We start from the raw sequence: 56,243 nt of genomic DNA on the forward strand, positions 1-56,243 counted from the left end.
GCTTGCTGCGCTGCAAGGATCGCGGTCTGTTCCTCAGCCTCCCGCGCCTTTGCGAGGCTTTCCTCAAGGTTGCTCGCCGCAGCCTCCGCCTCGGCCAGTTTCGCCACCAGTTCGATGCTGTGACGTTCCTGTTCGGCGGATAGCTGCTCCTCCAACTCGCGCCGCGCACGATCCGCCTTGGCCAGAGCAGCCTCGCTTTCGGCAAGGCGATGCTCGACAAGGGCAATAATCTTTTCGTGTTCGATGCGGGCCGCATCTGCTTGCTGCGCTGCAAGGATCGCGGTCTGTTCCTCAGCCTCCCGCGCCTTTGCGAGGCTTTCCTCAAGGTTGCTCGCCGCAGCCTCCGCCTCGGCTAGCTTCGTCTCGAGCTCGGCGCGCGCGGTTTGGGACTTCTGGAGATCAGCCTCCACCGTCTGCGTCTCAGCGATCTTCGCGGCGAGTTCGGCGCTGTGACGTTCCCGTTCTGCGGATAGCTGCTCATCCAGCTCGCGCCGCGCACGAGCCGCCTCGGCTAGTTTCGCCGCCAGTTCAGACCGTTCATTCTCCAGATCGAAGCTTCGCGCCTGAACCCGCGCCAATTCTTCGTTCGCATTGTCTTCCGCAGCGCGTGCCTTGGCTAATTCCTGCTGGATATGTGACAGTTGATTTTGCGAATCGGTGAGGGAAGAGCTTTTGACCTCAAGCGCAGCTTGCAGCTCTTCAGCAGAGTGACCCGCAACAATCCTGTCACCCAGAGTTTGAAAGACCTGACGCGCTTCACGATAGCCGGCCATGCCCAGTTCAAGATCGGCAAGCCGACTGATCCGGCCATCCTGATCGGGCCCGACCGTCAGCGCAAGCAGACCTTCTCCCTGTTCAAGCTCGATTGCCGGGCAGGTATCGAGCAAGGGAGTGAGCCAAACTTTAGCGCCCTCCTCCGTCATCTTCGCCGTGCTGTCGAGCACCACGATAAGGCCGCGATCCGACATCAATCTGTTCCACTTGTCAGCTAATACGCCAGCAATGTCGGCACCAAGCGGCGTGTTTATGACCAACAGGTCGATGCCCCCTTTGCGGTAATGCCGATTGGCGGTCGCCAGCTCTTCGGTCGAAAGGACTGAGAAATCTTCATACATTTTAGCATTATGAGCGGCAGCTTCGGGGTTGGCCTCCTGCCCGCCGAACAATGAAATGCCGCGACAGGCAGCATTGAGGCCAAGCTTATCGACCGCCTGACACAGTGCCAGATAGGCAACGCCATCGCCGACACCAAGCTGCACCACGCGCTGCGGCGCGTGGTTTTCCATCAGCCAGAACAGGAACGGCAGGTGGACAAGCGCAGGCGAAGCCGCGACAAAGCGCGGTTTCCAGAACGGCGTCCAACTGGCTGCCGGGTTGAGGATTTCTCGCCCGAGAATATCGAGCGCTTGGCTGGTGTAGCCGCCTTTTCCCGCGGGCAATTTCGGCTCTGGAGACTGCGACATGCTTTATCCTTTTACGGCCATCGGGTCAAACGGGCCGACCGTGGCGGCTATCCTTGAATTGCAGAACGATTACAACCGGCCAGCGCGCGGCCCAATAACGGCCGCATTTCCCCTCGTGGTTATGACGCAGACTCGGGAAGCCGATAGGCCGCTTCGCCTTCGCCATGGACCGTCATCTCGAAAAATTGCTCAATCAGAAAGCCCAAATCTGCTTGCGATGTGGCACCCGGCAAAACCGTGAATTCAGCCATCCGGCCGATGGTTTGCGATGGCTTGATGACCTTTTCGACCAGACGATATTTCTCACGCACACCGTAATCATCGAACAGCACTTTCACCGGGCGGCTGGTGCGCAGCATCACTGCAGCAAGGCAAGCCGTCCGAAAGCGCCCGTCGATCAGGACGACATCTGGCTGGCGAAACCAGGTTTGATCCCACACCGTGTTGGGATAGCGATGGTACGCCCGCCACTTATCATCACTCAACGGACGGCCCCACGGCCCCGTCGGCCCGATGTCGACATGGTGCAAGATCACCGGAGACGCCGCACCCGCCAGATCGCGCCGCAAGCCGCGGGTCCAATCGAGATCGGATTCCACACTCATGATGAATTTGCCCGGCATGGCCGCAGCAACGCGCGTCGATCCACCAGAGCCATACTCAAGAATAACGCGCGCATCGGCGTAGACCTGCGTGAGATGGGCAGTCTCGGCTTCGGGCATGAAGGGTTTGTTGGTCACTGGTCGGGTCCCAGTTGGGCTATGGATGATATTAGAGGCGAAGCAAGTTTTTCGTTAGCGGGTCGAAGGGCAAGCCACGCTGCCAACCCGGCAAAACCATTAGAAATTCTTTTTGGCAAGTACCCCCCTGATAGCAATTGATCAGAAGCTGTGCCCGCGATACTGGCTAACGGTATGGAAAAGAATTGCTCTTTGGTTTCGTCTCCCCATCGCCTCTCATCCTCTCAACAGGCAGAATCCCTTATTTTCGCGGCTCGTTGCCTCCATCAGGCTGGGCGAAGTGAGTCGGAATACGCATTAGCGCACGCCGCATTTGAAGCGCATTTGTCGGAAGAGACATCGGGAGCTTATTTCTGGGCAGCTATGCGGCGGAAGAATATCGCCATAGCTGCGGAATGTGAAGCGCTGCTAGAAACCATCGCGGGCACGGATTCAGAGCGTTGGGCGTGGATTGAAAAGGCCCTGAACAATCGCGAAGAATATGATGACTTGCGACAAACGATGGAAAAGCCCCTCAGGGACACCAGGGACACCAGGAACACTCTATCGGAGAGCCGCAGAAGCGGTGATCTAATCAAAAAAAGACTGCAAATAGATCACCATTCAAAAGTCATTGGCTTTTGGGCGGGCTCGGCGTCCCCGCAAGACAGGGAGCATTTAATCGCGGCTTGCACGATGCTACGCGATGCGGGTGTGCCGATTCATCTCCTGATCCTCAGCGCGACTCATGAGCCTGCGTCAACCAGTTCACTAACAGCTGGCCGCGAGTGGATACACGAAACGCTGCTGGACGGTTTCGGCGAAACTGCGGCGCTGGTTGATTGCATGGATGCCGCGGTGTTGATGGCGGGCAATAACAACGGCCCGTTTCCGATCCACCATTTCAGGCAGGAAATGGCACACGCGCTTGGCAAGCCTGTTGTGATTCCGGATCAGTTCAGTGCGCGCGTGGGGCAAGCAAAAAATCGCCTCGTCTTCCCGTTTACACCCGCCTCACCCGAAAGTCTTGCGGCGGCTCTTCGCGATGCCCTGAAATCCGCACAGCCTTCGCAATCAGCAGAACTAACAACGCAAGCGCATATGAAGGCGGTTAGTGATGCGCTTCGGACGTTCAAATCTGCGAGCAACGATCAAGCATCGGTTTTTGGCGGCACTTGGGCGAAGGGTCTTCAGGAGGAGGCCTCGGAACACAATCGCTCGGCCGCTGACATCGAAAAAATGATACCGAAAAAAATATCAGACATCAGGGTTGCGATAATTGCTGACGAATTCACATTCAACAGCTTCCGACATGAATTTCTGGCGTTACCAGTAACACCCGAGAATTGGTTGGAAACCTTTGAAAAGCATCAGCCCGATATTTTTCTTTGCGAGTCTGCCTGGTCTGGAATCGACTCGAAGAGTCGACCGTGGAAGGGCAAAGTATATGCGAGCAAAAATTTTGCGCGCGAAAATCGGAATGAAATTATAGCAATATTAAATCATTGTAAAAATAAAAACATCCCGACGATTTTTTGGAATAAAGAAGATCCAACTCACCATGACGATAAAATTCATAACTTTGTAGAAACAGCCAAGCTTTTTGATAATGTTTTTACAACCGCAGTCGAGTGCATCGAAAGTTATAAATCTAAACATGGCTCAAAAAATGTTTTTTCTCTTCCATTTGCTACAAATCCTCGCCTTTTCAAGCCTACGCCTGACATTGGCCGAAGGGATGAAATTGTTTTTGCGGGAAGCTGGTATAAAAATCATCATGATCGAACTATTGCTATGGAAAATATTTTAGATCAGATTATTTCGAATAATTTTAATTTGAAGATATTTGACAGGTACCATAATTCTAATGATCTACTTCACGAGTGGCCACAAAAATACCGAAAATTTCTAAATCCAGCGCGACCCCATGATGAAATGCCTCTGGTTTATACGTTGAGCAAAATTGGTCTTAACTTTAATACTGTCACTGAATCAGAAACGATGTTCGCTAGGCGCGTATTCGAATTGATATCAAGTAACACGCTTGTGGTGTCAAATTTCTCGACAGGCGTGAATCTTATGTTCGGCGATCTTGTTATTTTCGCTGACAAAAACCCTGAGAGGCTTCAATCTCTAACCCAAGAAAATGTAAACCAGATGCGCTATGATGCACTGCACGAGGTGTTGTCTAATCACACTTATAAGCATCGTTGGCGTACAATCTTAGATTCTATCGGTTTTTCGTACCTCGAAGATCCAGTCATTCCGACTTTTGTATTTGTCGTCGAGGGACGAGAAAATGCTCTATCGGCAATTTCGTGGTATCAGCAATATGGCAGCCAGTTTCCAGGCGCGCGCCTTCTTCTGGTTTGCCATATTGAAATGAAGCCTCTCGATGTGGCGCAGATTTATCGGGAATTTAATCGATTTGGGGTTTCGGTTACGTCTGCGTCGCACTTTGAAAAATATGCAATGCTCGACCGTTTTCAGCCAATAGAAACTTCTCATTTCATTGCTTTGAGCACTGACGGTGCAGTTGATGTGGATCGCATCATTCATGCCATCCTCCACCTACAATATGTTGAAGATGATCTGCTGACGTTAGAAGACCAGCACGATCAGCGCTACTTAGTTGCATCAACCGAAGCAGATTCAGCCATTATAGGCAGTGCCGGTCAATTTTTCGAATGGCTACATTGCCGAGTACATAATCAGTCAATTCGTGCGTACAGAGTCTAATATGATCAATATATCAATTATAATTCCGTGTTTCAACGCAATTGACAAGATTGGTCGGTGCGTAGCTTCATTGTCAAAATTGAATTACGACGCCGAAGCTTTTGAGGTTATATTCATCGACGATTGTTCTGATGACGGAACTTACGGATTTATGCATGAGGCGTGTGCGCGCAGGGAAAATTGGCGCATTTTCCGCCTTGAGGAAAATAGCGGATCACCGTCCCGCCCTCGGAATAAGGGAATTCAGGAGGCGAAGGGCGAGTACATATACTTTTTGGATTGTGACGATGAGATTCTTCCCGATGCGTTATCGCAGCTTTGGGAGATGGCTAGCAAAACCGATGCCTGTGTGGTTCGATCTGAGCTCTTAGCTTATGATGGAAGGCAGCATAAGCTGATGAATAAGATTGATGCATGGTGCAATCAACTATCGAAAAAGCAAAAAGTCTCTTTGATAATCGGGCAACAGAGTACGGTGCCAACGAGTCTGGTGAGAGCGCAGTTACTTCGAAAACATAATATAGAATGGCCTGAGCTGATTCGGATGGGAGAGGATACTATTTTCCTCGCTTATATACTCACACATGCTAAAAATATTGAATATCTTGCAGCCCCAACATATATTTACTTCAAAATTCCCGCACTTACTCCGGCCAGCACCCAAAGGTATGGATCTAAAGAACTCGGCGATCATCTGGAGGTTTGGGAAAGCACGCAAAGTATTCTATCATCGCTCGGATTAAATTACATTCAATTGCGATTGAAGGTTGGGCTAAGGGTCGTAATCGAAAGCCTCATATATCGAAACAGGGGCGATATCGATACGATAATATTTCAGACATTTTCAGATTTCGTCAATCGCTACTGGTCAAATATTAACCAATTTAATTATACGGCACGCATCAAAGATATAGTTGAAGCTATAAGAAGTGCGTCATTCAATGAATTCATCAATCTCATAAAGCCAAGACTCTTGATAGCTGGCTACGACTTAAAATTTATCAAAGAAGCTCGCGATGAACTTTCTAAATATTTCAATATTGAATATGATGAATGGAGAGGTCATGAAACTCATCATGAAGAGGATAGCTACGAGCACTTACAGTGGGCGGATTTTATATGGTGCGAATGGCTTTTGGGTAATGCTGAATGGTATTCTAAACGTAAGATGCCGCATCAACGATTGATAATACGGGTTCATAGAATGGAGCTTGGGCGCGATTATGGTGATAAGATTGCAATAAATAACGTAGATGCATTTATTATAGTATCTGTATTCTTTTTTGAGCGCCTTATTGAGAGATTCCCGTCTATTCCACGAAATAAAGTTCATATAATTGATAATTTTATCCGTACCGATGCTTACGACGCCACTTTTTATGAAGACCGGCTTTGCACACTCGCTATGATAGGGATCTTACCATCCCAGAAAGGCTATAGAGCGGCTTTAGAAATATTGGCAGATCTTAAAAAATTTAATGATAGGTTTAAAATAAAGATTTTTGGGAAACGCCCTGAAGATTTGCATTGGATAGCAAATAATACGGTAGAGATGAAATATTATTCGGAATGTGAAAATTATATTCTTAAAAATAAATTAGGGGATGCTGTAGAATTTGTTGGCCATGTTGACGTGAAGGTTGAATTAGCTCGGCAGAAGGTTGGATATGTTCTATCCTTAAGCGAACCAGATTTGGGTTTCCCTGGTTTTGAAAGTTTCCATTTGGCAATTGCTGATGGCTTTGCAGGCGGGTGCATTTCGTTGGTCAAGCGGTGGCCGGGCGCAGAATACATTTGGGGAGAAGAATGTATTTTCGAGGAGTCGCACGAGATTGTTGAAGCAATAAAGTCTATTTCCCAGAGTAGAAGCGAATTTGACGATAAACGTAAGAAAGGCATCGCGCACGTACGGCGAAATTATGATATAGATATATTTGTCCGTAAGGTCAGAGATTTATTCATGGAAATCCTGTGATATTTTGAATTTAGTATTTTCAGGTTTTGATCGGACATATTTGCGTTTGTTTCGATTAACACATTCATCACTTTGATCGCAGAATGCTCCCAACCCCGCTCATCCCGCACCCACTCACGCGCCGCCGCGCCAAGCTGATGCCTCTGGTTTTCATTTTGTAGCAATGCGCGCAGCGCTTTCGCAAGGGCAGGGGCGCTGTCACTCGGAACGACAAGTCCGGTGTGGCCATCCGCCACGATCTCCTGCATTCCCCCCACGCTGGATGCCACCACCGCCTTGGCCATCGCCATCGCTTCAAGCGGTTTGAGCGGGGAAACCAGTTGCGTCACCGGCAGTGACTTGCGCGGAAATGGCGCGATGTCGATCAGCGAATACCAATCGGCCACTGTGTCATGCGGAACACGGCCCGGCATGATGAGCCAGTCTCCCAGCCCTTGCTCGGTCGCCATGCGGTTGATTTCGTCCGTGACCGGTTGGTTGCCTGCGCTGTCAGGTGGCTCGCTCCCCACCAGCAGCAATCGAAACTGCAGGCTTTCACGCCTCAATATGGAGCAGGCCCGCACCAGAATGTCGAGGCCTTCATAGGCATTGAACGAACCGACATAGCCAATCACCGGCGTTTCCGCCGCCAGTGCCAGCCGCTCTGCCAGCGCGCGGTTGCGCGGCTTGGGCGCGAAGCTTTCGGGATCGCAGCCATTGGGCACCACGGTAATGCGCGCAGGCTCCACACCCCGCGCGATCAGCTCATCGCGCATCGGGCTGGTCAAGGTGATGACCGCCTGCGCCGCTTGCGCAGTGGCGATTTCCAGATAGCGTTCCTGACGGCCTATGGTCGTGCGCAGGTAATCCGGATCGCCCGCCATGCGGCTGATTTCCCAGAACCCGCGCACTTCGTAGACAAAGGGGATGCCCAATTGATGCGCGGCCAGACACGCAGGCAGCGCCGTCGTGCTGTTTGATGCGGCCACTACGCAGGCTGGCCGATGATGCCGGATAGCTTCGACCAGCCGCGCCGCCGACCGGGTCAGATATTCGATTGAGGCGTGTGCCATGCACTCGAAAGGCGGCGGTGGAAAGGCGCTGCGCTTGGGTGAGGCCAGCCGGTGATAGGGCACCCCGCCAACCGTTTCGATTGCGTTGTCTGCCAGCGCGCCGCCGCTGTCCACATCCAGATCGTGGGGAAATCCGGGCCGGGTGAGGCAGACAAGATCAGCCCCCCGGGCCAGCATCGCCCGCGCAAGACCGTGACTGCGCGTTGCATAGCCATCGGTCGCATGGGGAAGTGATTTGTGCAGGATGTAGAGGATGCGCCCCGGGGTGGGCGTAATCGCGAGCGGCTCTCGCGCAGGCAGGCGACGGGCAAGCGCGATCACGGCAAGCGGGCCGACGCGCAGCTCATTTATCAGCGCAGCCAATTCAGCGCTGGAAGCGGCATAGGGCTCGGCCAGCGCGACAGCATCTTCGAGGGCGCCAATATCGTAAAGCGCGGTTGCAACGCGGCAATAGGCGACCAAGGTTTCGGGCTCCGCATTCATGGCGACTGCCTGGCGCGCGAGATTCAGTGCTGAAGTCTTGCCACTGGCAGAAAGATGCAGCGCGGCCAGGGCCAAACCACGCGCGGTTTTCAGGCTTCGTTCGTGCTGACCCCTCATGTCGCTGGTGCTGTTCCTGAACCGGGCTAAAAGGCGGCCCACTTTGATTGCGATGCCGGTCGCTATGCGCAGCCGAAACTTCTATGAAGAATGCCCAACCGCCTCAAGATATCGCGCGATTAGCATGCTTTATGCTAAACGGGGGTTGTAAGTCGAGACAATATCCGCATAGCGCCCTTCCGACCCACCAGCGAAATCATGGGACCAGTCATGAACATACTCGTCGTGTTTGGCACGCGTCCGGAAGCGATCAAGATGGCACCCGTGGTGCGCCGCCTCAAGGCTGCGCCGGGGCTTGACGTTGACGTTTGCGTCACTGCCCAGCACCGCGAGATGCTGGATCAGGTCTTGTCGCTGTTTGATATCGTGCCGGATTTCGATCTGAATGTGATGAAGCCGGGGCAGGATCTCACCGATATTACCGCCAACATCATTCTCGCGCTGCGCAATGTGCTGAAGGAAAAACGCTATGATCGGCTGATCGTCCACGGCGATACCACGACGACGATGGCCGGCGCGCTGGCCGCTTTTTATGCGCAGGTGCCGGTCGCCCATGTCGAGGCTGGCCTTCGCACTGGCAATCTTTATGCGCCTTGGCCTGAAGAGGCGAACCGCATGATCGTGGGCCGCCTTGCCGACCTGCATTTCTCACCGACGGAAACCTCGCGTCAAAACCTTTTGGCGGAGAACGTCGCCTACCGGAACATCATCGTGACCGGGAATACCGTGATCGATGCGCTGCACGATGTGGTGGCAAAGCTGGACGGCGACGAAGCGCTGGAAGCGCAATTGCAGGGGCAATTCCCGTTTCTGGAAGACGGCCGCCGGATGATTCTGGTAACCGGGCACCGGCGGGAAAATTTCGGTTCGGGTTTCGAAAACATCTGCCGCGCTTTGCGCGATATCAGCGAACAGGGTGATGCGCAGATCGTCTATCCTGTGCATCTCAATCCCAATGTGCAGGCGCCAGTTCAGCGGATCCTCGGCAGCACGCCCGGCGTTCACCTGATCCAACCGCAAGAATACCTGCCCTTCGTCTGGCTGATGCGCCGCTCCCATTTCATCATCACCGATTCGGGTGGGGTGCAGGAAGAGGCCCCCTCGCTCGGCAAACCGGTTCTGGTGATGCGCGACACGACCGAGCGACCCGAAGCCGTGGATGCCGGCACAGTGCGGTTGGTGGGAACCGATCCCGACCGCATCCGGGAATCTGCGCTTACCTTGTTGCACGATCCCGAAGCCTACGCGCTGATGGCCCACTCCATTAATCCTTATGGTGATGGCAAGGCGGCAGAGCGGATTGCCGCGGCTCTCGTTGCGCGGGCACGGGCCAAGTAAAGGAACAATCGATGTTTGATCGTATTTCCATGGTTGGGCTGGGCTATATTGGCCTGCCGACGGCGGCCTTGTTTGCGGCCCATGGCGTCAGGGTGATCGGGGTCGATGTCTCACAGCGTGTCGTTGACACAATCAATGCCGGTAAAATCCATCTGGTTGAGCCCGACCTCGACGGAGTGGTGCACAACGTCGTCAACAAGGGCCTGCTGCACGCGACGCTGGTGCCAGAACCGGCTGAGGCCTTCATCATCGCTGTGCCAACGCCATTCAAGGACGCGCACGAGCCTGATCTGAGCTATATTGCCAGCGCAGCGCGAATGATCGCTCCGGTATTGGAACCCGGAAATCTGGTCATTCTGGAAAGCACATCTCCGGTTGGCGCGACCGAACAGATGGCCGCGTGGCTGGCCGAGGCGCGCCCTGACCTGATCTTTCCGCAAGATGCAGGTGACGATGCGGACATCCACATCGCGCACTGCCCCGAACGCGTGCTGCCGGGACAGGTGTTGACCGAGCTGGTGCACAATGACCGGATTATCGGCGGCATGTCGCAGCGCGCGAGTGAACTGGCGGTGGCTTTGTACAAAAAGGTAGTGCGCGGCGATTGCGTCATAACCGATGCGCGCACGGCAGAAATGTGCAAGCTGACCGAAAACAGCTCGCGCGATGTCCAGATCGCCTTTGCCAATGAACTCAGCATCATTTGCGACCGTTTTTCTATCGACGTGTGGGAACTGATTGCATTGGCCAATCGGCATCCCCGGGTGAACATTTTGCAACCGGGGGCAGGCGTTGGCGGGCATTGTATCGCGGTTGACCCATGGTTCATTGTCTCCTCCGCTCCTGACGAGGCACGCTTGATCCGCACGGCGCGCGAAGTGAATGACGCGAAGCCCGATTGGGTTTTGCACAAAGGAAAGGAGGCCATCATGGACGCACTTGCCGCTGATCAATCGCGCGCGATGGAGGATATCAAGGTCGCCTGTCTTGGCCTTGCCTTCAAGCCGGATATTGATGATTTGCGCGAAAGCCCAGCCCTGCAAATCACCAGCCAGTTCGGGGCGCTCGGTTGCCAAGTCCTTGTTGTTGAACCACATATCGATGCGCTTCCCGAAGGTCTTGCGGGCCTTCCGGTCACGTTGGCCTCACTCGAAGATGCGATTGCGCAGGCGGACGTGGTCTGCGTTCTCGTGCGACATTCGGTCTTCTCGGCGCTCGGCGATAAGCTTGCCGACGTTAAGCGTCTTATAAACGTCGTGGGTCTTTAAGGCGCTGTATGGGGCGGATGCCCTCCGGTGTCAGCTGGTCGATTTCCTGAGTTGGCGTGCTGAAAGATCACGCGCGATAGACCTCGCTTGCCCGGTCAAGCCGCAGGTGGTGCCACGGGTCCACGACCCACTCAGAGCCCCAACGCTTTTGGAACACTTCAAGCTCGCGCATATAGCGTTCACGGTGTTCCGGTGCAAAGTCCAGCCCGCGTGATTTGCTTTCGTGGTGGATCAGCGTGGCAGCCGGGGTGTAGATGGTCGCTAGGCCGCGTTCGCGCAGCTTCAGGCAAAGATCCACGTCGTTGTATGCGACTGCCAGATGCTCCTCGTCTAGCCCGCCAACAGCTTGAAAGTGCCGCTGTGCGACTAGGAGGCATGCACCCGTAACTGCGCTTGCCCCGCGCGCGATGTGTGCTTGCGCAAAATAGCCTGGATCGCCTTCGGGTAACCCACGGTGGGCGTGGCCGGCCGCATTGCCCAGTCCGATCGCGACCCCCGCGTGTTGGATTGACCGGTCAGGATAAAGCAGCTTTGCGCCCACCGCGCCTACTTTCGGCTGCAACGCTTCGCGCATCATCGCAGATAGCCAATCCGGCTCGATCACTTCGATGTCGTTGTTGAGCAGGCACAGATATTCTCCGCGCGCACGGCTCGCCGCAAAATTGTTGATCGCCGAATAGTTGAACGGGTGCGGCCAGCGCACGACGCTGACCCGCAGGTCGGCGGATACCTCGTCCATGTACCCCAGGGTTTCCGGATCGACGCTGTCATTGTCGGCGATGATCAGGTCTAATGCCGGGTAATCAGTCGCGTAAAGCACTCCCTCAACGCAGGCCCGCAGCAATTCGACACGATCGCGCGTGGCGACGACCACGCTGACGGTCGGCAGCGGCTGGCGCAACGGGAATTGCAATGCGACCGTTCCAAACGGCCCGGGCACGATGTCATCGGCACTCGCGCTCATCACCCGGCGCACTGCCGCGAGCGTTGCCGCCCCATCATGGAGCCAACTGTCATCAGGCGTCAGCGCGGTAATACGCTCAACGTGCTCAACCGGCGCATTTTCTGCGATCCGAAGCACAAGCTCGTAAAGGCTCTGCGGCTCCCCTCCGTCGCAGCGAGCCGCCGCGTCAAGCGCGGGGCCAACTGCCAGTGCGCAGGCGCGGCTGACATAATCTTGTGACAGGATCATGCGCCGATCCCACTGCGGTTTCAGCCACAGTTTCGGCCTCGCCCGCAACCACGCAATTTCACCTTCATCGCCATAAAGCAGCGCTGGGGCTGAAGCGTTTGCGTCGCTCGGTCGGCGACGAAGCAGGTGCGCGCCATACGCCGCCAGCGCATGATGGGCGAGGCGTGAGCCACAATCGAGCGGCACCAGCCAGTCTGCTCCGATCTCGCTTGCCATCCGGAGCGCCGCACACAACCCGCCTGTGCGCGATCCGAATTCTTCGGGGAGCACAGTCACCATCGTGCTGCTTGTGAAAGGGATTGGAACGCCGTTTTCACGCGTAATAACGACGTGCAGCGGCATCACACTCTGTTTCAGGGCTGATCGCACTGCCCTGCGGATCTCACCGGGGCGGTCGTTCTGGGATATATGCAAATGCATGCACAACGCTGGAGCGGTGCCCGCTGCAAGCCCAATTGCGACAATTTCCTGATCTTCAATCCCGGACGCTTTCACCCACCGCGCATGTGCGAACGGCAAACCTCTTATGGCCGCGTCGATTCGGGAGCGAGCCCGCAGCTTTTTGCCGATCACACGCCACCACAGATTGGCCACCAAGCGGTGTGGCCGCAGGCCAGCCAGCAACAGCAGGTTGAGCGCGCGCTGCTCTGAAATGCGGCTCACCGTGCGGTGGGTGGCGGGTTGGCTTGAATTGTCCTGCAATGGGCTATGCCTGAACCAGCTTTGTCGTTAGAGGAGCGCTCCATAAGCAAACTTGGCAAAAACACACGATGAATCTGAAACTCCCGCTCTGCTCGCTTGTGCTGGCTTCGCTCAGCGCTTGCGCGACCCTTCCCTCCAGCGGCCCGACCGGCAGCCAAATTGAACAGTCCGTGGTCGAGGCCGGGGAGACCGGGCTTAACATTGCAATCGTTCCGGTCAATTCAGTAGCTGCAATCCCGCCCGTGGTTGCACCGGCCGAATGGCAATTGCCCGACCTTGAGGCCCCACCCTCCGATCTTATCGGTGCCGGCGATGTTTTGTTGATCACGGTTTTTGAGGCTGGCGTGTCTCTGTTCAGCGGCGACGCCCCCTCGTCCGTGGCGGGAGCAGGCGGATTTGATCCATCGGTCAAAGCGCACACCCTACCCCCGCGCCGCGTGGATGATACGGGCCATATCGACGTTCCCTATGTTGGCCGCGTAGCGGTTGCAGGCAGGACAATTCTTGAAGTTCAAGGCCAGATCCGCCGCGCGCTGCGCAATCTTTCGCAAGACCCTCAGGTTCTGATCAATCGCCAGGAAGTGATCGGTAACTCGATCATTGTCGGCGGCGAAGTGACACGGCCTGGGCGATTGGTGCTTCAGACCAATCGCGAAAGCCTGGCCGACATCATCGCGCTTTCCGGGGGGTATCGCGGTGAGCCGCGCGCGTTGGTTCTGCAAGTCGAACGGGGCGAGAATGTGGCTCGCTTGCGACTGGGGGACGTGATGACCGGCCCCTATCGCAGCCTGCGCGCCTATCCTGGCGACCGGCTCACGATACTGCCCGAGCCGCTGATGTTTTCGGTGCTTGGGGCGACCGGGCGGGTCCAACAGATGCCGTTCCCGCGCGAGCGGATGACCGTGGTTGAAGCCATAGCGATGGCAGGCGGGCCGCGCGACGATGCCGGCGATCCCGAGGCGGTATTCCTGTTCCGCTATGCCGGGCCAAGCGGAACGGAGCCAACTGTATATCATTTCAACATGATGCAGGCGCCGACCTACTTTCTCGCGCAACAATTCGCGCTGCGCGATGGCGACGTCCTGTATTTCGGCAACGCGGCTGCCAATCAGCCACGCAAGCTGATACAGACGATCAGCCAACTGTTTGCGCCAATCGTTACGGTAACAACGCTGACTGATAACCTCAGCTCGGGTTCCGGCAATTGATATGGATGGGATGGTAGCGTTTGCGTTGATCGAACACACCATCATAGCAGTGGCTGCCCAAGTCGCGGTTGGGATATTGACGCGCAATTGGTGGGTGGGCGGCCTTGCTGCCTGCTGTTATTTTGTCGGTCGCGAACTTGCGCAGGCGGAATATCGCTGGATCGAGCATTTCGGCGAAGGACTGCGCGCAAACGCCCCGTGGTGGGCGGCATTCGACGGACGGGTGTGGACCAGCTACGATCAATATGCCGACATCATCGGGCCGGTGGCGGCGTGCTTCGCCCTTGCATTAATAATGCACCGAAAACATGGGGATCGTTTGCGTTCGACTCCGTAATTGCACGCCGCGCTGCCGTAGGCCCGCCCCGCCGTTTCTAGGCAAGCGCAGATTTGGCAACCGCATCGATGGCCTGAAGCTGTCGCACCAGACCTTCGAAACGCTCAAGCGGGAGCGCGTTGGGCCCGTCGGAGAGTGCGTTTGCCGGGTCTGGATGGGTTTCCATGAACACCCCCGACACTCCGGCTGCGACCGCCGCGCGCGCAAGCAAGGGAACATATTCGCTCTGCCCGCCCGAACGCGAACCGAGCCCTCCGGGTTGTTGCACGGAGTGAGTCGCGTCGAATACGACCGGACAACCGGTTTCCGCCATGATCGCCAGGCCTCGCATGTCAGATACCAAGGTGTTGTAGCCGAATGAGGTTCCGCGTTCGCACAGCAGGAAGTTGTCAGTTTCGTGCCCCGCTTGCGCTGCCGTATGGCGCGCCTTGGCAACGACGTTGCTCATTTCGGCGGGAGCCATGAACTGCGCTTTCTTGATGTTCACCGGCTTTCCAGTCGCTGCGACCGCACAAATGAAATCAGTCTGGCGGGCGAGAAAGGCAGGAGTTTGAAGGACATCAACCACCTGCGCAACTGGCGCGGCCTGCGCAGGCTCGTGGATATCTGTCAGCACCGGCAGGCCAGTTTCCGAACGCACTTTCTCCAGGATTCGCAGCCCCTCTTCAAGGCCTGGGCCGCGGAAAGATGTTCCCGAGGAGCGGTTGGCCTTATCGAATGAGCTCTTGAAGATAAGCAGCAAGCCTAGCCGCTCGGCGATTTCTGCGAGCACTTGCGCTACGCCAAGTGCGTGCGTCTCGCTCTCGATCACGCACGGTCCGGCAATCAGAAAGATTGGGCTATGAGCATCAATCGTTCGGGAACACAGCTTCATTGATGTGCCATCCTTTGCGCAAATGCGGGATTGTATGGGACGGCGAATGCAGCTTGCTACGATTCACACGACATTTGTATCAGTTGGTCGCACTTAGGGCGGTAAACGATTGACATAATGGGCTGCAAGGGCCGATCGGTAAGGCTCTTTGAATATAACTGGGTTGGGTCATTTTGAGCAAGCATCAAACGCTTATCGCAACGCATTTGCCTGCTGCCCTGAAAACTCTGGCGATTGAACTCAGAGGGCTCAGGGATCTTGAGCACGCACTTGCCAACACCGACCTTGGCACGGCGTTCGAGCGCACTGTTAACCTGTTCGCTTCGACCAAGGGCCGGATCATTGTGACCGGGATCGGCAAGAGCGGCCATATTGCCCGCAAAATCGCAGCGACTTTTGTATCGACCGGGACTCCTGCACTCTACCTCCACCCGGGCGAGGCCAGCCATGGCGACCTCGGTATGATGTCAGCAGACGACGTCGTGTTCGCGATTACCTGGTCCGGCGCGACGCAAGAATTAAGTGACATCGTGAACTTCTGTGCGCACACGGGCCAGAAATTGGTCGTTGCTACTGCGCATCCGGAAGCCTGGATCGGCAGGGCCGCCGACATCTGCCTTGCTTTACCCAAAGTGCGAGAGGCCTGCCCGAACGAACTGGCGCCCACCTCATCAACGACAGTGCAGATGGTGATGGGAGATGCGCTGGCGGTGGCATTGATCGAGGCGCGCGATTTCTCTCCGCAGAATTTCGGTGTTCTTCACCCTGGCGGTCTGCTGGGCGCGCGGCTGACAACGCTCGAAAAGGTCATGGGAACCGGGGATGCCTTGCCAAGCGTCCCGCTCGACGCGACGCTGCGCAGCGCCACAATCGAGATGAGCCGCAAGCGTTATGGCTGCACCGCAATCGTCGATGAGGGCGGCAGGCTGGCAGGGGCCTTTACGGATGGTGATCTGCGCCGCTGCATCGCGGTTCACAATCTCGACGAACGCATCGTTAGTCACATGACACCGCAGCCGCTAACTGCATCCAATTCGATGCTGGCGGTGGATGCGCTCGCATTGATGAATGATAACGCCGTTTCGGTTTTGTTCATCACGGAGGATGAAAAGCTGACCGGCATCGTCCACATTCATGACCTCGTTCGGCTCGGGATCACGTGATCGCGATACTGCTGCGTTTTTCGTGAATTTGCGTTAGGCTGGGCCTGTGATGACCCCTCCAGACCCCGATCGGCCAGCTCCGGATCTTATCGTCATACCCGCGCGCTTTGGCTCGACCCGGCTTCTCGGCAAACCGCTGCTTGCTCTTGCGGGGCACACTTTGCTTGAACGGGTAGTTGCCAACGCGCGGCGCGCAGCCGATTTGGCCCGGCATTGCGATGTGGTGGTCGCGACCGATGATGATCGGATTATGGACCATGCGCGCATGCTTGGCGTTCGCGCTATCATGACCGATCGTGCGCTCACCTCGGGTAGCGCCCGTGCGCACGCGGCGGCGCTGGCGATATGCGAAGGCGGTGATACACCAGAACGCATCATCAACATTCAGGGCGATGCGCCGTTCATCCCGCCTGATACTATCGCCGCGCTTATCGAAACCCTGCGCCAAGGCACAGCCGATATCGCTACGCCAGTCTATCGGCTTGACTGGGACCGGCTCGACCAATTGCGCGGGCACAAAAACGTCGCGCCCTTTTCCGGCACCACGTGCGTGCGCGACGCGCGGGGGCAGGCTCTGTGGTTTTCCAAGCTGATCCTTCCTGCGATGCGCGGAGAGACGGAACTGCGCCGCGAACCGCTGTCACCAGTATGGCAGCATCTTGGCCTTTACGCCTTTACGCGTGTGGCGCTCGACTGGTTCGTTTCGACGCCCGCAGGCACCTATGAAACGCTTGAGGGGTTGGAGCAGCTGCGCTTCCTCGAGCACGGGTGGCAGATCGCCACCATCCCGGTGGAACCGCCCCGTCATGCTTTGTCGGGAATTGACACTCCCGAAGACTTGGCTGCCGCCGAAGCCGCTATCGCGAGGTTCGGTGATCCGTTCCCCGTCTGAGCGCGCTTGCGGTCGAAAGGCCAGCCGCTACAAGCCCGTTTAATGTTCGTCCTAGTACGCCACGGGAATACTTTTGAGGCAGGCACGCTGCCACGCCGGATCGGCGCGCGCACTGACTTGCCGCTGACCGCGACCGGGTTAGCGCAGGCGCGCGCGTTGGGTATGCATTTCGCAGACAGCGGGATTGCGTTTGCGCAAGCATTCGCATCGCCGCTGATCCGCACGCGACAGACAGCGGCAGAAATCCTTGCGCAACAGGAATCTCCGCGCGCACTGCAATGCGCCAACTTTCTTCGCGAAATCGATCATGGCCCTGACGAGGGTCAGAATGAAGACGCGGTGCTCAAGCGGATCGGGAGTGATGCGATAGGGGCGTGGGAAAGCCGCGCTGTCGCTCCGCCGGGCTGGATCGTTGACCGCGAGGCACGGATTGCGGCGTGGCGCACACTGTTTTTCGCACCCCCTGCCAATGGCCCGACCCTGCTTGTCACGAGCAACGGCGCGGCGCGCTTCGCGCTGCTTGCTGATCCGGCGTTGCTTGAACAGGCGGCGAGCCTCGCCACGCTCAAGCTGCCGACCGGCGGTTATGGCGTGATTGTGCGGTGTGAGGATGGCAGCCTTAAGCTCGAAAAGTGGGGCGCGCGCCCATGATCGGCGACAAGGGATTGTTGCGCGCGCCGCCGTTTCCAAATTTCAAAGCGGTTGCCAAACACGGAGAGATGCCCTCTTCCCTCGCGCTGAGTGCAGGGCAGCGCACCGCGCTGTTTGCCGCGCTGCGTGAGGCGCGGGTCGGCGGCGCGTTCTGGGCTGATCCATTTGCGGGCACCTCTGCGCACGTGGTGTTGCGTGCGCAATCAGATGCGGAACTCGTCGAAATGCGCGCCAAGGTTGGCGATGAGACGTTGGTTGCGTTTGGGCCAGCGCAGGCGGACGAAGCGGTTGATCCGTGGAGCGTTCTTACCCGCGCCCGGCGGTTGATTGCGCATGGCGAAGACGAATGGATCGCGCTCGCCAGCGTGATCGGGCTCACGGTCGAGGTGCTTTCGCCCGGCCGCTTCGGCGAACCGGGCGAGAATAACGCGATGCTGGCGCAGCGCGCGGCGCACGCGCTCTCGCAGCCACTGCCTGATCCGTTTTCAGATGGCTGGTTTGGCCCGATGGAGGCAATCGCGTTGCTGGCCGAATGGCGCAGGGTCATTGATGCAAATCGCGGCAGCGCGGGCGAACGCCTGGTCGCGGCCTGCGGGATTAGCTGGTGGAAGCGCTCTGAAATTCGGCGCTTTCTGTGGTCGCCGGGTAAGCCTTTGCGGATTTTCATGAGCTCCCGGCGCGCGCTGGCGGCGGCGCGGGGCGAGGGCGCTGCTCTGGCAGTCTGGCCCTCGCGCATTTCCCCGTCTCTGATTGCTGAGGCGCACAAGGCGGGGGTGCCGCTGGTCCGGGTCGAGGACGGATTTGTGCGTTCTGTCGGGTTGGGGAGCAATCTGGTTCCGCCGCTGTCAGTGATTGTTGATCGCAGGGGGATCCATTTTGATCCGCAAAGGCCGAGTGACCTTGAGCACATTCTTGCCCACACGGATTTTTCGCCAGCGCTGCTCGAACGCGCTGCGCGGCTGCGCGATGCGATAGTTGCGGCGGGGATCAGCAAGTATGCGAGCCATGCCGCAGACGGGCGAGGACGCCCAAACAACGCCAAAGATCGGCGTGTGGTTCTGATAACCGGGCAGGTCGAGGATGACATGTCGGTGCGCGCCGGAGGTGGAGGAATAAGCCCGAACCTCGAATTGCTGCGCCGGGCAAGCGCGCTTGAGCCTGACGCCGAACTCTGGTGGCGACCCCACCCTGATGTTGATGCCGGGCATCGCAATGGCGCTGTCGCCGATGCTGCGGCGCTCAAATATACTGACAGGATTGTGCGGGAGGAGTCTATCACCGACCTGCTCGATCAGGTCGACGCTGTGCATGTGCTGACATCGCTATCGGGCTTTGAGGCGTTGCTGCGGCGGCGCGAGGTGATCTGCCACGGCACACCATTTTATGCCGGGTGGGGTCTGACGCGCGATCTCGGCGTGGTTCCTGAACGGCGCGGGCGCGTGCTCACGCTGGATGAGTTGGTCGCTGGCGTGCTTCTGCTCTATCCCCGCTATCTCGACCCGGTGAGCGGCCTGCCGTGTCCGCCAGAGGTGCTGGTGAGGCGTATGGCTGCGGGGGAAATGCCCAACCGGCTCGGCTGGCTCGGCCCGATGCGGCGCGTGCAGGGAAGTGCGATGGTGCGGCTGCGCCGCATGGGGGGGCGATGACGAAGGTTTTGCTCGATATTTCACGGCTTATTTCGCGGGTGCGGCACGCGCGGCCTTCGGGTGTGGACCGGGTCGAGATGGCCTATGCCCGTGGGCTAAGGGAGACATTCGGCGATAACCTCGCCTTTGCGGCAGTGCACCCGTCGGGGTTATACGGTCGGATCGGGCAGACGTCTGCGCTTGCCTATCTTGATGAACTCGAAGCGCGCTGGGCGGTCCCGGACGGGCGGATCGGGCAAAGGTCACTGGCTTCGGTTATGCCATGGATGGCCCGCCTGATGCCGGAGCGCCGCGGGATCGGGACGAGCGACGTTATGGTTCAGGTTTCCCCCCACCACCTGCATCAGACCGCGAAAAAGCGCGCGATCCTCGCCCGCGAGAAAGCGCGATTCGTGTGCCTGGTTCACGATCTCATCCCGATCGAATATCCCGAATACGCGCGCCCCGGCGGACGGGCGCTGCACGAAGCGCGGATGGAAACCGTTGCCCAGCTCTCCGATGCGGTGGTTGTGAACTCGGCCGCGACCGGCGCTTCGCTGACCCGCTGGATCGCAACGCATGGCGCGAATTCACCTCCGATCCACGTCGCCCTGCTCGGCACCCAGTCTTTGCCCCAAACCCCGGCTTCGGCGCCAAAAGACAACAGGCCTTTTTTCGTCTGCCTTGGTACGATTGAGCCGCGCAAGAACCACCTTATGCTCCTCCACTTGTGGCGCAGCATGGCGCAGGAACTGCCCGCCGATGATGTGCCGCGTCTGGTCGTGATTGGCCGAAGGGGATGGGAGAATGAGCAAATCCTCGATCTTCTTGACCGTTGCCCAGCGCTCCATCCATTCGTTGATGAAGTGAACAGTTGCGGTGATGAAGAACTGGCCGCTCTGTTGCGGGGCGCGCGCGGCTTGCTCATGCCATCTTTTGCGGAAGGATATGGTATGCCGATTGCAGAGGCGCTGTCTATCGGCACACCTGTTATTGCCAGCGATTTGCCCGCGCACCGCGAGGCAGGTGGAGCTGCGCCAGATTATCTTGACCCCCTTGATGGGCCGCGTTGGCGGCAGGCCATTCTCGATTACGCCCAAAACGGAGCCCTGCGCCGCGCCCAGCTTGCGCGGCTCAAGCAATGGGATGCGCCGGATTGGTCTGAGCACATGGCAATCGCCGCAGGGGTGATAAGATCGACGGTCGGCTGAACCGGAAAGACCGCGAAACAAGTCGATGGTTGTTCGGTGAAATGCAGCGACTTCTTCCCATATCAGCCCTGTGCCTGATCACGCCCTACCGGACAACGCGCGTGCCGAACACATAATCCCAGAAGATTGCCGTGATGGCGAAATTGCCGTGCCCGGTTATGAAGTGGTGCTGCATGTGATGGCGTTTGAAGAACATACCCACTCGTCCACGCATTGGCCAATGATGACACGCATAATGAGTAAGATCATAGGCGACATAACCGCCAATGAAGCCCACGAACATCCACGTGCCAGCATCGCCAGCCAGTGCCCACAACAGCGCCCAAATCGACATCGACACCGGAACGCTGACGATTGGGGGCATGAGATTGCGCAATTCGTCACGCGGTTGCACGTGGTGGTTGCCGTGGATGACGAAAACGACTCGTTCAAGCCAGGGCCGGTCGGTGTCGAAATGGAACAGCTTGCGGTGGGCGATATATTCAAAAATGCTCCAGATAAACCATCCGGTAAGCATCAGGCCGGTCGCAGACAGCGGCGATAAGGTTCCCCAGGCAGTCATTACAACCAGCGGCACAATCACAGCCCAGATCGCCACAAACCACCCCACGGAAATAACCGTGAATTTCTCAAGCCATCGGTTTTCGAACAAAACGAGACGGTCACTTTGATGGGGCTGATGATTCATATCATTGGCCTCGACAGAAAAGCGATTACCTTGTCAAGCCGGATAGAACGCTGAACCTAGCAAATGCCATCCTGAAAAGCTGGGGTGTGGCTCAGGCGTGACGAGGCGATTATGCAAAATTCTGCTCAGAACATTATTATCACCGGAGCTTCGGGTGGTCTTGGCCGTGCGCTTGCGCTTTATCACGCCCAGGCCGGGGCTGCGTTTGACCTTTGGGGGCGCTCTCCTGCAAGGCTGAAAGAAGCATGTGAGGCGGTGGAGGCCCGTGGGGCCAAGGCGAAACGAACCTGCCACGACTTAAGCGATACGGCTGGTGCGATCGAAATCTTGATTAAACAAGATCGCGCCGCCCCATTCGACGTGGCGTATCTCGCTGCCGGAATCGGAGATGTGCGCCCGGAAGGCGCAATGGTAGAGCCGCCGGAATTGGTGCTGCGGGCGACTCAGGTAAATTTTACTGCGCCCGCTGCTATGGCGGCGGCATTGGCGGCGAGGATGGCAGAAAGGGGCCATGGACGGATCGTTCTGATCGGGTCAGCGGCAGCGCATCATTCCTTGCCTTTCGCTGCCGCCTATTCCGGTTCGAAAGCCGGGCTGGCACGGTTCGCTGATGCGCTTCGCCTTGCGGTCAAGCCACATGGGGTGAGTGTCACGCTGGCCGCGCCCGGGTTCATCGATACGCCTGCTGCGCGCGCCATTTCCTCTAACCGCCCGTTTGAATTGACAGCAGCAGAGGCTGCACGGCGCATTGCTGATGCTGCCGAACGCAAGGCGCGGCACTTCGTCACACCGTGGCCATTCGCGCTTTTCCAGACGTTGGACCGGTTACTGCCAATGGCCTTGCGGGATCATATTCTAACGCGTCTGAAGCCTTGACCGAATGCACGGTCATCTGTCGGCGTGGCCGCCTTCGAGATCCAAGATCGCGTGGTGCAGTTGCGCGGGTGTCACATCTATCCTGCGGTTAGATCCAGTGATAATACGCCCTTCGGCATCGAATTTCACGATGACATAGGGCGTGTGACGCTCACCGCCCGGGATGCTCACGCCAGGAATGCTTGGCCTGTGATCGCCAAAGAACACGAGTATCGCAGGCCTTGCCAGTTGCGCGATTCCCTCTCGCAACTGGCCGAGCATCCTATCGCCAGCGCACACGAGGCGATTGTAGTTTGCGATCGTCACTTCGGCCTTGGCATCACCGCGCGGTGCCCATGGACCGTGGTTCTCGATTGTGACGGCATAGACGAAAGTGGGATCGTTAGTGGCACCTGCAAGCGCGAGTATCCTGTCGGCGACCGCTTCATCCGTGACATAGCGCCCGCCGCCACGGGACTTGGTTGCAAAATGGGCTTCGCCGATCATTTCGGCGAAGCCAGCCGACGGCAAAATGCGGTTTCGGTTATAAAAGCGCATATCATGGGGATGCACAAACAGGCTTTGCCAGCGATCAACCCCCAGCCTTTGCGGCAGCGCGTAATGAGCATCCTCGATTGCAGTCAGGTAGGGGTCGTAGTGTCGGAAACCCAATGCCGCTTCGTCGCGGCCGAACAGCACACCATATTCTGTTCGCATGGTGTAGGCTCCGAATCCGCTCACCAGCAGGTTGCCCCATTGTATTGCGTCTGCGCGCGCGGCCTCAAGTGAAGGCAGCGCATCGTCGGGCCGGCCAAAGAGTTCGACTGGATCGGCGAAGGATTCGCACTGGACAACCACAATGAGGTTCGCTGCCCCCTCGGTATTTGCCGGCTTTCTTGGGGCATGTTCAACCAGTCTGGCCCGGGTGCCGCTCTCTCGCCAGCGTAGCCAGTATAAGGTCAAGGACGGCAGAAGGCCCAGCGCGGCGGTGTCTGCGGCAGCATCAGGCTTGCGTGCCAGCTTGCTGAACAGCCCAAGGTGCAAACTCAGATAGCTAGCAACCAGCCCGATTGCAGTCACCATCGCCCCAGTAATGGCCAAGGTGAGGGTTGGACGGGCTAACCATGAAAGTGCGGCCAGCAAGACAATAACTGCACCCACCCCGGCAATTTTCTGCCACGCCGCCAACACCGAAAAATAGAATTGTGGATGGCGGAACGTCGAGCCGATCAACGCCAAGTCGGTAAAAACAAGAGGTTCGCCCAGCATGCGGTTCTTGGCATTAGACGCAAATACGAACAGCAGGTGGATAGCCAGCGTCAGGGCGGCGGCGAGAGCCGGATTGCCGCTCAACCCCAGCAGCACGCCGAACACGATGGCGGTGATGCAGAACAACAGCCACAAGCCCGACAGGCGGCGTAAAACCCGCACGCTGCGCGGCCGCGCAAACCCGTCCACCAGCGCCATGCCTGGAAAGGTTAAGGCAAGTGCCAAAAGGGCTTCAATCATGCGCGAGCTACCCCGCTGATCACGATGGAATATATTGGATAGCGTTGCGTTCTCTTACGACAGCGCAATATCCGGCGCGTCTTCCTGTTTCATGCCTACCAAGTGATAGCCCGCATCGACATGATGCGTCTCGCCGGTGACGCCCGAAGCGAGGTCTGACAGCAGATAGAGCGCCGCGCCGCCAACATCCTCAATCGTGACGTTGCGGCGCAGTGGGGCGTTCAGCTCGTTCCATTTGAGGATGTAGCGGAAATCGCCGATCCCGCTCGCCGCCAGCGTCTTTATCGGCCCGGCGCTGATCGCGTTGACGCGGATATTGCGCGGCCCCAGATCATTGGCGAGGTATTTGACGCTGGTTTCCAGCGCCGCCTTGGCCACGCCCATGACGTTGTAATGCGGCACGACCTTTTCCGCGCCGTAGTAACTCAGCGTCAGGATCGCGCCGCCGCTTTCGGGCATCATCGCGGCGGCACGCTGGGTGATCGCCACCAGCGAATAGGCCGAAATGTTCATCGTCATCAGGAAATTGTCGAGGCTGGTGTCGACATAGTGCCCGCGCAGTTCGTTCTTGTCGGAAAAGCCGATCGCGTGAACCACGAAGTCGATGCTGTCCCACCGCTGTTTCAGTGCGGTGAAAGCGGCATCGAGCGATTCCATGCTGGAAACGTCGCATTCAAAGGTGAAATCGCTGCCCAGTTCGGCGGCGAGTGGGATCACCCGCTTGGCCAGCGCTTCACCCTGATAGGAAAACGCCAGTTCAGCGCCGTGTTCGGCCAGCTTTTTGGCGATGCCCCAGGCGAGCGACTTGTCATTGGCCAGCCCCATGATCAGGCCGCGCTTGGCCTGCATCAATCCGGGCATTAAACCGGGCATTGATCCGTTCATTCCGTCATCTCCTCGCGTTCTTCGCCAAACGCTGTGTGTGGCTGTGTCAGCGCCAACGCCGCATTCAATTCTGCGCCAATAACCAGCCCAAGCCCGACGAGCCAGAAAAACAACAAGGTAACCATGCTGCCAGCCAGACTGCCGTAGGTCAGGTCATAGGTGAAGAACTGCCGCAGCACCACTGGTAGCGCAGCGGCGACCCCCAGCCACCACAGCATCGTGAATGCGGCTCCGGGCCAGCGCGGCGCGCGGGAATTGCGATATTGCGCAGGGGTCAGTCTGACGAACAGCACGTAAAGTGACCCGCCCAGCCCCAATGCGGGCAGCAGCCGGGACAGTCTGAGGGGCGCAATCACCTCACCCAGCTGCGGCAAGGCGGCGATGATCACCTGTTGCACCGCACCAATTGCCACCTGCGCGAACAGCGACAGCATCAACACCACCACCGCTGCCAGTGTCAGCCCGGCGGACAGCAGACGGGTTTTCCAGAACGCGTGCACCGGCGGCGTGTCATAGGCGCGGCGCAGGATGTCGCGGATCGTTTCGATCAGGCTCGATACCGTCCACAGGCCAACCGCTGCGCCCAGCCATAACAACCAGCCCGAACGCGCATAGATCACGTCTTCGGCGACCGGCCCGATCACGCTGGCGACCGAATCCGGCAGCGCCCGCGTCACCGCAGCGATCATTGCTTCGGCATTGGCGCGCCCGCCGAGCAGATCGAACAGCGCCGCGCCCAGAATGAAGAACGGGAAAATCGCCAGCATCGACAGATAGGCCAGATTGCCCGCGTGGATGAAGCCATCGTTGAAGGTGCCGGTGATGACCCGGCGGATCACCTGCACGGCCTGTTTAAAGGGGGCGGTGTCGATCACCGGATAGATGCCCGCGCGCCCGGCCCGCTACAGGCCGAACTTCTCCCGTGGGCGGGCGGTGTCAACCCAGCCGTCGAGCCGTTCTTCCAGCGCAGCCAGATCTGCGGGAAGCTGGATTTCGAGCGTGACCAGTTGATCGCCGCGTTCGGGCTTGCCATCCACGACCTTGCCGTTCTTCTTCGTCCAGCCCTTGCCCGCCAGCCGCAAAACCGTGCCGCCGTTGGTGCCCGGCTTGATCGTCAGCATCACCGCGCCATCGACCGTCGGGCATTTGACCTTCGCGCCGCGCACTGCCTCGTCAAGGGTGATCGGCAGATCCATGCGGATATTGTCGCCTTCGCGCCGGAAGAACGGATGGCTGCCGACCTCGACCATCACGATCCCGTCACCATATCCGCCGACCCCGAGTTGCCCCTTATCCTTGAGGCGCATGATCGTGCCATCATCGACGCCGGCGGGCAGTTTGAGGTTGATCGCCTTGCCATCGGCCAGCGTGATGCGCTGATCTCGCCCGGCGGCGGCATCGACGAATGGAACGGCGAGGCGGTACTGGATATCGGCCCCGCGGCGCGGCGGCGGGGGTGGTGGCGGAGCCTGACGGCCAAACCCGCGCCGCGCGCCTGCACCCGGCTGCTGACGTGCTTTGCCGCCGAACAGCCCTTCGAACAGGTCGCTGAGATCAACATCATCAGGGCCAACGCCGCCGAAATCTCCGCCGCCCGGCCCCGCACCATAAGTGCCGCCGCCTCTATGGCCGCCGCGCGCGCCCATCCCGGCAAAGGGGTTGGCGGGATTGCCTTCGCCATCAATTTCGCCGCGATCATATTGCGCGCGCTTGTCCTTGTCGGACAGCAGATCATAGGCGCGGGTCACGTCGGAAAATCTCTCCGCCGCGTTGGGTTTGTCCTTGTTGCGATCGGGGTGCAGTTCCTTCGCGAGCTTGCGATAGGCGCTCTTGATGTCCGCTTCGGATGCGGTGCGGGCAATGCCAAGTGTGCTGTAAGGATCGCGCATGGTGATTTAGCTAGGTGCAACAGTGGCAAGTGGCAAGCATCGAGCCGCACGAACGAACAGACGAAATTTACCATGCGCGCCTTTTCCCGGCGGGCGCAGGTGCCTATGTCCCGTGTGCAGCAACATAGTAAGGAAGCCCGATGTCCAGCGCACCCTCTCTTGATGATGCCCAGCTTGCCGCCAGTGTGCTGCCCGCCGGGGCCGATCCGTTTGCGCTGTTTGACGAATGGTTCGCCGCAGCCCATGCCAGTGAACCGAATGATTCCAATGCCATGGCGCTCGCCACGGCGACGGCGGATGGCGCGCCTTCGGTGCGGATGGTGTTGTTGAAGGGCCACGGCGCGGGCGAGATCGCGGGCGGGGGCTTCACCTTTTTCACCAACGCCGAAAGCCGCAAAGGTGCGCATATCCGCGCCAATATGCAGGCCGCGCTGCTGTTCCACTGGAAAAGCCTGCGCCGCCAGATCCGTATCGAAGGCCCGCTGATCGAAGTCAGCCCCGAGGCTGCTGACGCCTATTTCCACTCGCGCCCGTTCAAAAGCCAGGTCGGCAGCGCGGCGAGCGACCAATCGCGTGCCCTGCCTGACCGCCAGACCTATTTGACCCGCGTGCAGGAAATCTGGGCCGCGCACGAGGGCGACGGCAAGGTGCCGCGCCCGCCGCACTGGACGGGATTCACGCTGTCGCCCCGCCGGATCGAGTTCTGGATTGATCGCGACAACCGCCTCCACGATCGCCGCGAATTCACACGCTCTGCGGCCGATGCGCCGTGGTCGGACACGCTGCTCTACCCCTGAGGAACCGCCAAATGCCGCAATCGATCCCCTATTGGCACGTCGATGCCTTTTCCGCTGTGCCGTTTAGCGGCAATCAGGCGGCGGTGATGGAGCTCGACGAATGGCTGCATGATGATGTGCTGATTGCGATCGCGGCGGAAAACCTGTTTGCCGAAACCGCCTTCGTGGTGCGCGATACGACCGGTGCGGCGGACTGGGAATTGCGCTGGTGTACGCCCGCCGAAGAGGTGAGACTGTGCGGCCATGCGACACTGGCGAGCGGGCATGTGCTATTGGGCCGCGATGGCGGCGAACAGGTCACTTTCCGCACCCGTCAATCAGGCATCCTCGAAGTGCGCCGCGCAAATGGTGCGTATGAAGTGGGGCTACCCTGCATTGCGACGACCCCCGGTGCATGGCCAGAAGCTGCCGCTTTGCTTGGCGCAGCGCCGCTGGAGACATGGCGCAATCCGCAGGGTTATGACCTGTTCCTCTATCCCGACGAGGCGACGATTCGGGCGTTGGAGCCTGACCTGCGCGGGCTTGCAAAGCTGGGCAATAATCTGTTCGTCTGCACTGCTCCGGGGCAGCGCACAGATATTGTCAGCCGCGTGTTCGTCCCCGGCGGCGGGGTGGATGAAGACCCTGTGACCGGCGCGGCCCACGCCGTGCTCACCCCGTTCTGGGCCGAAAAGCTGGGCCGCGATAGCTTCACCGCGCATCAGGCGAGCACGCGCGGCGGCGATCTGACCTGCCGCAAGGACGGGAACCGCGCATGGCTCGGCGGGCCGTGCGTCACTGTGGTTAAGGGAACCTTCTACCTCTAGCCAACCAACTATTTCGCGATCCCCCGCGCCCCTGCGCGGGAGCGCGCTGCTTTATCTCACCGAATACAAATCCAGCACATCGGCCGCCTGTTGCAGCATCGGCGGGCGCTGCGCACTGTCCGAATGGCCGAGCCGCACCAGCGTCACGCGCTGTTCGGGAGAAACCAGCACATATTGCCCCATATGCCCGATCAGCGAAAACAGTCTTGTCGGCGCGCGGGTTGGGAACAGTGGATGCTGGCCGGGCTCAGCGCCGGGAATCGGGCGGTTGAGCCAGGTCTGGAACCCATAATGCGGGCTGGCGGGGCTGGGGGCCACCATTGCTTCGACCCAGCGTTGCGGCACCAGTTGTTCACCACTGGGCGTGCGGCCTTTCAACCGCAGAAATTCCCCGAATTTGGCCCAGTCGCGCGCGCTGGCGTGCATCAGGCTGCCGCCGATCATCGTGCCTGATGCATCGAATTCGGGCACCATGCTGGCCATGCCCAGCGGGCCGAACAGCCGCACTTGCAGATAATCCGCCACCGCCTGCCGCCGGGCATCGGGTGCGTCGCTATCCGTCAGCGCGCGCGCGGCAATATCGGCGAGGATCACGCTGGTGTTCGACGAATATTCGAACTTTTCGCCCGGTTCGGCCTCAAGCGGCTGTTCGCTTGCCCAGCGCGCCATGTCGTCGCGACCGTCAAGAAACAGCATCCGCACTTCGCTGCTTTCATAGGGTGGATCGCCCGCTTCGGTGTGTCGCAGCCCGCTGCGCATTTGCAGCAGGTGGCGCAAGGTAATTTCGGCGCGGGGATCGCCGGGGCGTTGCCACAGGGCGACCGGGGCGGGCTCATCAAGGCTCAACTTGCCATCGGCGATCAACATCCCGATCAGCACCCCGGTTATCGTCTTGGCCATCGACCAGCTGATAAAACGGGTGTCCTTATCATAGCCCGGACCATAGCGTTCGGCGGCGAGTTTACCGTTTGCCATCACCACCACCGCGCGGGTTTCGCCCAGCCCCTCCATCGTGAACAGATCGTCGATCTGCCGGGCGAGCTGATCCTTGGGCGCCCCCGCATCATCGGTCACAGCGGCCAGCGCGGCCTCGGACAGCGGCGCTTCGGCAGGCGGCGCGGCGGTGCATCCGCTCAGTATCAGCAGCACTGGCGCGATCAGGTGCGCGCGGTTATGGCTTCGTTTGTTCAGGGTCATCGCACCTTCAATTCCCGATGTGTAAAGGCTTGGCAATGGCGAAATCACCTTCCCCGACCGGCAAGCGCGGCGCGCGCTTCGGCCTGCGCGCGGGGCTGTGGCTGCTGGTGTTGATTGTTGCGGCGCTGGGCGCGGCGGTGTGGGCGTTTCGCGAACCGATCAACGGTTATGGCAGCATCGCGTCGGCCTATTCGGCGCGGGTCGCCTGTTCGTGCCGGTTCGTTGCCGGGCGCAGCCTTGATGATTGCACCAAGGACAAGCTGGCGGGGATGGAGGCGGTGACGCTGTCGGATGACCCGGCGACCCAAAGCGTGACCGCGCGTTTCCCATTGGTGGCCGATGCAACCGCGACCTACCGCAAAGGCTATGGCTGTGTGCTGGAGAAGTGGGAGGAGTAAGTCCCCACCGATTCAACCTCACCGGCATTCAAGCGGATTTCAAATGCAGGTTCAGAACCCGATCCCATTAATCAGACGGCGGGTCAGTATTCACATCGGCGCCGCCATTCATGGTTGTGGATCCGGATATTCGCAGCTTCTCTTGGCGGTGAACCTGAGACATTGATATTGTATGATCAACGCCCTTGATCGTTATTGCGATGGTTCCCTCCTCAGTATAACTGATCAATCCTTTTTCTTTCAGATACCAGATGTGAAAATCAAACGCTTCGTCGGAACATCCGACAAGTTTTTGCAATGAATATTGCCCAACGCCCGCATCCTGGGCAAAACTACGCCTGCGACGATATAGGTGCATCAATAGTTTTTCGTGGGCTTCGCCATCCGAAAGCGCGAGCTGCTCTCCTTCTGCGCTGAATTCACTTTCCGCAAAGGGGAAACCGATTTTCGCAGCATATTCATCGTCATACTTTGCCCGATCGTCGGGGTTTTTCAATGCTCTGTATGCTTCCAGAACGTCCCGTAATTTGTCGGTATCGGCGGTTTCGGGATGATCGGGATGGTATCGCTTCGCCAGATTGCGATATGCAGTTTCCAGCGTTTGCAGATCGCATCTGGGGTGCACATGAAGAACCGCGTAGAAATCAACAAAGCCTTGATCAGTCGTCATTCTCGATACCCCCCGGTGCCCTACTCGACTGTCAGCGAGTAAAATGCCCGAACAGTATCGCAACGCGGCCATGCGGACGCAAGACGCTTATCATCTTTGCTGGCCACTGCACGGCGGAACCGTTTGAGAGGCTGGAAAATGGCCGCGGGTTAGCCCCTTACCCCCGATACAGCCCGTCGATCCGTTCCTGATACCGCTCACGGATCTTGTGGCGCCTGATCTTCATGCTCGGCGTCATTTCCTCGTTTTCGATCGAGAATGCTTCATCCGCAAACGCGAATTGACGCACTTTTTCGATCACCGACAGATCGGCATTGGTGCGATCGACTGCGGCGCGCACTGCGTTTTTGAAGGCGGGCAGTTCCTGCAACGCTTTCAAATCGAATTTCTCGTCATTCTCACGCGCCCATTCAAGCGCCCATTCGGCATCGGGCACAATCAGCCCGACCACGTAAGGCCGCTTGTCCCCGCTCACCATCGCCTGCGCGATTTCGGGCTGGAGCGTCAGCATCCCCTCAACCTTTTGCGGGGCGATATTGTCGCCCTTGTCGTTGACGATCATGTCCTTCTTGCGATCAGTGATGACGATCCGGCCCTTGTGGTCGAAATGGCCGATATCGCCGGTATGCAGCCAGGGTCTCCCGTTTTGATCCTCCGGATCGGGTTGCAGCGTGCGCGCGGTTTCCGCCTCGTTGCGCCAATAGCCGTGCATCACCAACTCGCCGCGCACCAGAATCTCGCCATCTTCGGCAATGCGCACTTCCACGCCCCTGAGCGGCGGGCCGACGGTGTCCATCTTGAGGCCGGCCGCCGGACGGTTGCAGCTGATCACCGGCCCGGCTTCGGTCTGGCCGTAGCCTTGCAGCATGGTGAGGCCCATCGCATCGAAGAAATTGCCGACTTCGGGATTGAGCGGCGCGCCGCCTGATACCATCGCCTTGATCCGCCCGCCAAACTTGGCGCGAATCTTGGGGCGCAGGGTTTTTTCGACGAGGAAATCGACCGGCTTGTCACGCAGGCGCTTTTTGCCCTCTGTGGCTTTGCCAGCGATCCTGAGCGCGCTGTCCATCATGAAATTGGCGACTTTGCCCTGTTTTTCGACCTGTTTCATGATCCGGGTGCGCAACACTTCGAACAGGCGCGGGACGACTACCATGATGGTGGGGCGCGTTTCCTCGATATTCGATGCGAGCTTTTCCAGCCCTTCCGAATAGAAGATTTCCGCGCCGACCCCGATCGGCAGATATTGCCCGCCCGAATGTTCATAGGCGTGCGACAGCGGCAGAAACGACAGGAAGCGTTCGTCGGTGATGCCGAAATCTTCGATTAAAACCTCGGCAGCGCCTGCGACATTGCACAAAATCGCGCCGTGGTGCTGCATCACCCCGCGTGGTGCGCCGCCGGTGCCGCTGGTATATATCAGGCAGGCTGTGTCATCGCGCTGAATGCCGGCAATGCGCGCGTCCACCGCCGCGCGCGCCGCAGCCGCATCGCCGGAAATCAGCGCCGCCCAATCGTGATATTCAAAGCTGCTCGATTGCTGGCGTTTGAGATCCTCAATCCCGATAACGTGTTCGGCCAATCCGGTCTGACCGATCGCGCCAACCACTGGGGCGAGCAGTTTTTCGTTCGAAACGAACACCGCCCTCGCGCCTGAATTATCGAGGATATGCGCGTGATCGCGGCGGGTGTTGGTGGTGTAGGTCGGCACGGTGATGCACCCGGCGGCCATGATGGCGAGGTCAGCGATGCACCATTCGGGCCGGTTTTCCGAAACCAGCGCCACCCGGTCGCCATCGTTCAACCCCATGGCGCGCAGGCTTTCCGCCAGCAGGCACACCTGCTCTGCCGCGGAACGCCAGCTTTGGGTTATCCATTGCCCGCCCGCCTTGTGGCCCAGAAACGGCGCATCGCCCTTGGCGTCGGCGCGTTTGAGGAACAGCTCGACGAGGTTCTGCGCCCCATCGATATCCTGCAACAGCTGGTTATCCGCAGGGTTCACCACCGCGCGGGCAGCGTGAAGCTGAGTTGGAGAATGCTCTGGCAAAGGCTCCTGATCCCTTCGAATATTATTCGGGGTTCATGTGCGTCCCCGTGAAGCCGCAGATTAGAAGCTGATTGCGGGAGCGGCAAGCGGTGTGCGCAGCGATGTGCTCAAATGCTATTCATAGGCCAGCTTGCTTTGCAGGCGCGGGTCCACCGCCACTTCCCACCCGCCACCGGGCAACAGCCGCAGGGCATTGGCCTTGAGCGGCGGCGCGCCTGTGCGGATGCTGGCATGGCCAAGCGCCTTGAGCGCGGCCTCCATGCCTTCGAGCGCGGTGCCACCCTCGATCAACACGCTATCGCCAAAGCTCATGATGAACGGCAGGCCCAGCGCACTTTCCGCTGACAGGCCGAAATCCACCACGCCGATGATCGAGCGGGCAACCTGCACCGGGATCGTCGGGCCGCCCGCCGCGCCGATCACCAGCACAATCCGGCCATCGGCATCATAGACGATTGTCGGCGCCATCGACGAACGCGGGCGCTTTCCGCCTTCGACCCGGTTGGCGACCGGCTTGCCATCAGCTTCGGGGGTGAGGGTGAAATCGGTGAGTTCGTTGTTGAGATAAAACCCGCGCCAATACAGCCCCGATCCGAACGCGCCTTCGACGGTTGAGGTGTAGCTGATGGCGTTGCCGGCACCGTCAACAATCGCGAAATGGGTGGTGCCATTTTCCGGTTCCTCCGGCCCGTCACCGCGTGCCAGCGGCGCACCGGGCGGCACGCCTGCCTCGGCCTTGGCCAGCGCGGTGTCAGGGGAAATCAGCATTGCACGCTGTTTGAGGTAGCCCGCATCGACCAGCCCAGCGACAGGGACTTCGACGAAATCGGTGTCGCCCGAATACAGCTCGCGATCAGCATAGGCGAGCCGCTGGCTTTCAACGAACAGATGCCAGAATTGCGGATTGTCCGGGCCAAGCGCGGCCAGATCAAAGCCTTCGAGCTGCGCGAGCATCTGCGCCACCGCGACCCCGCCGGACGACGGCGGCCCCATCCCGCATACCCGGTAAACACGGTATGGTGCGCATACCGGGGCGCGTTCTTTCGCCTGATAGGCGGTGATATCGGCAGGCGTTATGCGCCCGTCCTGCGGGGTTTCGCCCGCCACGTAGCTGGCGAGCGCGGCGGCGGCGCTGTCACCATACATCGCCTCTGGCCCGGCCTTGGCGAGCGTCTCCAGCGTATCGGCCAGCGCAGGCACACGCACCGTCGCGCCAATCGGCAGCGGTTCGCCATCGGCGCCGAAAAACACCGCGCGCGCAGCAGCGGTCTTGTCCGCTCGGCCCTTGTTCGCGGCTAGTGATTCGTGCAACCGCCGGTTCACGGTGAAGCCGTCGCGGGCCAGCGCAATCGCGGGCTCGAACAGCGCGGCCCAGGGCAGCGTGCCGTGTTTCGCATGGGCCTCGGCGGCGAGCGCGATGTTGCCAGGCACCCCGACGCTGAGGCCCGAAAACACGCGGATTTCGCGCGGCAGCACCTTCCCATCGGCGTCAAGGAAGCGGTTGCCCGTGGCGGCGGCAGGCGCAGTCTCACGCCCGTCGAAAGTGGTCAGTGCGCCGGATTCGCCGTCAGCGCGCAGCATGAACCCGCCCCCGCCGATGCCCGAGCTTTGCGGTTCGACCACGGTCAGTGCCAGCATCACCGCGATGCCTGCATCAACCGCCGATCCCCCTTGCGCAAGGATAGCCTCCCCCGCTGCCGTCGCGCGCGGATCGGCGCTGCTGACCGCGCCTGCGGGGATCGGAACCGCAGCAGCGGTTTGCGGAGCGGGTGTGGCGGTGCAGGCTGCAGCGGCAAGAGCCAGCGGGGCGATCAGATGATGAAACAAACGCATGAAACGCTCGCTATTCGCTTCCCACCGCTTCGGCAATGCTAGTGAAGCCATCGCGCCGCATCAGAACCTCCAACCCGCGCACGATCCGCGCGCCAAGCCCCGGCCCTTCATAGACCATCGCCGAATAGAGCTGCACCAGGCTGGCCCCTGCGCGAATACGCTCCCACGCGTGCTGCGCGCTGGCGATGCCGCCCACGCCCACCAGCGGGATTGCGCCGCCGGTCGCCTTGCGAAAATCGCGCAGCCGTTGCACCGCCAGATCGCGCAGCGGCTCACCCGACAGCCCGCCTGCCTCACCCGCGTGGTGTGATCGCAAGGCGGGCCGCGAGATCGTGGTGTTGGAAACCACCAGCGCGCCCAGCTGCTTGTCGATGGCGATCCGCGCAATCGCGTCGATATCCGCAGGCTCCAGATCGGGCGCGACCTTGAGGAAGATCGGCGGGGGCGCGTCACACTTCGCCTCGGCCCGCGCGGCGATCACCGCATCGATCAGCGCGGTCAGCGCGGCTTCATCCTGCAAGGCGCGCAGGCCCGGCGTGTTCGGGCTGGAGATATTGACGCACAGATAGCTTGCGAACGGGGCCATCATTTTCGCCATCACCGCGTAATCAGCAATGCGATCCGGCGAATCCTTGTTGGCCCCGATATTGACCCCGACAATGCCGGGCCGTGCCGCGCGCGTGCGCAGCCGTTCAAGCGCCGCTGCGCCGCCAGCATTGTTGAACCCCATGCGGTTGATGACGGCCTTGTCTTCAACCAAGCGGAACAGCCGCGGTTTGGGGTTGCCCACCTGCGGCAGCGGTGTGATCGAGCCGACTTCGGCGAACCCGAAACCGAGGCCGAGCAGCGCATCGGGCACCTCGGCATCCTTATCGAACCCCGCCGCGACGCCGACCGGATTGGGGAAAGTGAGCCCCGCAACCGTAATCGCCAGCCCATCAGGGGCAGGCTTTGGCGTGCGAAGCGGCAGCGCGCAAAGCGCGCGAATCGCCAATCGGTGTCCGGTTTCCGGATCGAACGCGAACATGGCGGGCTTGAGCAAATGAAACAGCATGGGAATCGCGCCTATGGCAGTGTGCGGCAGGTGTCGAGCACCTGAACAATACACCTTCACGCTTTAACGCCTGATCCCAGGCGGTTTTGGCAGAATATGACAATCTTGTAATATGTTACCTTGCCAGCCGATACATTTTTTTGTCGCTTACATACAATCCCGCAGGCGATTCGTAGTCTAAGGCAATTCTTGCGACCCGAAGGGCTCGGAGCATCATTGCAAAGAGTTCCTCAACTTTCATAGGCGGCGTTCCTTACGGAGCGCCGCCTTTTTTTGACCATCTCACTTTTGACTGCGGAAACAAATGCAGTAATAGTGGGTTGGGTAAGTTATGGACGCGATCTTTCCTCCCGCTCAATTATCCGAAAGGGTCACGGTTGATCCGCCGCGCCTTACGCCAGCGGCGCTGATTACGATCGATTACATCGCGCCATCGCAATCCATCGCGCCGTACGTCACCACCCTGTATCATTTCCGCTGCGATGAACCGGTGATCCGCGACATTCAGCCAGCCTCGGTCGGTCATCTGTGCTTGTTCCCGCATGGCACGGGTGAATTGCATTTTGCCGACGGGAACCGCGACCCCAATCATGCCGTTGGGCTGCTCACCCCGCTTTCGCGCGCGGTGGCGATTGTGATTGATGGGCCATTCCACGCTGTTGGCGCGGCGCTGACCCCGCTTGGCTGGGCGGCGCTGACCGGGCTTCATGCCGGGAGGCACCGTGACCGGCTGTTGCCTGCTGGACCGGTGCTTGGGCCGGAAATCGATGCGCTTGGTGTGCAGTTGCTTGGTGCATATCGCGCAGGCACAATGACGGGACAGGAATGCGCTCTGGCGATCGGCTCCTTCATCGAAGGTCGGATACGCCCGGTCAATCCGCGCCATCTTGAACTCATCATCGCGGTGGGGCGCTGGCTCAGTGCCGGGTTCAATCCGGAAGTCAGCGCGCTGAACGGGACTGCTGGCTATTCCACACGACAGGTGCAGCGCCTAGTCGAACGTTATTTTGGCCTGCCGCCCCGGGCACTGGCGCGCAAATACCGCGCATTGCGGGTCGCCGCGCTGCTTTCTTCCCCGCAATTGTCGCTGGAGGACGAGGCCGAAATTGCCGAAGCTTTCTTCGATCAATCGCACATGATCCGCGAAATCACCCATTTCGTCGGGCGCACCCCGGCTCGGCTGAACGATCGGGAAACGCCCTATCTTGCCGAGATGATCAATTCGAGGAACCTGCGCGAACTGGGGGGCTAGTCGCGCAGGGCTGCATTCTTTACACCGATGAAATTGTGCCAATCTGACCTGAGAGTGACCATGCCCCATTTCCGCGCTGCTTCCGCATTTGCTGTTACCCCCTCGCTGTTGGCGCTGGCGCTGGCGCTGTCACCGGTCGGCGTTGCCGCGCAGGACGCAGCGCCCGCACCTGCGGCTGAAAGCACCGCCAGCGAAGCTGCGGCGATTGATGCGCTGTTTGCCGCCTATGATGCAGAGCAGCTCGCCAATTCTCCGCTTGGCAAGGCCTTCCGCGGCATCCGCGATCAGGATTACGGCAAGTGGGATGACCCTTCCGATGCGGCGGCTGATGCCGAGCTTGCGCGCTTGCAGGATACAGCCACCCGAATGCGCGCTTCGTTCGATCCGGCGCAATTGCCCGCCCAGCAAGCGCTGTCTTACCGCCTGTTTGAACAGCTGGCGGCGCGCCGCGCCTCGCTTCACCCCTACCGCGACTATGGCTACATCTTCGACCAGATGAACGGCGCGCAAAGCCGGATGCCTGCGTTTCTGATCAGCGCCCACCGGGTCGCCAATCTGGCTGAGGCCGAAGCCTATGTCTCGCGCATCGAAGGCATGGGGCCGCAGCTGGACGCGCTCATCGCCAAGGCGCGCGATCGGGCGGACGCAGGCGTAATGCCGCCCAAATGGGTCTATCCTTACGTGATTTCCGATATCGGCAATCTGCTGGGCGCAGGCGATGATAACGCGGTGCTGGAGGATTTTGCCAAGAAGCTCGGCCAGCTTGATCTGCCCGCCGAACAAAAAACCGCCTTGCAGGAACGCGCCCGCGCAGGGTGGAGCACCGCCGTCGCCCCCGCCTACCAGCGCCTGCGCGCCGAAATGGAGCGCCAGCAGGCCATCGCTCCGACCGGTGATGGCGTGTGGCGCTTTCCCGAAGGCGACAAATATTACGCCGCGCTGCTCGCAAGCTATACCACCACCGATCTGACCGCTGACGAAATCCACGCCATCGGCCTCGGCGAAGTCGACCGCATCCACGGCGAAATGCGCGGGATCATGGCCAAGGTTGGCTTTACCGGCACCTTGCAGGAATTTTTTGCCTACACCCGCGATGACGCGCGCTTCTTCCACACCAGCCGCGAAGATTACATTGCCGATGCCAAGCAATATCTGGCGGCGATGGATGCCAAGCTGCCCGAATTTTTCGCCACTCTGCCAACCGATCCGCTGGAGATCCGCGCGGTTGAAGCCTTTCGTGAAAAAAGCGCGGGCAAGGCCTTTTATCAGCGCCCTGCGCCTGATGGATCGCGCCCGGGCATCTACTACGTCAACCTCTACAACCTGCGCGACATGTCAAAGAATGAACTGGAAGCGCTGGCCTATCATGAAGGCTTGCCGGGCCATCACTTGCAGCTTTCGGTGCAGACCCAGCTTGGCAACCTGCCCGCTTTCCGGCGGTTTGGCGGGGTGACCGCCTATTCCGAAGGCTGGGGCCTCTATACCGAGGAACTGGGCAAGGACATGGGGTTCTATACCGATCCCTTCTCCGATTTCGGACGGCTCGGCATGGAATTGTGGCGCGCCGCGCGGTTGGTGGTCGATACCGGCATCCACCACAAACGCTGGAGCCGCGAAGAGGCGATGCAATATCTCGCCGACAACACACCGAACCCGGCGGGCGACATCGAAAAGGCGATTGAACGCTATGTCGTCTATCCCGGGCAGGCGACCGCTTATATGATCGGCAAATTGAAGATCATGGAGCTGCGCGCGATGGCTCAGGCCGAATTGGGCGCTGATTTCGACATTCGCGCCTTCCACGATGTGATCCTCACCAGCGGGCCGGTGCCGCTGTCGATCATGGAGGAAAATGTCGGCAGTTGGGTCGCAGCACAAAAGGGCGGCTGATCGCCCGCGCGGTTTTTGCGATTGTAATCGGAGCGGATTGCTCCTATTTCTAATTCAGAACGATTTCGTCTGAATTGAGAACTGCTCGCAATGCGCCTGTCAAACCTTGCTGATTATGCCGTGATCACGATGTGCCAAGCCGCACTGCACTGCGGCAATGGTCGGGTGAGCGCGGCGGAACTGGCGGCGGAAACCGGGCTGCCGGTGCCGACCGTGCAGAAGCTGGTGTCAAAGCTGACAGCCGCTGGCCTGCTCCGATCAGTGCGCGGCGCGCATGGCGGCCTTCAACTGGGCCGACCTGCCGCCGCAATCACGGTCGCGGATATTGTCGAGGCGATCGAAGGGCCGATTGCGCTGGCGACCTGCATCGATCACGTCCCCTGCGATTTCGAAACCGGGTGCAGCATGAAACCGCACTGGCCGATCATCAATAACGCGCTGCGCGGCGCGCTGGCGGGGATCACCCTGTCGCAACTGCGCAATCCCCCTGCGCCGCGCCCGCTCCCCCTGGTTGAGGAACATCTGGCATGAACCAAGACACAGACCTGCAAGCCCGGCCCGAAACCGATATCGAGGCCCGCGAAGCTGCCGCGAAAGCCGCCGATTACGAGCATGGCTGGTCATCGGACATCGAAACCGAATTTGCTGAAAAAGGCCTCACCGAAGACACGGTGCGGTTCATTTCGGCCAAGAAGGGCGAGCCCGAATGGATGCTCGACTGGCGGCTAAAGGCGTTTCGCCTGTGGCAGAACATGGACGAGCCCGATTGGGCTAAGGTCGGCTATCCCGCGATCGACTATCAGGACGCCTATTACTACGCCGCGCCCAAGAAGAAGGTCGAACTCGGTTCGCTCGATGAACTCGATCCCGAGATCAAGCGCATCTACGACAAACTGGGCATCCCCTTGGGCGAGCAGGAAGTGCTGGCCGGGGTAAAGGGCGCGCACAAGGTCGCGGTGGATGCAGTGTTCGATTCTGTCAGCGTCGCCACCAGCTTCCGCGAGGAATTGAAGCGTGCAGGCGTGATCTTCCTCTCGATTTCAGAGGCGATCCGCGAATATCCCGATCTGGTGAAAAAGTGGCTCGGCCGCGTCGTGCCGGTGCGCGACAACTACTTTGCGGCGCTGAACTGTGCGGTCTTCTCTGACGGCACCTTCGTCTACGTGCCCGAAGGCGTGCGCTGCCCGATGGAGCTTTCGACCTATTTCCGCATCAATGCCGAAAACACCGGCCAGTTCGAACGCACGCTGATCATCGCGGAAAAAGGCAGCTATGTCAGCTACCTCGAAGGCTGCACCGCGCCGATGCGCGATGAAAACCAGCTCCACGCCGCCGTGGTTGAACTGATCGCGATGGACGATGCCGAGATCAAGTATTCGACCGTGCAGAACTGGTACCCCGGCAATGCCGAGGGCAAGGGCGGGATCTACAACTTCGTCACCAAACGCGCTTTGTGTCAGGGTGATCGTTCCAAGGTCAGCTGGACGCAGGTGGAAACCGGCTCTGCGGTGACGTGGAAATATCCTTCCTGCGTGCTCAATGGCGAGGATTCGGTGGGCGAGTTCTACTCGGTCGCGGTCACCAACAATTTCCAGCAGGCCGACACCGGCACAAAGATGATCCACAACGGCAAGAACAGCCGCTCGACGATCATCTCCAAGGGGATTTCGGCGGGCAAATCGTCAAACACCTATCGCGGCCTCGTCCGCGTCGGGCCGACCGCCAGCGGCGTGCGCAACTTCACCCAGTGCGACAGCCTGCTGCTCGGCGACCAATGCGGCGCGCACACCGTGCCCTATATCGAGGTGAAGAACCCCAGCGCGCAGATCGAGCACGAGGCGACCACGAGCAAGATCAGCGACGAACAGCTGTTCTACGCGATGCAACGCGGGCTGGGCGAAGAGGAAGCCGTGGCGCTGATCGTCAACGGCTTTGCCAAGGACGTGATGCGGCAGCTGCCGATGGAATTCGCAGTCGAAGCGCAGAAGCTGCTGGCGATTTCGCTTGAGGGGAGCGTGGGGTGAGTGAGAACTGGATCACACTAGGCGCAACAACCATTCCACTGTTTGGAATCGCCGGGAGCGCAGTAGCCTACGTGATAAAGTTGTTCCAAGACAAAGCGGTTAGGCGGCGCGAGCGTTTTTTCGAGCTTATGCAATTCATCGATGGCAAAGGCACCATCGCAGCGAAGGTAGCGGCAGTTTATTCGCTTCGGGAATTTTCAGAGCATCGTGAGTTTATCGTCCGGTTCTGTGAAGCACAGATGGACAACATCGAAGGCGCCGGAAGTGCTGCTGATAGCTTGAGGCAAGAAATGCAATTTACAGCGGATGCTATGCGAAAATGACCACTCGTAAAACCCTGGCCCTCAATCCCGATGCCGCCTCCACCGATGCCCCCGCGCTCAAGAAGAAGGGCCGTGGGTGGGAGATTTCGGATTCGCGCCTCGACGCCCTGCATGAACAGGCGCGCGAAATGCGGCGCCATTCGTCCGATGCGCACAAGGCGCTGGCGGAGAAGTTCGCGGCTGCCGATCTGGGCCGCTACACCTTCAAACGCCACGCCGTGGTCGGCAGCGCGATTGTCGATTTCAACTGCCACAATCTCGGCCTCGCGCTGGCGATTGACGAGGAGGGGCAGAACGATGCCCTCGTCAAGCGCCGCGACAAGAGCCTTGAAAGCGTCGGCATCAAGGTGATGCGGATCGCGGCCAGCGACATTCTCGATGACATAGACGCGGTGCTTGGGCGCCTCACCACCGTGATGCGCGACCGGATCACCGAACGCAAAGCCGCCGCCCGCGCGCACAAGGCGGCCAACCCGAAGCAAAGCTACGACCGCCCCAAACCGCACGGGGAGCGCAAGGGATGAACCTTGCCGTTTCCGTCTTCCCGGGCTTGACCCGGGACCCCGCTTTTCTTCCTTCCCGCGCAGCCCAAGGCAGCGGGACCCCGGGTCAAGCTCGGGGCGACGATGGACTTGAGAACTGACATGCTTGAAATCACCAACCTCCACGCCACCGTCGGCGGCCCGGACAATCCCACCCCGATCCTCAAGGGGCTGACGCTGCACGTCCCGGCGGGCGAAATCCATGCGATCATGGGGCCGAATGGCGCGGGCAAATCAACGCTGGCGAACGTGCTGGGCGGCAAGCCGGGGTATGATGTGACCGAAGGCAGCGTGACCTTCAACGGGCAGGACTTGCTCAGCCTCGAACCGCATGAACGCGCGGCGGCGGGGCTGTTCCTCGGCTTTCAATATCCGGTCGAAATCCCCGGCGTTTCCAACGTGCAGTTCCTGCGCGAGGCATTGAACGCCCAGCGCAAGGCGCGCGGGGAAGAACCATTGAGCGGCGGCGAGTTCCTGAAACTCGCCAAGGACAAGGCCGCGCTGCTGCAGATGGACATGGATATGCTCAAGCGGCAGGTGAATGTCGGCTTTTCCGGCGGCGAGAAAAAACGCGCCGAGATGGTGCAGATGGGCATTTTGAATCCCGCCTTTGCCGTGCTGGATGAAACCGATAGCGGCCTCGATATCGACGCGCTGCGGATTGTTGGGGCAGGGATCAATTCGATCATGCGCGCACCTGACAAGGGCGTGCTGCTGATCACCCACTACCAGCGCCTGCTCGACGTGGTGAAGCCCGACAAGGTGAGCGTGCTCGCCGATGGCCGGATTGTTGAAACCGGCGGCCCCGAACTCGCCCTGCGGCTGGAGGCCGAGGGTTACGATGCGGTGATGGCGTGACGGTAGCGACCCTCCCTACTCGCCGCGATGAAGCGTGGCGCTATGCCGATATGGACGGGCTGGCGCGGCTGGGCGCGGACGCGCTCGATCAGTGGCAGGCGATCGACGTGGGCGCGGGCGAGAGCGTGACGCGCTGCCTGATCGTCGGCAGCGATGCGCCCGAACTGCACCGCTTCCGCGTGACGCTGGGCGAAGGCGCGCAGGCCGCGTTCTTCGTCACCAATGCCGGACAGGATTACACCCGTGTCGAGATGGAAATCCGCCTCGCCAAGGGGGCGCATTTCGAATTTGGCGGCGTGACCATCGGCGGCGGTGATGCGACCCGCGAATTTGTGACCAAGGTGATCCATTCCGAACCCGAGGCGACCAGCAACCAGACAGTGCGCGCCGTTCACTGGAACACCGGCACTGGCAATTTCCTCGGCGAAATCAAGGTCGCGCGTCATGCGCAGAAGACTGACGCGGCGCAGGATTTCAAGGCGCTGTTGCTTGAGGCAGGCGCGAGCGCCAATGCCGTCCCGCAGCTCGAAATTTTCGCCGACGATGTGAAGTGCGCGCACGGCGCGACGGTGGGCGAATTGGACGAAGCCGCGCGGTTCTACATGATGGCGCGCGGGCTCGATCCCGCAACGGCGCAGCGGCTGCTGGTGCAGGCGTTTCTCGGCGATGCCTTCGTGGCGCTGGATGATGCGGATGAGCACGCGCGGCTGCTCGATGCGGCGCTCAGCGCGCTGGAGGGGGCACGGCTGTGAACGCACCTGCCACCATCAACCGCGACCTGCGCGGCGAATTCCCCGGCCTTACCACAGGCGAAGGCGCGCCGTGGCACTATCTCGACACTGCCGCGACGGCGCAGAAACCGCGCGCCATGATTGACGCGATGGCGCGCGCGATGGGGGAGGATTACGCCACCGTCCACCGCGGGGTCTATGCCCGGTCTGCCGAGATGACGCTGGCGTTTGAAGCGGCACGGCGCAAGGTCGCGAGCTTCATCGGCGGGGCAGAAAGCGAGCTGGTTTTCACCCGCGGCGCGACCGAGGCGATCAATCTGGTGGCGCAGACCTGGGGCCGCGCAAACCTCAAACCCGGTGATCGCATCCTGCTGTCGCAACTGGAGCATCATTCGAACATCGTGCCCTGGCAGATGATCGCCGCAGAAACCGGCGCAGTGATCGACGTTTGCCCGTTGACCGCCGACCACCAGATTGATCTGGACGCCGCCGAGGCGATGCTGACCGAGGCGCACAAGCTGGTTTCTTTTGCTCATGTCTCGAACGTGCTTGGCAGCGTGCTCGATGCCCCGCGCGCCGCCGCGCTGGCGCACACAGTCGGCGCGTTGCTGCTGCTCGACGGGTGCCAGTCCGCACCGCATATGCCGGTCGATGTTACGGCGTTGGGCTGCGATTTCTACGTCTTTTCCGCGCATAAGCTCTACGGCCCGACCGGGATCGGGGCGCTGTGGGCGCGCAGCGTTATTCTCGACGCCATGCCCCCCTATCAGGGCGGCGGGGCGATGATCGACCGCGTGACGTTTGAGCGCACCACCTATGCCCCCGCCCCGCAGCGGTTCGAGGCCGGGACGCCCGCGACCACCGAAGCCATCGCGTTCGGCGCAGCGGTCGATTACGTCAGTACCGCCGGACTGGCAGCGATCCACGCGCACGAAGCGGCGTTGACCGCCCGGCTGCGGCGCGAACTTTCCGCGATGAATGACGTGCGCCTGTTCGGGCCGCAGGACAGCGCCGGGATCGTCAGTTTCATGGTGGGCGACATCCACCCGCACGATCTCGGCACGATCCTTGACGAGGCAAATGTCGCAATCCGTGCCGGGCACCACTGCGCCCAGCCGCTGATGGATCACCTGGGCGTGCCCGCCACCGCGCGCGCCAGCTTCGGGCTCTATTCGACCGAGGCGGATATTGACGCCTTGCTGGCCGGGATCGCCCGCACCCGCCGCATTTTTGGAAGAGGATGAGAGCAATGGACAGCTCAGCCGATCAATCGGACATGACAGTCAGCAAACCACCCCGCGCGCGGGTGGAAGATGCGATTGACCACGATAGCGCGCCCGATAATTCCGCCCCGCGCAGCCGCGATTACCTTGATGGTTTTCTTGCGGCCAAGACCGGCAATGCGCCGACAGGCGGCGATGGCAGCGATTTGCAGGCCGATGTGATCGCGGCCCTGCGCGAAATCTATGACCCGGAAATCCCGGTCAATATCTACGATCTCGGCCTGATTTACGGGGTCGAGGTCGATGATGATGCCGATGCCATCGTCACCATGACGCTGACGACGCCGCATTGTCCGGTGGCCGAATCAATGCCGGGCGAGATTGAACTGCGCGTGTCATCGGTGCCGGGGATTCGCGATGCCGAGGTGGTTCTGGTATGGGATCCGCCGTGGGGGCCGCACAAGATGTCGGACGAAGCCCGGCTTGAACTGGGAATGTTGTGATGACCGAAACCACCACCAAACCGCGCCCCGCGCCCAAGGCGGCGGTGATCCTCACCCCCGCTGCCGAGGAGCGGATTGCCGATCTGATGGCCAAGGCGCCCGCGGATGCCATCGGGGTCAAGCTGTCGACCCCGCGCCGGGGCTGTTCGGGCCTCGCCTATTCGGTCGATTACGTCACCGCCGAAGCGAAGTTCGATGAGAAGATCGTGACGCCCGGCGGTGTGTTCTACATCGACGGGGCGAGCGTGCTCTATCTGATCGGCAGCATCATGGACTGGCGCGAGGATGATTTCACCGCCGGGTTCGTGTTTGAAAACCCCAACGCCAAGGGTGCCTGTGGCTGCGGCGAAAGTTTCATGGTATAAACAGCGGTATGGCTGACAGAGACCAAGCAGAGCGCGATATTCTGAGCGGTTTGGCGCAAATTGCAACCGGGTTTGGGTTGCTTGCTGTTGCAGCCCTTGGCGCAATGGCTACGCATAAGCAGGGTGCGAGGCCTGACCAGCGGCCGGGCACACGGTCACTGGACGAGCTTCTTCGTCAACGCCCGACCCCGCGACGCAAACCGCCCGAGAGCGGACTACCCGTTCCTGCTATCCCGCCGCGCGGTCCGCTACCTATGCAGGGTGGCGCTGCCGCCCAGTTGGATTTTGACAGCTAAGGCACTCAGGCTTCCGCCGCCAGTCGCGCGATCAGACGGCTTTCCAGTTCATCGACTTCGCCATCGGCATCGATCATCTTTTCAAGCCATTCGTTCTCGAAATCGGTCACGACTTCGCCCGCTGCTGCCTGCGCATCGTAATCCGGCCCGGGCTTGGGCTTCTTGCCGAACACCTTGCCGAAATGGTTCGACACCTGCGGCGCTTCACGCGCGACCCGGCCCATAAGCCGGCCCATGCTGGCGCTGTTGTCGGCGATGAAGCCTTCCAGCTCCAGCTTGCGTTCGTGGCTGACCTGCGCGTTGGAAAGCGTGAAGCCTTTGATATAATTGGCAACCCCGTCGATGAACAGATTATCCCACTCGGGCGAGTTTTCCTCCGCGATGGTTTCGTCCTTCAGCCGGAACAGCATTTCGGCGTCAAACCGCGTCACGGCGGCGGGGCCGTGGCCGCCGCTGGCGAAGATCACCCGGCGGATGATCCGGCATTCGGCCGCGCTGATATGGGCCGCGTCAAGCGTCCCGCCGCAGCGGGTCGCGCCGGAACCTGTGATGACGGCACGTTCGACCTGATCGAGCACGTAATTCTTGAGCCGGTCGGGCGTATTTTCAGCGCGTTCAATGATCCGCACCAGCGTTTCCAGTTCGACCATGCTTTCGACCACGCCATCGGAATCGATCTGGCGGATCAGCCAGGCGGCTTCATCATCGCTGCATTGCAGGCGCGGCGGGGCGGCGTTGAGCACAAATTCGCCGATTGCCTCGACAAAGAAATCGCACCATTCGGGGCTACGGTCGCGCAGCGAATTGTTGAGCGCAAACAGCGCCTCGGCCTCGGCGCGGGTGATGATGCCATCGCCCCAGCCTTCGCGGCGCAGGCTGATCAGCTCTTCTGACGTAACCTGCCCGTCAGCCGCAGCGCGCTGCGCGAAGTCGATGAATTGCGTGGTCATGGCGCAGTCAAATCCCCTAGTTTGGCAATGCGTCATGCCACCAACAGGCTTAAGACGGGGTTACCAAGGGGATTATCGGGTTTCCAGTTCGCGGATGCAGGCGCCCTGATCGACCGTCGCCCCACCTTGGCGCAGTCGCGCATCGACATGGGTGGCGGTTGGCTCCGCCCCGGCGCTGAGCGGGTAGAGGAAGATATCGAGCACGCAGGATGGCCCGGCAAATTGCAGCTTGCGCGCGTCGCCTTCGGCAAGATCGATGCGCGGCGCACCGAACCGGCGGGTAAGCGCGCCTGCGGGCGATCCGATCACGCCCCCTAGCCCTTGTGCCGCCATCACCTGCGGCACCACCACAATCGCGCTGCGCGGTGCGGCGCGGTCAGCGGCAGGCCTCGCGCCGCCCACGCAGCCGGACAGCGCCAGCCCCAGTGCAGTAAGAGCAATCACGCGCCGGATCATCGCGGCCCGCCCGCCTGCTCCAGCCGCCGCAGCACCAGATGCGCGCCCGCCGCCGCGCCAATGATCGGAGCGATCAGGTTCACCAACGGCACCAGCATCAACCCTGCAACCGCCGCGCCCAGCAGCATCCGTTCGCCGCGCCCCGCCGGATTGCCCACCTCATCACCCGCGCAATGACGCAGCCACGCCATGTCGGTCAGTTCGCGCCCCAGCAGCACGGCATTTACCGCCAGAAACACCAGCGCCGGGCCGATCCCAGTGAACATGACCAACCCCGCAACCGGCAGCGCCAGCGCGTTGTAGCCCAGTGCCCTGCGCAGTCCGCGCAGCGAATTGGTCAGATCGCGGCGGAATGGCAGCGCGCGCGCCGTGGCCGCCAGCGCCGGATAATACCGCGCTTCGACCGCCGCCACGACCTCGTCGGCGAAGAACTGCAGCACCGCCAGCGCCACAATCCGGAACAGCAGCCACACCGCGATCGGCACCAGCACCAGCGCAAACAGCACGGCCCACCCCCCGTGCGCGCCCAGCCTTTCGCCCAAGGCGGCAAGCCCGAAATAGAACCCCCCGCCCAGTCCTGCGAACAGCGCCAGCGTGATTGCGATGCTCTTGATCGCCACCATTACCACGGCGCGGTCGGCAAGCTGGCCAATGGCTTTGGCAAGAGCGGCGGGAACAGCGGACATGGGGCGGGAAATGCGGGCAGCGCCGCGCGAAGTCAACGCATGCGAACCGCACCGCACACAGGTCTTGGCGCGGGCCAAGAAGGCGGCTAGGCGGCGCGCAAGCGCTATTGAAGGAACTTGCCGTGCCCGAAACCACCCCGCCCCGTTATGACGTGATCGCCATCGGCAATGCCGTGGTCGATGTGATTGCTTCGTGCGAGGAGGAGTTGATCGACGAACTCCAGCTCAATCGCGGCGGGATGACGTTGATCGACGAGGCGCGGGCTGATGAACTTTACGAAGCCATGCCCCCGGCGCGCGAATTGTCGGGCGGGTCTGCGGCCAACACGCTTGCTGGCCTTGCCACGCTTGGCCTGCAATGCGCGTTTATCGGGCAGGTTTCTGACGATCAGCTGGGCAAGGTGTTCCGCCACGATATGCGCGCCACCGGGATCGATTTTGATACGCCCGCGCGTGAAGGCGAACCTGCCACCGGCCGCGTGCTGATCTTCGTCACCCCCGATGGCGAGCGGACGATGAACACCTTTCTTGGCGCGGGCCAATACCTCCCCGCCGCTGCATTGGACGAAGATCTGATCGCTTCGGCGGCGATTCTCTATCTCGAAGGCTACTTGTGGGATCCCGAGGAACCTCGCCGCGCGATGCGCCGCGCGATCGAAGTGGCGCGTGCGGCGGGCCGCAAGGTTGCCTTTACCGCTTCGGAAAGCTTCGTGATTGACCGCCACGGCGATGATTTCCGCGCCATGATCGAAGACGGTGTGATCGACATCCTGTTCGTCAACGAAAGCGAACTCGCCACCCTGACCGGCGAAGCTGATTTCGAAGCGGGCCTTGCGATGGTCGCGGGCAAGGTGCCGGTGCTGGTCGCCACCCGCAGTGAAAAGGGCGCAGTCGCGATTGCCCATGGTGAGCGCGCCGAGGTTGCCGCGGTGCCGGTGATCAAGGTGGTCGACACCACCGGCGCGGGCGATCAGTTCGCCGCCGGGTTCCTGTCGGGCTATGTCAAGGGCGAACCGCTGACGCGCTGTCTCAAACGCGGGGCGATTGCCGCGTCCGAAGTGATCGCGCATTACGGCCCGCGCCCTGAGGCCGACATGGTCGCGCTGATGGCAGAGCGGCTTTAAAGGGCTCAGGCGGGCTGCGCGGCGCGCTTGCGCGGTGCCTTGCCTGCCTCCCAACCGAACCATGCAGCCGCCCCGCCTGCGACAACACCCAGCGCGAGCGATACAGCCGGCGGGATTGCCGCATAGACGCCAAATGCGCTGCCGATCAGCGGGATTGAGGGTGCAAACCACATTACCGCCGCCTGCGCGCCCATGAAGGCCGAAGCGATCAGCCATGGGGCACCGTGCTTGCGATCCATCGCATAGAGCCCCAGCGCGAACAGGATCGCGAGGCCATCGCTGATCACGATGACGTCGAGCACAACGCGCGGCCCTTCGCTGCCGATGACATTGAACCACGGCAGATAGTCGAGGATGACGCGGCTGAAAGGCGATTCAAACAGGATCAGCGGTGTCGCCAGCATGTAACCAGCGTGGAGCTTCACATTACGGCGGTGTTTGAGCGCGAGATAGAATAGCGTGAGATAGGCGGCGATGGCGATTGCCATTCCGATCCCGAACGCCGGCCCAAGCAGGGCGATGCCCTCATCCCCGCCAGCGGAATACCGCGTGGCCGAAACGTTGATGATCATCACGAAGCCGAGAATCAGAAACGGAAACAAGGCAAAACTCGCCAACCCCATCTGCTTGTGCAGCGCATTGTGACGGCGGTGGATCGCCACGTGCTGCGCGATCAACAGCAGCAGCCAGGTCATCGATGAAATTGCATGGACATGAAACGCCGTCGGCACCCCATTGGCTACTGAAAAATAGCTTGCCCAGAAGCCCGTCAGAATGACCAGCAGGACAGCACCTACAAAATAATGTGCGTTGCGATATGGCATCGAGACCCCCCTTCTCGAATGCGACCGGGGAGCGGCATAACACCTTTTGCGGCAATCGGCAAAACGCGGGGATGCCGCGCGCCTATACCAGCGCGCTGCAATGCTGACGCGACACGCGTTGGTATTACTCGTCCGGCACGTATCCGGCCTTGCGCAGCGTCACCATGTAGCGCGCGATCTGGTCGATCTGTGGGCGGGTGAGGGTGAAGTCCATGTCCTCGGGGTAATTATGCGCCTCGGCCAGCCAATCGGCGAGCGACTTTTCGGACAGGCCCCGCCGGTTGGCAATCGCGGCAAAGCTGGGCGAGGCCGGATTGGGCGACAGGAACGGCGGTTCAACCGCATGACACCCGCCGCAGGCCGCCTCGACGAAAGCAGGCGCGCGGGTGTCGGGCGAGGGCGAAGTGGATTTGCCCACCATCGGCGGTGGGTTGCCAGTGCCTGCAGTCTGGCAGGCGGAAAGCGCCAAGAGCGGGGCGGCTAGCAGGATGATGGCGCGAAGGGAGTGCTGGGTCATGCTTACCTTATCCGCCCACGGTGGGTGTGCGTCCTTGATCGTGATCAATTTCTATTTGTCGCGGCTTTCCCTCGGCAGCTTCTTCTGTGCTGCTTTAATTTCGGCGATTGCCCGGTCAGCTTCAGCCTTCCTGATCGCTTTTTGATTGGCTTTGAATCTGCTGAATGCTGTTTCAGCTCTGCGCTTGGCATCGTCCATCGAGATTTTACCCCCATGACTGAGCACGACGCGCCCAAGGCTGCGCAATTGCTTATCGAGAATAGCCTCTGCTTGGCTCATAAGAGTTAGGCGGCCAAGGTCAGCCTGATCTTCGAAAATATCGAGAAGGATTGTTGTCAGGCGATTCAGCTCTCGAATTTCGGCCTCACCAAGATAATTCTTGGAGATTGTCACATCGGTCTTTCGAATGTTCTCATTCGGCCAAGCTCGAAGCCCCATGTTTTCTGCAGATCCATCGGCTCGAGAGTGGATCACTTCAGCGGGAGTTTTACTGCAGACTGCATAGATTAATTTGGCCTGAGTCTTCTTATAGAAATCCCTCCACTTTGGCGAACTCCCATCATAGTCTTGACATAGGGCACAGATCGCCTTCAACTCGCTGTAAACATTTGCTTCATCCGAACGGATGTCCCGAATGATCTCTTTGAGTTCAGCGATGCGATCGCGATACGCAGGATTTTTCAGCCGAGGGGCGTCGATGATGAACCCCTTGGTCGCGAACTGGACTAACTTATCGGTTGCCCACTTCCTAAAGAGCGTAGCCTGCTTGGAGGACACACGGTAACCGACAGAGATCACCATATCGAGGGAGTAGATTGCGGCCGGACGCCCCAGACTTGTTTGCGTTTTCCGCAAAGAAGTCGAATCCAGCTCACCTTCTTCGAGAATATTGTTGATATGCCGCGATATTGTCGAGATGTCTCGCCCGTAAAGTGCAGCGATCTGGGCTTGTGTCATCCACAGTTGCTCACCGGCATAGCCGACCTCGACGTGAAGTCCGGTTCCGTCAGAATAAACGAGAAACCGATCCCCAGTGTCTTCATCCTCTTGCAGATGAACGGGCTCCAATTCCGACATACAACCTCCGCGAACAAATGCAGAACAATAGGCCAGTTTGCCCCGCTTGACCAGTCCTAAGTAGAAGTTTTTCCACGTTCCCGCGCCACCTCCCGCCAGCCGATGTCGCGGCGGCAGAAGCCGGATGCGAAGGCGATCCGGTCAACCGCCGCATAGGCGAGCCGCTGCGCCTCGGTTACGCTCGCGCCCATCGCGGTCACGCTCAGCACGCGGCCACCGCTCGCCACCAGCGCGCCATCCACAAGAGCGGTTCCGGCATGGAACACCTTCACCCATTCATGGTGCGGCCCGCCCAGATTGATTGCGCCGCCCTTGTCCGGGCTTCCGGGATAGCCCTTGGCCGCCATCACCACTGTGAGCGCGGTGCAGCCTTCGAATTCGGGCGATTCCTCGTCCAGTTCATCCAGTGCGCCGGTAGCGCACAGCCACATCATGTTTGCCAGGTCATCACGCAATCGCATCATCAGCACCTGGCATTCAGGGTCGCCAAAGCGGGCGTTGTATTCGATCAGTTTCGGCCCCTCGGCGGTCAGCATCAGGCCTGCAAACAGCACGCCTGAATATGGCACCCCATCCGCGCGCATCCTTGCCACCGTCGGCTCGATAATCTCGGCCATGACGCGCGCCTGCAATTCCGGCGTCAGCACCGGGGCGGGGGAGTATGCGCCCATGCCGCCGGTATTGGGGCCGGTATCGCCGTCGCCCACGCGCTTGTGATCCTGCGCAGAACCGAACGGGATGATGGTGGTGCCATCGGTGAGCGCGAAGAAGCTCGCCTCCTCGCCGTGCATGAACTCCTCGATCACCACCTCGGCCCCGGCCGCGCCGAAGGCTCCGGCGAACATGTCGGCGAGCGCGGCCTCGGCCTCGGCCAGCGTTTCGGCGATCACCACGCCCTTGCCTGCTGCCAAGCCATCGGCCTTGAGCACATAGGGCGGCTGGAACCGGGCGAGCGCGGCGCGGGCTTCTGCCAGCGATGCGGTGCGGACATAGCCTGCGGTCGGGATGCCCGCGCGGGCGCACAGGTCTTTGGTGAAGCCTTTTGATCCTTCCAATTGCGCCGCTGCCTGCGAGGGGCCGAACACCGGCACCCCGGCGGCGCGCAGGCTGTCGGAAAGCCCGTCCACCAGCGGCGCTTCCGGCCCGATCACCACGAGGCCGATCGCTTTGGCTTCGCAAAAGGCGATCACCGCGCCGTGGTCGCTCGCGTCGAGCGCCGCGCATTCCGCCTCCTCGGCAATGCCGGGATTTCCGGGGGCAGCGTAAAGCCGGGTGCAGGCGGGGGATTGCGCCAATTGCCATGCCAGCGCATGTTCGCGGCCTCCCGAACCCAGAAGCAGGATATTCATGGCCCCTCCGCCGATACACGATGATGATGCCGGGCTGGTAGCGCGCTCGCGCGGCGGGGACAACGCGCAGCCGCTCACCATTAGCGAAATATCCGCGTTGCTGAAGCGCACGGTCGAGGATCGTTTCGGCTTTGTGCGGTTGCGCGGGGAGCTTTCGGGCGTGAAGCGCGCCGCGTCCGGCCATTTCTATTGCGCGCTGAAAGATGAAGGCGCGGTGATCGACGGGGTGATGTGGAAGGGCAATGCCCAGCGGCTCGCCTTCCGCGCCGAAGACGGGCTGGAGGTGATCGCCACCGGCAAGCTGACCACCTATCCGGGCCGGTCGAAATACCAGATCGTGATCGATTCGCTCGAATTGGCGGGCGAGGGCGCGTTGCTCGCGCTGCTGGAGAAGACCCGCGCAAGGCTGGCGGCGGAAGGCCTGTTCGCGGATAGCAAGAAGCGCCGCCTGCCGTATCTGCCCCAAGTGATCGGGGTGGTGACATCGCCGACCGGCGCGGTGATCCGCGATATCCTCCACCGGCTGGCGGATCGCTTTCCCACCCATGTGATCGTCTGGCCGGTGCTGGTGCAGGGGCAGGGCGCAGCCGATCAGGTGGCGGCGGCGGTGCGGGGCTTTTCGGCCTTGCAACCCGGCGGCCCTGTCCCGCGCCCCGATGTGGTGATCGTGGCGCGCGGGGGCGGGTCGATCGAGGATCTGTGGAGCTTCAACGAAGAAGTGGTGGTGCGCGCCATCGCCGAATGCACCATCCCGGTAATCTCGGCGGTGGGGCATGAAACTGACACCACACTGGCCGATTTCGCCGCTGACCGCCGCGCCCCCACACCCACGGCGGCGGCGGAGATGGCGGTGCCGGTGCGCGCTGATCTGGCGATGACGCTGGCCGATCTTGGCGCCCGGCAACGGCGCGCGGTCTATCGCCCGGTCGAAATGGGGCGCGAACGGCTGGCGGCGCGCGCGCGGCTGCTGCCCCGGCCCGAGGCGTTGTTGCAGGCGCAGACGCAGCGGCTGGATGATCTGGCGGAGCGGCTGCGGCGCGGCCTTGGCGAACGCTCGGCCAAGGGGCGCGAGCGGCTGGCGGGCGTTGCGGCGCGGCTATCGCCCAGCCTGCTGACGCGGAGTGCTGCCGAAGCGGCGCGGCGGCTGGATCGGACGCGGCTGACGCCTGCGCTGATTGATCGGCCTTTGCGTATCGGCACAGACCGGCTTGCGGCCCTGACGCGGGTAATGAGCCAGCTCCACCCCGAAAAACCGCTGGAGCGCGGCTATGCGATCATCCGCGATGCTGGCGGCAGGGCGCTGACCACCCGCGCAGAGGCCGCGCGTGAGGCGGCGCTGGTGCTGCAATTCCGTGATGGGCAGATGGACGCAGTGCCCTCTGGCGCTGCGACCACGCCTACACCGCGACCAGCCCCCAAACCGCGCCCCGCGACCCCGCCCAAGCAAGATGATTTGTTCAGCTAGCCACTCGATGCTATGGTTCGCCCCATGCTGATGTCTTCTTCCGATAAGGCCGCCAAGCTTCACTACGGCCCCTCCACCTTCCGCGTGCTGCGCCCCGGCGCGCACGTCTATTGCGCGGTCAGCGGCGAAGCGATCGAACTGGCCGAATTGCGCTATTGGAGCGCCGAGCGGCAGGAGGCCTATGCCTCATGCGAAATCGCCACGCGCCGCCTGCTGGATCAGGCTTGATCTGATTGATTATGCGCTGCGTTGCTGTTGCTGTGGGTGCGATTGCCCTTGCCTTGTCGGTAAGTTGTTCCGGGGGTGACAGGGCCGGGGCGCAATCGCTTGCCGCTGCGGACACGCCGACGGCGATCCCCAAACCTGCTCTACCCAACGCACCCGCAGCCGCGCCAACGCCGCAAACCGACATTGTCCCTGCCCGTTTCACATTCGCAGGAGAGCTGACCCAAGGCGGCTGGATCCGCGGGCGCATCCCGGCGGGGGCCGTGTCCGCGCGACTTGGCGATCAGCCGCTTACATTTGACACCGAAGGGCATTTCTTCGCCGCGTTTGATCGCGATGCGGGGCCGGAAGCGGAACTGGCGGCCACCTTGCAGAACGGGCGCGTGGTGACCACCGCGCTCACCATCGCGCCGCGTGCCTGGCAGATTGAACGGGTGAATGTGGCGCGGCGTTCTGGCGGTTCCAGCGAAGCGTTCATGAAGCGCCGCCGGCCCGAACTGGCCCGCATCATCGCCGCGCGCGCGATTGACACTGGCGCGCAAGGCTGGCGGCAGCAATTCATCTGGCCGGTGCGCGGGCGTATTTCTGGGCGGTTTGGTTCGCAACGCATCTATCGCGGCGAACCGGGCAGTTATCATTCGGGCATCGACATTGCTGGCGGCGATAATGCCACCTTTGTTGCGCCAGCCGATGGCGTGGTGGTGCTGGCGACGGATAGGCCGTTCAGCCTTGAAGGCTATCTGCTCATCATCGATCACGGCAACGGCCTCAACAGCGCGTTCCTGCACAATTCGGCCATTCTGGTGCGCGAAGGGGATGCGGTGCGCCAAGGCCAGCCGGTTGGCCGGATCGGCGCCAGCGGCCGGGCCACGGGGCCGCACCTGCACTGGGGTATCAAGTGGCGCGATGCGCGGCTCGATCCGTTGCTGTTTACCGGGCCGATGAACTGACATGCGCGCCATCGGCAGGCTGACTGCGGCGCTGGCCGTGGCCCTGCTGTGCGCACCCGGCACGTGGCTGCGCAGCGCGGTTGAACCGGCGCTGCCGCGCGATATTACCGCGACCCTGATCGTCGACGCAGCGCCAACCCCTGTGGCCCAATGGGAACTGGCGGGCGTCTGGCAGTATCGCGCGCAAAGCGCCCATTTTGGCGGTTTTTCGGCCATGTTCGCGCTGGAGCAGGGCAGGTTCTTTGCCTTCACCGATCGCGGCTTTCGCATGACCTTCACCGCGCCTGATCTGCCCGCGCCGCGGATGGCCATGAGCCGCCAAGCGGTTCCGCCGGGGCAGGAATATATCCTGACCGACATCGAATCCGCTACCCGCGATCCCGCGACCGGCTCTTACTGGCTTGGCTATGAACAGGTGCACACCATTCAGCGCAGCACCATCGCCGGTCGCTCTGACGGGGTGCGCGATCTGCGCGATGCGGTTCGCTGGCCGGATAATTCCGGGATCGAGGCGATGGTGCGGCTGGCCGACGGACGCTTCGTCATTGTGCCTGAAGGCCGGCGTGAGGGCCTGATCTTCACCGCTGACCCGGTTGGCGGCGGAGCGCCTGCCACCTTCCGCTTTCGCTCGCCCGCCAAAGGCTATGAGGCAACCGATATGGCGCAATTGCCTGATGGCCGCCTGCTGGTGCTGATGCGCAAGCTGGCGCGGCCATCACGCACCGTCTGGCCGCCGTTTTCCGCGCTGCTGGCAATTGGAAAGCCCCCGCAGGCAGGCGGCGAGTTTGCGCCCGGCATCACCCTGCCGCTCGATCGCGTGATCCCGCGCGAGAATTACGAAGGGCTGGCGCTGCGTCCGCGCAAGGATGGGCGGGTCGATGTGTGGGTGATGTCGGACGACAATTTCTCGATCATCCAGCGCAGCTTGCTGGCGAAGCTGGTGTTCGACCCGCAGATATGACGGCGCAAACGAAAA

At 60.6% G+C, this 56,243-nt stretch carries 54 protein-coding genes; 32 read left to right on the top strand and 22 right to left on the bottom strand.

Features of this window, described 5'->3' with window-relative positions; genetic code table 11:
* Both ABIE62_RS07790 and ABIE62_RS07795 read right to left on the bottom strand, forming a co-directional pair.
* Positions 1 to 1,463: coiled-coil domain-containing protein (locus ABIE62_RS07790; protein ID WP_354324975.1), on the bottom strand; the 1,463-nt coding region annotated here is incomplete at its 3' end.
* A gap of 119 nt (positions 1,464 to 1,582) precedes the next feature.
* Positions 1,583 to 2,203, bottom strand: a complete 621-nt coding sequence (locus ABIE62_RS07795; RefSeq protein ID WP_354324976.1) for a hypothetical protein — start codon at positions 2,201 to 2,203, stop codon at positions 1,583 to 1,585.
* A 174-nt stretch (positions 2,204 to 2,377) separates the two neighbouring features.
* Between ABIE62_RS07795 and ABIE62_RS07800 the strand changes: the two genes are divergently transcribed.
* Positions 2,378 to 4,921 carry a CgeB family protein gene (locus ABIE62_RS07800; protein WP_354324977.1) on the top strand — a complete coding sequence of 848 codons (2,544 nt, stop codon included), beginning with the start codon at positions 2,378 to 2,380 and terminating at the stop codon, positions 4,919 to 4,921.
* Position 4,922: 1 nt separating this feature from the next.
* On the top strand, positions 4,923 to 6,896 hold the full coding sequence (locus ABIE62_RS07805) for a glycosyltransferase (protein ID WP_354324978.1): 1,974 nt from the start codon (positions 4,923 to 4,925) through the stop codon (positions 6,894 to 6,896).
* Here the strand turns inward: ABIE62_RS07805 and ABIE62_RS07810 are convergent.
* Positions 6,839 to 8,431 carry a glycosyltransferase gene (locus ABIE62_RS07810; protein WP_354324979.1) on the bottom strand — a complete coding sequence of 531 codons (1,593 nt, stop codon included), beginning with the start codon at positions 8,429 to 8,431 and terminating at the stop codon, positions 6,839 to 6,841. The genes ABIE62_RS07805 and ABIE62_RS07810 overlap by 58 nt on opposite strands.
* 327 nt (positions 8,432 to 8,758) lie before the next feature.
* Here ABIE62_RS07810 and wecB point away from each other — a divergent pair, with 327 nt between their 5' ends.
* Together wecB and wecC are read left to right on the top strand one after the other, a co-directional pair.
* Positions 8,759 to 9,886: a non-hydrolyzing UDP-N-acetylglucosamine 2-epimerase gene (gene wecB / locus ABIE62_RS07815; protein WP_354324981.1), complete on the top strand. Its 1,128-nt coding sequence runs from the start codon at positions 8,759 to 8,761 to the stop codon at positions 9,884 to 9,886.
* 11 nt (positions 9,887 to 9,897) lie between these two features.
* Positions 9,898 to 11,154 (top strand): UDP-N-acetyl-D-mannosamine dehydrogenase, encoded by a 1,257-nt coding sequence (gene wecC / locus ABIE62_RS07820; protein WP_354324983.1) that lies wholly within the window; start codon positions 9,898 to 9,900, stop codon positions 11,152 to 11,154.
* Between the two features lie 67 nt (positions 11,155 to 11,221).
* Here wecC and ABIE62_RS07825 read toward each other — a convergent pair whose 3' ends face one another.
* Positions 11,222 to 12,625 (bottom strand): glycosyltransferase family 2 protein, encoded by a 1,404-nt coding sequence (locus tag ABIE62_RS07825; protein ID WP_354324984.1) that lies wholly within the window; start codon positions 12,623 to 12,625, stop codon positions 11,222 to 11,224.
* A 135-nt stretch (positions 12,626 to 12,760) separates the two neighbouring features.
* On the opposite strand from ABIE62_RS07825, the gene ABIE62_RS07830 reads away from it, so the two are divergent.
* The 3 genes from ABIE62_RS07830 to ABIE62_RS07840 all read left to right on the top strand — a co-directional run bounded on the left by ABIE62_RS07830 (position 12,761) and on the right by ABIE62_RS07840 (position 14,593).
* Entirely contained in the window at positions 12,761 to 12,997 is a 237-nt protein-coding gene (locus tag ABIE62_RS07830; protein ID WP_354324986.1) for a cupin domain-containing protein, read from the top strand.
* 119 nt (positions 12,998 to 13,116) lie between these two features.
* Positions 13,117 to 14,256, top strand: coding sequence for a polysaccharide biosynthesis/export family protein (locus ABIE62_RS07835; protein WP_354324987.1), 1,140 nt, complete (start codon positions 13,117 to 13,119; stop codon positions 14,254 to 14,256).
* A 1-nt stretch (position 14,257) separates the two neighbouring features.
* On the top strand, positions 14,258 to 14,593 hold the full coding sequence (locus ABIE62_RS07840) for a hypothetical protein (protein ID WP_354324989.1): 336 nt from the start codon (positions 14,258 to 14,260) through the stop codon (positions 14,591 to 14,593).
* A 37-nt stretch (positions 14,594 to 14,630) separates the two neighbouring features.
* Here ABIE62_RS07840 and kdsA read toward each other — a convergent pair whose 3' ends face one another.
* Entirely contained in the window at positions 14,631 to 15,467 is an 837-nt protein-coding gene (gene kdsA, locus ABIE62_RS07845) for a 3-deoxy-8-phosphooctulonate synthase (RefSeq protein ID WP_354324990.1), read from the bottom strand.
* 206 nt (positions 15,468 to 15,673) lie between these two features.
* Between kdsA and ABIE62_RS07850 the strand changes: the two genes are divergently transcribed.
* From ABIE62_RS07850 to ABIE62_RS07870, 5 genes are all read left to right on the top strand, one after another.
* Positions 15,674 to 16,630, top strand: coding sequence for a KpsF/GutQ family sugar-phosphate isomerase (locus ABIE62_RS07850; protein WP_354324992.1), 957 nt, complete (start codon positions 15,674 to 15,676; stop codon positions 16,628 to 16,630).
* A 49-nt stretch (positions 16,631 to 16,679) separates the two neighbouring features.
* Positions 16,680 to 17,522: a 3-deoxy-manno-octulosonate cytidylyltransferase gene (locus tag ABIE62_RS07855; RefSeq protein WP_354324994.1), complete on the top strand. Its 843-nt coding sequence runs from the start codon at positions 16,680 to 16,682 to the stop codon at positions 17,520 to 17,522.
* Between the two features lie 42 nt (positions 17,523 to 17,564).
* Positions 17,565 to 18,173 (top strand): histidine phosphatase family protein, encoded by a 609-nt coding sequence (locus ABIE62_RS07860; RefSeq protein WP_354324996.1) that lies wholly within the window; start codon positions 17,565 to 17,567, stop codon positions 18,171 to 18,173.
* A gap of 68 nt (positions 18,174 to 18,241) precedes the next feature.
* The gene (locus tag ABIE62_RS07865) at positions 18,242 to 19,819 is read left to right on the top strand and encodes a capsular polysaccharide export protein, LipB/KpsS family (RefSeq protein ID WP_354324998.1); all 1,578 of its coding nucleotides are present in this window, start codon (positions 18,242 to 18,244) and stop codon (positions 19,817 to 19,819) included.
* Complete coding sequence (locus ABIE62_RS07870; protein WP_354325000.1) at positions 19,816 to 21,009, top strand: glycosyltransferase family 4 protein; 1,194 nt, start codon at positions 19,816 to 19,818, stop codon at positions 21,007 to 21,009. Before ABIE62_RS07865 ends, ABIE62_RS07870 begins: the two co-directional genes overlap by 4 nt.
* A gap of 85 nt (positions 21,010 to 21,094) precedes the next feature.
* Here ABIE62_RS07870 and ABIE62_RS07875 read toward each other — a convergent pair whose 3' ends face one another.
* Complete coding sequence (locus tag ABIE62_RS07875; protein ID WP_354325001.1) at positions 21,095 to 21,697, bottom strand: sterol desaturase family protein; 603 nt, start codon at positions 21,695 to 21,697, stop codon at positions 21,095 to 21,097.
* A gap of 111 nt (positions 21,698 to 21,808) precedes the next feature.
* Here ABIE62_RS07875 and ABIE62_RS07880 point away from each other — a divergent pair, with 111 nt between their 5' ends.
* Positions 21,809 to 22,573 carry an SDR family NAD(P)-dependent oxidoreductase gene (locus ABIE62_RS07880; RefSeq protein ID WP_354325003.1) on the top strand — a complete coding sequence of 255 codons (765 nt, stop codon included), beginning with the start codon at positions 21,809 to 21,811 and terminating at the stop codon, positions 22,571 to 22,573.
* Positions 22,574 to 22,585: 12 nt separating this feature from the next.
* Here the strand turns inward: ABIE62_RS07880 and ABIE62_RS07885 are convergent, their stop codons facing one another.
* From ABIE62_RS07885 to ABIE62_RS07900, 4 genes are read right to left on the bottom strand one after another with little or no spacing between them, the layout of a single operon-like run.
* Positions 22,586 to 24,061, bottom strand: coding sequence for an LTA synthase family protein (locus ABIE62_RS07885; protein ID WP_354325005.1), 1,476 nt, complete (start codon positions 24,059 to 24,061; stop codon positions 22,586 to 22,588).
* A 54-nt stretch (positions 24,062 to 24,115) separates the two neighbouring features.
* On the bottom strand, positions 24,116 to 24,922 hold the full coding sequence (gene fabI / locus ABIE62_RS07890; protein WP_354325295.1) for an enoyl-ACP reductase FabI: 807 nt from the start codon (positions 24,920 to 24,922) through the stop codon (positions 24,116 to 24,118).
* Positions 24,923 to 24,942: 20 nt separating this feature from the next.
* Entirely contained in the window at positions 24,943 to 25,821 is an 879-nt protein-coding gene (locus tag ABIE62_RS07895; RefSeq protein WP_354325006.1) for a YihY/virulence factor BrkB family protein, read from the bottom strand.
* A 27-nt stretch (positions 25,822 to 25,848) separates the two neighbouring features.
* On the bottom strand, positions 25,849 to 26,835 hold the full coding sequence (locus ABIE62_RS07900) for a DnaJ C-terminal domain-containing protein (RefSeq protein ID WP_354325008.1): 987 nt from the start codon (positions 26,833 to 26,835) through the stop codon (positions 25,849 to 25,851).
* Between the two features lie 140 nt (positions 26,836 to 26,975).
* Between ABIE62_RS07900 and pdxH the strand changes: the two genes are divergently transcribed.
* Together pdxH and ABIE62_RS07910 are read left to right on the top strand one after the other, a co-directional pair.
* On the top strand, positions 26,976 to 27,632 hold the full coding sequence (gene pdxH, locus ABIE62_RS07905; protein WP_354325010.1) for a pyridoxamine 5'-phosphate oxidase: 657 nt from the start codon (positions 26,976 to 26,978) through the stop codon (positions 27,630 to 27,632).
* 11 nt (positions 27,633 to 27,643) lie between these two features.
* Positions 27,644 to 28,438: a PhzF family phenazine biosynthesis protein gene (locus tag ABIE62_RS07910; RefSeq protein WP_354325012.1), complete on the top strand. Its 795-nt coding sequence runs from the start codon at positions 27,644 to 27,646 to the stop codon at positions 28,436 to 28,438.
* Between the two features lie 51 nt (positions 28,439 to 28,489).
* On the opposite strand, the gene ABIE62_RS07915 is transcribed toward ABIE62_RS07910, so the two are convergent.
* Positions 28,490 to 29,635 carry a serine hydrolase domain-containing protein gene (locus ABIE62_RS07915; protein WP_354325013.1) on the bottom strand — a complete coding sequence of 382 codons (1,146 nt, stop codon included), beginning with the start codon at positions 29,633 to 29,635 and terminating at the stop codon, positions 28,490 to 28,492.
* Between the two features lie 35 nt (positions 29,636 to 29,670).
* Here ABIE62_RS07915 and ABIE62_RS07920 point away from each other — a divergent pair, with 35 nt between their 5' ends.
* Positions 29,671 to 30,033: a hypothetical protein gene (locus ABIE62_RS07920; RefSeq protein ID WP_354325015.1), complete on the top strand. Its 363-nt coding sequence runs from the start codon at positions 29,671 to 29,673 to the stop codon at positions 30,031 to 30,033.
* A gap of 67 nt (positions 30,034 to 30,100) precedes the next feature.
* Here the strand turns inward: ABIE62_RS07920 and ABIE62_RS07925 are convergent, their stop codons facing one another.
* From ABIE62_RS07925 to ABIE62_RS07940, 4 genes are all read right to left on the bottom strand, one after another.
* Positions 30,101 to 30,703, bottom strand: coding sequence for a J domain-containing protein (locus ABIE62_RS07925; RefSeq protein ID WP_354325017.1), 603 nt, complete (start codon positions 30,701 to 30,703; stop codon positions 30,101 to 30,103).
* A 157-nt stretch (positions 30,704 to 30,860) separates the two neighbouring features.
* Entirely contained in the window at positions 30,861 to 32,684 is a 1,824-nt protein-coding gene (locus tag ABIE62_RS07930; protein ID WP_354325297.1) for an AMP-dependent synthetase/ligase, read from the bottom strand.
* 180 nt (positions 32,685 to 32,864) lie between these two features.
* Entirely contained in the window at positions 32,865 to 34,583 is a 1,719-nt protein-coding gene (gene ggt, locus ABIE62_RS07935) for a gamma-glutamyltransferase (protein ID WP_354325019.1), read from the bottom strand.
* A gap of 10 nt (positions 34,584 to 34,593) precedes the next feature.
* A complete protein-coding gene (locus tag ABIE62_RS07940) occupies positions 34,594 to 35,637 on the bottom strand; it encodes a quinone-dependent dihydroorotate dehydrogenase (protein ID WP_354325021.1) in 1,044 nt (347 codons plus the stop codon).
* Positions 35,638 to 35,968: 331 nt separating this feature from the next.
* On the opposite strand from ABIE62_RS07940, the gene ABIE62_RS07945 reads away from it, so the two are divergent.
* The 11 genes from ABIE62_RS07945 to ABIE62_RS07995 all read left to right on the top strand — a co-directional run bounded on the left by ABIE62_RS07945 (position 35,969) and on the right by ABIE62_RS07995 (position 45,348).
* Positions 35,969 to 36,889: an AraC family transcriptional regulator gene (locus ABIE62_RS07945; RefSeq protein ID WP_354325022.1), complete on the top strand. Its 921-nt coding sequence runs from the start codon at positions 35,969 to 35,971 to the stop codon at positions 36,887 to 36,889.
* Between the two features lie 60 nt (positions 36,890 to 36,949).
* Complete coding sequence (locus ABIE62_RS07950; protein ID WP_354325299.1) at positions 36,950 to 38,779, top strand: DUF885 domain-containing protein; 1,830 nt, start codon at positions 36,950 to 36,952, stop codon at positions 38,777 to 38,779.
* 90 nt (positions 38,780 to 38,869) lie between these two features.
* Positions 38,870 to 39,310: an SUF system Fe-S cluster assembly regulator gene (locus tag ABIE62_RS07955; RefSeq protein ID WP_354325024.1), complete on the top strand. Its 441-nt coding sequence runs from the start codon at positions 38,870 to 38,872 to the stop codon at positions 39,308 to 39,310.
* A complete protein-coding gene (sufB, locus tag ABIE62_RS07960) occupies positions 39,307 to 40,803 on the top strand; it encodes a Fe-S cluster assembly protein SufB (protein WP_354325026.1) in 1,497 nt (498 codons plus the stop codon). The genes ABIE62_RS07955 and sufB overlap by 4 nt, the downstream gene beginning before the upstream one ends.
* Positions 40,800 to 41,126, top strand: a complete 327-nt coding sequence (locus ABIE62_RS07965) for a hypothetical protein (protein ID WP_354325028.1) — start codon at positions 40,800 to 40,802, stop codon at positions 41,124 to 41,126. Before sufB ends, ABIE62_RS07965 begins: the two co-directional genes overlap by 4 nt.
* Positions 41,123 to 41,650 (top strand): endonuclease domain-containing protein, encoded by a 528-nt coding sequence (locus tag ABIE62_RS07970; RefSeq protein ID WP_354325029.1) that lies wholly within the window; start codon positions 41,123 to 41,125, stop codon positions 41,648 to 41,650. The genes ABIE62_RS07965 and ABIE62_RS07970 overlap by 4 nt, the downstream gene beginning before the upstream one ends.
* 120 nt (positions 41,651 to 41,770) lie before the next feature.
* Positions 41,771 to 42,526, top strand: coding sequence for a Fe-S cluster assembly ATPase SufC (gene sufC, locus ABIE62_RS07975; protein ID WP_354325030.1), 756 nt, complete (start codon positions 41,771 to 41,773; stop codon positions 42,524 to 42,526).
* Positions 42,523 to 43,278: a SufD family Fe-S cluster assembly protein gene (locus ABIE62_RS07980; protein WP_354325031.1), complete on the top strand. Its 756-nt coding sequence runs from the start codon at positions 42,523 to 42,525 to the stop codon at positions 43,276 to 43,278. Before sufC ends, ABIE62_RS07980 begins: the two co-directional genes overlap by 4 nt.
* Complete coding sequence (locus ABIE62_RS07985) at positions 43,275 to 44,501, top strand: cysteine desulfurase (RefSeq protein WP_354325032.1); 1,227 nt, start codon at positions 43,275 to 43,277, stop codon at positions 44,499 to 44,501. Before ABIE62_RS07980 ends, ABIE62_RS07985 begins: the two co-directional genes overlap by 4 nt.
* A gap of 5 nt (positions 44,502 to 44,506) precedes the next feature.
* Positions 44,507 to 44,983, top strand: coding sequence for an SUF system Fe-S cluster assembly protein (locus tag ABIE62_RS07990; RefSeq protein ID WP_354325034.1), 477 nt, complete (start codon positions 44,507 to 44,509; stop codon positions 44,981 to 44,983).
* Positions 44,983 to 45,348: a HesB/IscA family protein gene (locus tag ABIE62_RS07995; protein WP_354325035.1), complete on the top strand. Its 366-nt coding sequence runs from the start codon at positions 44,983 to 44,985 to the stop codon at positions 45,346 to 45,348. Before ABIE62_RS07990 ends, ABIE62_RS07995 begins: the two co-directional genes overlap by 1 nt.
* A 301-nt stretch (positions 45,349 to 45,649) precedes the next feature.
* On the opposite strand, the gene ABIE62_RS08000 is transcribed toward ABIE62_RS07995, so the two are convergent.
* The 3 genes from ABIE62_RS08000 to ABIE62_RS08010 all read right to left on the bottom strand — a co-directional run bounded on the left by ABIE62_RS08000 (position 45,650) and on the right by ABIE62_RS08010 (position 47,736).
* Positions 45,650 to 46,594: a hypothetical protein gene (locus tag ABIE62_RS08000; RefSeq protein WP_354325036.1), complete on the bottom strand. Its 945-nt coding sequence runs from the start codon at positions 46,592 to 46,594 to the stop codon at positions 45,650 to 45,652.
* Between the two features lie 72 nt (positions 46,595 to 46,666).
* Positions 46,667 to 47,050, bottom strand: a complete 384-nt coding sequence (locus ABIE62_RS08005; RefSeq protein ID WP_354325038.1) for a hypothetical protein — start codon at positions 47,048 to 47,050, stop codon at positions 46,667 to 46,669.
* A complete protein-coding gene (locus ABIE62_RS08010; protein WP_354325040.1) occupies positions 47,047 to 47,736 on the bottom strand; it encodes an EI24 domain-containing protein in 690 nt (229 codons plus the stop codon). The genes ABIE62_RS08005 and ABIE62_RS08010 overlap by 4 nt, the downstream gene beginning before the upstream one ends.
* 122 nt (positions 47,737 to 47,858) lie before the next feature.
* Here ABIE62_RS08010 and ABIE62_RS08015 point away from each other — a divergent pair, with 122 nt between their 5' ends.
* Positions 47,859 to 48,860, top strand: coding sequence for an adenosine kinase (locus tag ABIE62_RS08015; protein WP_354325041.1), 1,002 nt, complete (start codon positions 47,859 to 47,861; stop codon positions 48,858 to 48,860).
* Positions 48,861 to 48,865: 5 nt separating this feature from the next.
* On the opposite strand, the gene ABIE62_RS08020 is transcribed toward ABIE62_RS08015, so the two are convergent.
* The 4 genes from ABIE62_RS08020 to purD form a co-directional block, all read right to left on the bottom strand.
* A complete protein-coding gene (locus tag ABIE62_RS08020; protein WP_354325043.1) occupies positions 48,866 to 49,684 on the bottom strand; it encodes a hypothetical protein in 819 nt (272 codons plus the stop codon).
* A 124-nt stretch (positions 49,685 to 49,808) separates the two neighbouring features.
* A complete protein-coding gene (locus ABIE62_RS08025; protein ID WP_354325045.1) occupies positions 49,809 to 50,201 on the bottom strand; it encodes a hypothetical protein in 393 nt (130 codons plus the stop codon).
* A 51-nt stretch (positions 50,202 to 50,252) separates the two neighbouring features.
* Complete coding sequence (rhuM, locus tag ABIE62_RS08030) at positions 50,253 to 51,278, bottom strand: RhuM family protein (protein ID WP_354325046.1); 1,026 nt, start codon at positions 51,276 to 51,278, stop codon at positions 50,253 to 50,255.
* Between the two features lie 56 nt (positions 51,279 to 51,334).
* Entirely contained in the window at positions 51,335 to 52,627 is a 1,293-nt protein-coding gene (gene purD / locus ABIE62_RS08035) for a phosphoribosylamine--glycine ligase (protein ID WP_354325047.1), read from the bottom strand.
* On the opposite strand from purD, the gene xseA reads away from it, so the two are divergent.
* Genes xseA through ABIE62_RS08055 form a run of 4 tightly spaced genes read left to right on the top strand, consistent with a single transcriptional unit; the run spans position 52,626 to position 56,228 of the window.
* The gene (xseA, locus tag ABIE62_RS08040; protein ID WP_354325048.1) at positions 52,626 to 54,092 is read left to right on the top strand and encodes an exodeoxyribonuclease VII large subunit; all 1,467 of its coding nucleotides are present in this window, start codon (positions 52,626 to 52,628) and stop codon (positions 54,090 to 54,092) included. The genes purD and xseA overlap by 2 nt on opposite strands.
* 24 nt (positions 54,093 to 54,116) lie before the next feature.
* Positions 54,117 to 54,320, top strand: a complete 204-nt coding sequence (locus ABIE62_RS08045; RefSeq protein ID WP_354325050.1) for a DUF2093 domain-containing protein — start codon at positions 54,117 to 54,119, stop codon at positions 54,318 to 54,320.
* 11 nt (positions 54,321 to 54,331) lie between these two features.
* Positions 54,332 to 55,267 carry a M23 family metallopeptidase gene (locus tag ABIE62_RS08050; RefSeq protein WP_454184729.1) on the top strand — a complete coding sequence of 312 codons (936 nt, stop codon included), beginning with the start codon at positions 54,332 to 54,334 and terminating at the stop codon, positions 55,265 to 55,267.
* Position 55,268: 1 nt separating this feature from the next.
* The gene (locus ABIE62_RS08055) at positions 55,269 to 56,228 is read left to right on the top strand and encodes an esterase-like activity of phytase family protein (protein WP_354325054.1); all 960 of its coding nucleotides are present in this window, start codon (positions 55,269 to 55,271) and stop codon (positions 56,226 to 56,228) included.
* Positions 56,229 to 56,243: the final 15 nt, after the last annotated feature.

Origin of the sequence: Porphyrobacter sp. MBR-155, assembly GCF_040547625.1 — a bacterium.
Taxonomy (GTDB): domain Bacteria; phylum Pseudomonadota; class Alphaproteobacteria; order Sphingomonadales; family Sphingomonadaceae; genus Erythrobacter.

What these genes read in the sequence shown, in the direction of transcription:
- ABIE62_RS07800 (WP_354324977.1), top strand. Translation starts at nt 2,378, where the DNA reads ATGGAAAAGAATTGCTCTTTGGTTTCGTCTCCCCATCGCCTCTCATCC.
- ABIE62_RS07805 (WP_354324978.1), top strand. Translation starts at nt 4,923, where the DNA reads ATGATCAATATATCAATTATAATTCCGTGTTTCAACGCAATTGACAAG.
- ABIE62_RS07810 (WP_354324979.1), bottom strand. Translation starts at nt 8,431, where the DNA reads ATGAATGCGGAGCCCGAAACCTTGGTCGCCTATTGCCGCGTTGCAACC.
- wecB (WP_354324981.1), top strand. Translation starts at nt 8,759, where the DNA reads ATGAACATACTCGTCGTGTTTGGCACGCGTCCGGAAGCGATCAAGATG.
- wecC (WP_354324983.1), top strand. Translation starts at nt 9,898, where the DNA reads ATGTTTGATCGTATTTCCATGGTTGGGCTGGGCTATATTGGCCTGCCG.
- ABIE62_RS07825 (WP_354324984.1), bottom strand. Translation starts at nt 12,625, where the DNA reads ATGGTGACTGTGCTCCCCGAAGAATTCGGATCGCGCACAGGCGGGTTG.
- ABIE62_RS07830 (WP_354324986.1), top strand. Translation starts at nt 12,761, where the DNA reads ATGCATGCACAACGCTGGAGCGGTGCCCGCTGCAAGCCCAATTGCGAC.
- ABIE62_RS07835 (WP_354324987.1), top strand. Translation starts at nt 13,117, where the DNA reads ATGAATCTGAAACTCCCGCTCTGCTCGCTTGTGCTGGCTTCGCTCAGC.
- ABIE62_RS07840 (WP_354324989.1), top strand. Translation starts at nt 14,258, where the DNA reads ATGGATGGGATGGTAGCGTTTGCGTTGATCGAACACACCATCATAGCA.
- kdsA (WP_354324990.1), bottom strand. Translation starts at nt 15,467, where the DNA reads ATGAAGCTGTGTTCCCGAACGATTGATGCTCATAGCCCAATCTTTCTG.
- ABIE62_RS07855 (WP_354324994.1), top strand. Translation starts at nt 16,680, where the DNA reads ATGACCCCTCCAGACCCCGATCGGCCAGCTCCGGATCTTATCGTCATA.
- ABIE62_RS07860 (WP_354324996.1), top strand. Translation starts at nt 17,565, where the DNA reads ATGTTCGTCCTAGTACGCCACGGGAATACTTTTGAGGCAGGCACGCTG.
- ABIE62_RS07865 (WP_354324998.1), top strand. Translation starts at nt 18,242, where the DNA reads ATGCCCTCTTCCCTCGCGCTGAGTGCAGGGCAGCGCACCGCGCTGTTT.
- ABIE62_RS07870 (WP_354325000.1), top strand. Translation starts at nt 19,816, where the DNA reads ATGACGAAGGTTTTGCTCGATATTTCACGGCTTATTTCGCGGGTGCGG.
- ABIE62_RS07875 (WP_354325001.1), bottom strand. Translation starts at nt 21,697, where the DNA reads ATGAATCATCAGCCCCATCAAAGTGACCGTCTCGTTTTGTTCGAAAAC.
- ABIE62_RS07880 (WP_354325003.1), top strand. Translation starts at nt 21,809, where the DNA reads ATGCAAAATTCTGCTCAGAACATTATTATCACCGGAGCTTCGGGTGGT.
- ABIE62_RS07885 (WP_354325005.1), bottom strand. Translation starts at nt 24,061, where the DNA reads ATGATTGAAGCCCTTTTGGCACTTGCCTTAACCTTTCCAGGCATGGCG.
- fabI (WP_354325295.1), bottom strand. Translation starts at nt 24,922, where the DNA reads ATGCCCGGATTGATGCAGGCCAAGCGCGGCCTGATCATGGGGCTGGCC.
- ABIE62_RS07900 (WP_354325008.1), bottom strand. Translation starts at nt 26,835, where the DNA reads ATGCGCGATCCTTACAGCACACTTGGCATTGCCCGCACCGCATCCGAA.
- pdxH (WP_354325010.1), top strand. Translation starts at nt 26,976, where the DNA reads ATGTCCAGCGCACCCTCTCTTGATGATGCCCAGCTTGCCGCCAGTGTG.
- ABIE62_RS07910 (WP_354325012.1), top strand. Translation starts at nt 27,644, where the DNA reads ATGCCGCAATCGATCCCCTATTGGCACGTCGATGCCTTTTCCGCTGTG.
- ABIE62_RS07915 (WP_354325013.1), bottom strand. Translation starts at nt 29,635, where the DNA reads ATGACCCTGAACAAACGAAGCCATAACCGCGCGCACCTGATCGCGCCA.
- ABIE62_RS07920 (WP_354325015.1), top strand. Translation starts at nt 29,671, where the DNA reads ATGGCGAAATCACCTTCCCCGACCGGCAAGCGCGGCGCGCGCTTCGGC.
- ABIE62_RS07925 (WP_354325017.1), bottom strand. Translation starts at nt 30,703, where the DNA reads ATGACGACTGATCAAGGCTTTGTTGATTTCTACGCGGTTCTTCATGTG.
- ggt (WP_354325019.1), bottom strand. Translation starts at nt 34,583, where the DNA reads ATGCGTTTGTTTCATCATCTGATCGCCCCGCTGGCTCTTGCCGCTGCA.
- ABIE62_RS07940 (WP_354325021.1), bottom strand. Translation starts at nt 35,637, where the DNA reads ATGCTGTTTCATTTGCTCAAGCCCGCCATGTTCGCGTTCGATCCGGAA.
- ABIE62_RS07945 (WP_354325022.1), top strand. Translation starts at nt 35,969, where the DNA reads ATGGACGCGATCTTTCCTCCCGCTCAATTATCCGAAAGGGTCACGGTT.
- ABIE62_RS07950 (WP_354325299.1), top strand. Translation starts at nt 36,950, where the DNA reads ATGCCCCATTTCCGCGCTGCTTCCGCATTTGCTGTTACCCCCTCGCTG.
- ABIE62_RS07955 (WP_354325024.1), top strand. Translation starts at nt 38,870, where the DNA reads ATGCGCCTGTCAAACCTTGCTGATTATGCCGTGATCACGATGTGCCAA.
- sufB (WP_354325026.1), top strand. Translation starts at nt 39,307, where the DNA reads ATGAACCAAGACACAGACCTGCAAGCCCGGCCCGAAACCGATATCGAG.
- ABIE62_RS07970 (WP_354325029.1), top strand. Translation starts at nt 41,123, where the DNA reads ATGACCACTCGTAAAACCCTGGCCCTCAATCCCGATGCCGCCTCCACC.
- sufC (WP_354325030.1), top strand. Translation starts at nt 41,771, where the DNA reads ATGCTTGAAATCACCAACCTCCACGCCACCGTCGGCGGCCCGGACAAT.
- ABIE62_RS07990 (WP_354325034.1), top strand. Translation starts at nt 44,507, where the DNA reads ATGGACAGCTCAGCCGATCAATCGGACATGACAGTCAGCAAACCACCC.
- ABIE62_RS07995 (WP_354325035.1), top strand. Translation starts at nt 44,983, where the DNA reads ATGACCGAAACCACCACCAAACCGCGCCCCGCGCCCAAGGCGGCGGTG.
- ABIE62_RS08000 (WP_354325036.1), bottom strand. Translation starts at nt 46,594, where the DNA reads ATGACCACGCAATTCATCGACTTCGCGCAGCGCGCTGCGGCTGACGGG.
- ABIE62_RS08005 (WP_354325038.1), bottom strand. Translation starts at nt 47,050, where the DNA reads ATGATCCGGCGCGTGATTGCTCTTACTGCACTGGGGCTGGCGCTGTCC.
- ABIE62_RS08010 (WP_354325040.1), bottom strand. Translation starts at nt 47,736, where the DNA reads ATGTCCGCTGTTCCCGCCGCTCTTGCCAAAGCCATTGGCCAGCTTGCC.
- ABIE62_RS08020 (WP_354325043.1), bottom strand. Translation starts at nt 49,684, where the DNA reads ATGCCATATCGCAACGCACATTATTTTGTAGGTGCTGTCCTGCTGGTC.
- ABIE62_RS08025 (WP_354325045.1), bottom strand. Translation starts at nt 50,201, where the DNA reads ATGACCCAGCACTCCCTTCGCGCCATCATCCTGCTAGCCGCCCCGCTC.
- rhuM (WP_354325046.1), bottom strand. Translation starts at nt 51,278, where the DNA reads ATGTCGGAATTGGAGCCCGTTCATCTGCAAGAGGATGAAGACACTGGG.
- xseA (WP_354325048.1), top strand. Translation starts at nt 52,626, where the DNA reads ATGGCCCCTCCGCCGATACACGATGATGATGCCGGGCTGGTAGCGCGC.
- purD (WP_354325047.1), bottom strand. Translation starts at nt 52,627, where the DNA reads ATGAATATCCTGCTTCTGGGTTCGGGAGGCCGCGAACATGCGCTGGCA.
- ABIE62_RS08045 (WP_354325050.1), top strand. Translation starts at nt 54,117, where the DNA reads ATGCTGATGTCTTCTTCCGATAAGGCCGCCAAGCTTCACTACGGCCCC.
- ABIE62_RS08050 (WP_454184729.1), top strand. Translation starts at nt 54,332, where the DNA reads ATGCGCTGCGTTGCTGTTGCTGTGGGTGCGATTGCCCTTGCCTTGTCG.
- ABIE62_RS08055 (WP_354325054.1), top strand. Translation starts at nt 55,269, where the DNA reads ATGCGCGCCATCGGCAGGCTGACTGCGGCGCTGGCCGTGGCCCTGCTG.